At 68.5% G+C, this 40,870-nt stretch carries 34 protein-coding genes and 1 pseudogene; 14 read left to right on the forward strand and 21 right to left on the reverse strand.

Annotation, left to right across the window (positions count from 1 at the left end):
• Positions 1 to 214 precede the first annotated feature (214 nt).
• A complete protein-coding gene (locus KB201_RS22890) occupies positions 215 to 790 on the forward strand; it encodes a GNAT family N-acetyltransferase (protein ID WP_205333610.1) in 576 nt (191 codons plus the stop codon).
• Between the two features lie 13 nt (positions 791 to 803).
• Here KB201_RS22890 and KB201_RS22895 read toward each other — a convergent pair whose 3' ends face one another.
• From KB201_RS22895 to KB201_RS22925, 7 genes are all read right to left on the reverse strand, one after another.
• A complete protein-coding gene (locus KB201_RS22895) occupies positions 804 to 1,532 on the reverse strand; it encodes a DUF429 domain-containing protein (RefSeq protein ID WP_205333633.1) in 729 nt (242 codons plus the stop codon).
• Between the two features lie 26 nt (positions 1,533 to 1,558).
• Positions 1,559 to 2,860, reverse strand: coding sequence for a TrpB-like pyridoxal phosphate-dependent enzyme (locus KB201_RS22900; RefSeq protein WP_068971355.1), 1,302 nt, complete (start codon positions 2,858 to 2,860; stop codon positions 1,559 to 1,561).
• Positions 2,861 to 2,918: 58 nt separating this feature from the next.
• The gene (locus tag KB201_RS22905; RefSeq protein ID WP_068971354.1) at positions 2,919 to 3,584 is read right to left on the reverse strand and encodes a response regulator; all 666 of its coding nucleotides are present in this window, start codon (positions 3,582 to 3,584) and stop codon (positions 2,919 to 2,921) included.
• On the reverse strand, positions 3,581 to 5,275 hold the full coding sequence (locus KB201_RS22910) for a sensor histidine kinase (protein ID WP_211540610.1): 1,695 nt from the start codon (positions 5,273 to 5,275) through the stop codon (positions 3,581 to 3,583). Before KB201_RS22910 ends, KB201_RS22905 begins: the two co-directional genes overlap by 4 nt.
• A gap of 104 nt (positions 5,276 to 5,379) precedes the next feature.
• A complete protein-coding gene (locus KB201_RS22915; protein WP_211540612.1) occupies positions 5,380 to 6,852 on the reverse strand; it encodes a CitMHS family transporter in 1,473 nt (490 codons plus the stop codon).
• A 123-nt stretch (positions 6,853 to 6,975) separates the two neighbouring features.
• Positions 6,976 to 8,223 carry a DNA polymerase IV gene (gene dinB, locus KB201_RS22920; protein ID WP_211540614.1) on the reverse strand — a complete coding sequence of 416 codons (1,248 nt, stop codon included), beginning with the start codon at positions 8,221 to 8,223 and terminating at the stop codon, positions 6,976 to 6,978.
• 61 nt (positions 8,224 to 8,284) lie between these two features.
• The gene (locus KB201_RS22925) at positions 8,285 to 8,713 is read right to left on the reverse strand and encodes a YkvA family protein (RefSeq protein WP_211540616.1); all 429 of its coding nucleotides are present in this window, start codon (positions 8,711 to 8,713) and stop codon (positions 8,285 to 8,287) included.
• Between the two features lie 83 nt (positions 8,714 to 8,796).
• On the opposite strand from KB201_RS22925, the gene KB201_RS22930 reads away from it, so the two are divergent.
• Positions 8,797 to 9,633, forward strand: coding sequence for a class I SAM-dependent methyltransferase (locus KB201_RS22930; RefSeq protein WP_211540617.1), 837 nt, complete (start codon positions 8,797 to 8,799; stop codon positions 9,631 to 9,633).
• A gap of 113 nt (positions 9,634 to 9,746) precedes the next feature.
• Here KB201_RS22930 and KB201_RS22935 read toward each other — a convergent pair whose 3' ends face one another.
• From KB201_RS22935 to KB201_RS22980, 10 genes are all read right to left on the reverse strand, one after another.
• Positions 9,747 to 11,087, reverse strand: a complete 1,341-nt coding sequence (locus KB201_RS22935) for a carboxylesterase family protein (protein ID WP_211540618.1) — start codon at positions 11,085 to 11,087, stop codon at positions 9,747 to 9,749.
• Positions 11,084 to 13,225: a cation-translocating P-type ATPase gene (locus KB201_RS22940; protein ID WP_211540635.1), complete on the reverse strand. Its 2,142-nt coding sequence runs from the start codon at positions 13,223 to 13,225 to the stop codon at positions 11,084 to 11,086. The genes KB201_RS22935 and KB201_RS22940 overlap by 4 nt, the downstream gene beginning before the upstream one ends.
• An 87-nt stretch (positions 13,226 to 13,312) precedes the next feature.
• A complete protein-coding gene (locus KB201_RS22945) occupies positions 13,313 to 13,606 on the reverse strand; it encodes a DUF1490 family protein (protein ID WP_211540619.1) in 294 nt (97 codons plus the stop codon).
• Positions 13,607 to 14,011: 405 nt separating this feature from the next.
• A complete protein-coding gene (locus KB201_RS22950) occupies positions 14,012 to 16,729 on the reverse strand; it encodes a fumarate reductase/succinate dehydrogenase flavoprotein subunit (protein ID WP_211540620.1) in 2,718 nt (905 codons plus the stop codon).
• Between the two features lie 7 nt (positions 16,730 to 16,736).
• Complete coding sequence (locus tag KB201_RS22955; RefSeq protein ID WP_249146372.1) at positions 16,737 to 17,513, reverse strand: ABC transporter ATP-binding protein; 777 nt, start codon at positions 17,511 to 17,513, stop codon at positions 16,737 to 16,739.
• Between the two features lie 23 nt (positions 17,514 to 17,536).
• On the reverse strand, positions 17,537 to 18,394 hold the full coding sequence (locus KB201_RS22960) for an ABC transporter permease (protein ID WP_211540621.1): 858 nt from the start codon (positions 18,392 to 18,394) through the stop codon (positions 17,537 to 17,539).
• Positions 18,391 to 19,830, reverse strand: a complete 1,440-nt coding sequence (locus tag KB201_RS22965; RefSeq protein ID WP_211540623.1) for an ABC transporter substrate-binding protein — start codon at positions 19,828 to 19,830, stop codon at positions 18,391 to 18,393. Before KB201_RS22965 ends, KB201_RS22960 begins: the two co-directional genes overlap by 4 nt.
• Before the next feature lie 83 nt (positions 19,831 to 19,913).
• Positions 19,914 to 20,141, reverse strand: coding sequence for a ferredoxin family protein (locus KB201_RS22970; protein ID WP_010843879.1), 228 nt, complete (start codon positions 20,139 to 20,141; stop codon positions 19,914 to 19,916).
• On the reverse strand, positions 20,138 to 20,830 hold the full coding sequence (locus KB201_RS22975; protein WP_307848122.1) for a GntR family transcriptional regulator: 693 nt from the start codon (positions 20,828 to 20,830) through the stop codon (positions 20,138 to 20,140). Before KB201_RS22975 ends, KB201_RS22970 begins: the two co-directional genes overlap by 4 nt.
• Before the next feature lie 245 nt (positions 20,831 to 21,075).
• On the reverse strand, positions 21,076 to 21,915 hold the full coding sequence (locus KB201_RS22980; RefSeq protein WP_211540625.1) for an alpha/beta fold hydrolase: 840 nt from the start codon (positions 21,913 to 21,915) through the stop codon (positions 21,076 to 21,078).
• Positions 21,916 to 22,089: 174 nt separating this feature from the next.
• Between KB201_RS22980 and ilvD the strand changes: the two genes are divergently transcribed.
• From ilvD to KB201_RS22995, 3 genes are all read left to right on the forward strand, one after another.
• On the forward strand, positions 22,090 to 23,805 hold the full coding sequence (gene ilvD / locus KB201_RS22985; RefSeq protein ID WP_068972114.1) for a dihydroxy-acid dehydratase: 1,716 nt from the start codon (positions 22,090 to 22,092) through the stop codon (positions 23,803 to 23,805).
• A 179-nt stretch (positions 23,806 to 23,984) separates the two neighbouring features.
• Entirely contained in the window at positions 23,985 to 24,923 is a 939-nt protein-coding gene (locus KB201_RS22990) for a manganese catalase family protein (protein ID WP_341276043.1), read from the forward strand.
• 144 nt (positions 24,924 to 25,067) lie between these two features.
• Positions 25,068 to 25,334, forward strand: coding sequence for a lipopolysaccharide assembly protein LapA domain-containing protein (locus KB201_RS22995; RefSeq protein ID WP_165629360.1), 267 nt, complete (start codon positions 25,068 to 25,070; stop codon positions 25,332 to 25,334).
• Positions 25,335 to 25,370: 36 nt separating this feature from the next.
• Here KB201_RS22995 and KB201_RS23000 read toward each other — a convergent pair.
• From KB201_RS23000 to KB201_RS23015, 4 genes and pseudogenes are all read right to left on the reverse strand, one after another.
• Positions 25,371 to 26,114, reverse strand: a pseudogene (locus tag KB201_RS23000) (alpha/beta hydrolase); the annotation flags it as partial.
• Positions 26,090 to 26,761, reverse strand: coding sequence for a hypothetical protein (locus tag KB201_RS23005; RefSeq protein ID WP_249146375.1), 672 nt, complete (start codon positions 26,759 to 26,761; stop codon positions 26,090 to 26,092). The gene KB201_RS23005 and the pseudogene KB201_RS23000, both read right to left, overlap by 25 nt.
• Positions 26,762 to 26,874: 113 nt before the next feature.
• Complete coding sequence (locus tag KB201_RS23010; protein WP_165629359.1) at positions 26,875 to 27,519, reverse strand: bifunctional 2-polyprenyl-6-hydroxyphenol methylase/3-demethylubiquinol 3-O-methyltransferase UbiG; 645 nt, start codon at positions 27,517 to 27,519, stop codon at positions 26,875 to 26,877.
• 84 nt (positions 27,520 to 27,603) lie between these two features.
• Positions 27,604 to 28,767 carry a MalY/PatB family protein gene (locus tag KB201_RS23015; protein ID WP_165629358.1) on the reverse strand — a complete coding sequence of 388 codons (1,164 nt, stop codon included), beginning with the start codon at positions 28,765 to 28,767 and terminating at the stop codon, positions 27,604 to 27,606.
• Between the two features lie 92 nt (positions 28,768 to 28,859).
• On the opposite strand from KB201_RS23015, the gene KB201_RS23020 reads away from it, so the two are divergent.
• From KB201_RS23020 to KB201_RS23060, 9 genes are all read left to right on the forward strand, one after another.
• Complete coding sequence (locus tag KB201_RS23020) at positions 28,860 to 29,651, forward strand: LLM class F420-dependent oxidoreductase (RefSeq protein ID WP_165629357.1); 792 nt, start codon at positions 28,860 to 28,862, stop codon at positions 29,649 to 29,651.
• A 93-nt stretch (positions 29,652 to 29,744) separates the two neighbouring features.
• Complete coding sequence (locus tag KB201_RS23025; RefSeq protein WP_211540627.1) at positions 29,745 to 31,772, forward strand: TPM domain-containing protein; 2,028 nt, start codon at positions 29,745 to 29,747, stop codon at positions 31,770 to 31,772.
• Between the two features lie 211 nt (positions 31,773 to 31,983).
• Positions 31,984 to 34,074, forward strand: coding sequence for a PhoX family phosphatase (locus tag KB201_RS23030; protein ID WP_211540628.1), 2,091 nt, complete (start codon positions 31,984 to 31,986; stop codon positions 34,072 to 34,074).
• A 260-nt stretch (positions 34,075 to 34,334) separates the two neighbouring features.
• Positions 34,335 to 35,138, forward strand: a complete 804-nt coding sequence (locus KB201_RS23035; protein ID WP_205333794.1) for an SDR family NAD(P)-dependent oxidoreductase — start codon at positions 34,335 to 34,337, stop codon at positions 35,136 to 35,138.
• Positions 35,139 to 35,217: 79 nt separating this feature from the next.
• Complete coding sequence (locus tag KB201_RS23040; protein ID WP_211540630.1) at positions 35,218 to 36,345, forward strand: DUF5938 domain-containing protein; 1,128 nt, start codon at positions 35,218 to 35,220, stop codon at positions 36,343 to 36,345.
• A gap of 7 nt (positions 36,346 to 36,352) precedes the next feature.
• The gene (locus KB201_RS23045; protein ID WP_211540631.1) at positions 36,353 to 37,882 is read left to right on the forward strand and encodes a long-chain fatty acid--CoA ligase; all 1,530 of its coding nucleotides are present in this window, start codon (positions 36,353 to 36,355) and stop codon (positions 37,880 to 37,882) included.
• 130 nt (positions 37,883 to 38,012) lie between these two features.
• A complete protein-coding gene (locus tag KB201_RS23050; RefSeq protein ID WP_159371714.1) occupies positions 38,013 to 38,642 on the forward strand; it encodes a TetR/AcrR family transcriptional regulator in 630 nt (209 codons plus the stop codon).
• A gap of 90 nt (positions 38,643 to 38,732) precedes the next feature.
• Positions 38,733 to 39,206, forward strand: a complete 474-nt coding sequence (locus KB201_RS23055) for a MarR family winged helix-turn-helix transcriptional regulator (RefSeq protein ID WP_211540633.1) — start codon at positions 38,733 to 38,735, stop codon at positions 39,204 to 39,206.
• 57 nt (positions 39,207 to 39,263) lie between these two features.
• A complete protein-coding gene (locus KB201_RS23060; protein WP_068972103.1) occupies positions 39,264 to 40,550 on the forward strand; it encodes an MFS transporter in 1,287 nt (428 codons plus the stop codon).
• The last annotated feature ends 320 nt before the right edge of the window (positions 40,551 to 40,870 follow it).

Genomic DNA, 40,870 nt, shown 5'->3' on the forward strand with positions numbered 1-40,870 from the left:
GCGCTACATCGCCCGCGAAGTGTTCCGCGACCTCACCACTGACCTCGGAGCACTTGACAAGCTATAGGACCCTCTCGTCGCTGGCGCTCCTCGCACCTCAGGGAGCAATGGTTATGTCGTTCTTTCGGATGAGGGAGCAGGGGCGTGAGCGACAGCCACCGGGCTGACACCGGCCCGCTTGCCGTCCCGGACCGAGCCGACGACGATGGGCCGCATGCCCATCGAGGTCCGGCCCGCGACGATCTTCGACGACATCGCCACGATGGTCGGTCCGAAGAAACCGACGTCGAACGTCTGCTGGTGCCTGAGCTACCGCATCCCGAGCAAGCAGAACCAGGAGCTGGTCCGCGAGCAGCGCGGAGAGTTCGTGAAAGAGCTGTGCGACAGCGGCATTCCGCTGGGTGTGCTCGCCTACGACGACGCGGGCGAGGTCGTCGGCTGGGCGGCCGTCTCGCCGCGCGCGGACACGACCTTCGCCCGGAACCGGAAGATCCCCCACGTGGACGACCTGCCGGTGTGGTCGGTGTGGTGCATCCGGGTCCGCCCCGGTCATCGTAAGCAGGGGATCTCGCACGCACTGCTGGCCGGGGCCGTCGACTACGCGCGGTCGAACGGTGCGCCGGCGATCGAGGGCTACCCCGTCGACAATCAGGGCGCCAGAGTAGATCTGACGATGGCCTATGTCGGAACCCGCGGCCTGTTCGAGAAGGCCGGTTTCACCAAGGCGGCAGACACCTCGTCGGTCCTCGCCGGTTTCCCGCGCGTGCTCATGCGGTTGTCGCTGGACTGATCGAGACCACGATTCAGATCAGTTCCGCCAGTTCGGCGGTGGGTACGTGGATCCAACCCTCCCGCGCGGCGACCGGCCGGTCGGTGGCATCGGGCAAGATGGTCCGGCCGAGCTCGGCGGCACGCGCGATCAATGCGGTGATCACGGCGTCGAACGCGTCGTCGTCACGGGCCATGGTCTCGGCATGATCGCCGAGATCCAACCATGGCGCAGCTTCTTCGAATGCCACGACGAGTCCGGCGAGCACCGAAACGTTGGCGGCACGTTTGTATCCGCGCGAGGTCAGTCCCCATCGTTTGAGTGCCCCCGCGGGGTACGCCTCGACCGCCCACCCGTCGACGCGGTCGTCGACTCCCAGGTCCGAGAGCAGGCCGGCGCATCGGAACGCGACGTGCGCGATCTGGTCCGCCGACACGCTGAGCGGGCGACCGACGCCGGCGTCGACGATCCGCAGATCGGTGCGACGTAATGCAAGTGGTCGTCGACGGGCGATGTCGTCGAGTTCTCGCCCCTTCGGCAAGTCGTTGCGATGATGCGCGACGACGAAGTCGACGAACTCGTCAGGCCAGCCGAATGGGGAATCGATCCCGATGCGGGTCGCCCCCTCGACGAGGCGCCGGACGGCGGTGTCGTCCGCGCCCACGACGAGATCGGTGAGCACGGCCTTGTCGGCATCCCAATCGACGCATGCGACAGCAGTTTTCGCCGGCGATGCGGACAGGTCGATGCCGACCGTCCGCATCGCCGGGATCACGGTTCCGGGTCGAGTCAGAAGTTGCCCTCGAGGAACTCGGCATACGCGGGCAGATCGAGTTGCCCGTGGCCCGACAGTCCGATCACGACGACCTCGTCCTTGTCGCTGTCGGCGACGTGCGCGGCGCAGGCCGCGATCGCGTGTGTCGACTCGGGAGCCGGGACGATGCCCTGGGTCCGGGCGAACTGCACGCCCGCGGAGAACGCGTCGTGCTGGGAGATGGCAACGCCCTGCACCAGACCGAGCTCCACCGTGTGGCTCAGCGCGGGCGCCATGCCGTGGTAGCGCAGACCACCGGCATGGATCGGGTCGGGCACGAAATCCATACCGAGCGTGTGCATCTTGAGCAACGGGGTGAGTCCGGCGACGTCACCGTGGTCGTACCGATACTCCCCCTGCGTGATCGACGGGCACGCGGCGGGCTCGGCGGCGATGACGCGCGGATCCGAGCGGCCGTGCAGCTTCTCCCGCAGGAACGGGAACGACAACCCCGCGAGGTTCGAACCGCCTCCGGCACAACCGAACACGACGTCGGCACCACCCGGCTCCACCGCGTTGAGCTGGTCGACGGCCTCCTGCCCGATGACACTCTGGTGCAGCACCACGTGATTGAGCACGCTGCCCAGCGCGTAACGGGTGTCGGGGTTCGAGGCGGCGACCTCGACGGCCTCGCTGACGGCCATCCCCAGGCTGCCCGTGGTGTTCGGGTCCTTGGCGAGCATCGCGCGACCCGACTCGGTCAGCTCGGACGGACTGGGGTGGATGGTCCCGCCGTAGGTGCGGATGAGGAACCCCCGGTAGGGTTTCGAGCTGTACGACGCACGGACCTGCCACACTTCGACGTCGATGCCGAACTGCGCACCCGCGAACGCCAGTGCGCTCCCCCACTGACCGGCTCCGGTCTCCGTCGTCAGTTTGGTGACACCGTCGAGGCTGTTGTAGTACGCCTGCGCGACAGCCGAATTCGTCTTGTGGCTGCCGACCGGACTGACGCCCTCGTACTTCACGTAGATCCGCGCCCTGGTGTTGAGCGCCTCCTCGAAACGACGCGCGCGGATCAGCGGCGACGGCCGCCACATCCGGTAGATCTCGCGCACCGGTTCGGGGATCTCGATGTAGGGCTCGGTGGACACCTCTTGCGCGATGAGGCCGCTCGGGAACAACGCGGCGAGATCGCTCGGACCGACCGGTTCCTTGGTGCCCGGATGCAGGTGCGGCGGGATCGGCGTGTCGAGTTCGGCCGCGAGGTTGTACCAATGGGTCGGGACATCCACTGTGATCAGATCCGGATTACCGGTCTCGACATGCATCGTCATGGATCACCACTCTAATCCTCGGGCCGGTCCCCGCGTCCCGCGCCGACCGATCCCGTTGTCACGCCCGGGGCAGCCGGTACTCCTGCCGGGGCCGGCCGGTGGTGCCGTACTGGAGCGACATCGTCAACCGCCCGGCCGCCACGAGGTTCGCGAGGTGCCGCCGCGCGGTCGGTGCCGCGATGCCGATCTCCCGCGACACATCGTCGGCGAACAGCGGAGCGCCCTCGGCGAACAACGCCAGGATGCGCTGTTCGGTCGGCGAGCCACCCTCGGCCCGGTCCGCGGCGCGGGTGCCGAACCGCAGTGCCGACAGCGCTGCGTCGACGGCGTGCTGGTCGACGTTCTCGCCCGCCAGCATCCGCCGGTACTGGGCATAGCCGGCCAACCGACGGGCGAGGTCGGCGTCGTCGAAGGGTTTGATCAGGTAGGCGAGCGCACCGGCACGCATCGCGCTTCGTACCGCCGAGGCGTCGGTCTCGGCGCCGACGATGAAGCAGTCGCAGTCGAGTTCGGCGACCAGTTCGATGCCCGAGCCGTCCGGCAGGTAGACGTCGAGGAGTGCGAGATCGATGTCGGGATGTTCGGCGATCGCTTGACGTGCCGCACCGATGCTGCCCGCCCGGGCTCGCACCGAGAAGCCCCGGACGGCGTCGACGATCGCCGAGTGCAGAGCCGCGACCCGGAAGTCGTCGTCGACGATCAGGACGCCGAGGTCGTCGGTCATGGGGTCACTCCCGGTTCTTCGGTCTGGCTGTACGAGTCGTCTTCGGCCTCGTCCGTCGGCGCGAGCACGCCGGGCAGGCGGGCGACGAACACGGCCCCGCCCGGTTCGTCATCATCCGCGGAGCCGCGACCCCCCGCATCGGCGACCCACACGTCGCCGCCGACCCGGCGCGCGATCTGCCGGGCCAGGGCGAGTCCCATACCGCGGCCGCCGGGTACGTGCGCGCCCGATTTGGTCGTGACGCCCTCGGCGAAGACGTCGTCGGGGTCCTCGAAGGCGATGCCGGGTCCGGAGTCCCCGACGGTGACCAGGACCGTGTCGCCGTCGGCGATGACCTCGACCTCGACCTCACCGGGCTGTCCACCGTCCGGTCCGGACGCGGCGGCATCGATCCCGTTGTCGACGAGGTTGCCGACCACGGTGGTGACGACGACGGGTTCGGTGAGCACGCCCTGAATCCAGGTCTGGTCGCCGAGTCGCAGCACCACCCGGCGCTCGCGAGCCTGAGCCGCCTTCGCGTCGAGAAACGCGTGGAGGTGTGGTTCGCGCACATTGTCGAGTCCGGCGAGGAGCGCCCCTCCCGGTCCGGTTCCGGTGACCTCGTCCAGGTAGGCGAGCGCTTCGTCGGCGTGCCCGTGCCGGAGGAGGCCGGCGAGTACGTGCATCCGGTTGGCGGTTTCGTGGCGCTGTGCGCGTAGGGCGGTGCTCATCGACTTGATCGAATCCACCTCGCGGCTGAGTGCTTCGACGTCGGTGCGATCGATCACCGACAGGACCATGCCGAGGTCGCGACCGTCGGCCCGCACCCGATGGGAACTCACCAGGACCACCCGTTCGCCGACACCGGCGGCGAGGGGTTCGTCGGTCGGCGTCGCCAGGACCGTCGCCACCCGCGGGGTCAGGCCGAGGTCGCCGGCGGGGGTGCCGACCGGGGCGTCGATGTCGAGCAGCGCACGCGCCCGGTCGTTGACGACGCGCACGATGCCGTCGGCGTCGACGGCGAGCACCCCGTCGGCCATCGAGTGCAGCACGGCCCCCTGTTCCCGGACGAGCTCGGCCAGTTCGTCGGGCTCCAAACCCAGGGTGAGTCGGCGCCACCGACGGGCCAGCAGCACCGAACCCACCGCGCCGATACCCAGTGCCGCAAGCGCGAGGAGCGCGATCGCGACGATGTCGGTGCGGGTCTCGAAGCCCAGGCGTTCGGTGGAGACACCCACGCTCACGAACCCGACGACTGCGCCGTCGGCGTCCAGGACCGGGACCTTCGCGCGGACCGACTCGCCGAGGGTGCCCCGGTCGGTGTTCACCTCGTTCGATCCGGACAGCACCTTCGACGGGTCGGTGGAGACCGTCCTGGCCAGCTCCGTCACCTCGGGATGTGCCAGACGGATGCCGCGGTCGTTGCCGATGACGACGAACAGGGCTCCGGTCCGGGCTCGTACTGCCGCCGCCTGCCGCTGCAGCGGGCCGTCCACCAGGTCCGCCGCGTCCACCCGGTCACCGGGATGGGCGGCGACCTCGCTGCGGACCTCGGCGTCGGCGGCGACCGACTGCGCGATGGCGAGCGCGCGCTGCGCGTACTCGTCGCGCACCCGGTCGTCGGCTCCGGCGATGACCAGACCGAACCCGACCGCGAGGCTGACCGCTATCACCGCCAGCTGCAGGAGCAGCACCTGCGTCCGCAAACGCATGACGTCAGCCTAATGCTCGCTGTGGGGCAGGCACGCCGACGCGGCGATCCGTGGGGAACGGATCGCCGCGTGGAGTGTGGATCGGCATGCACCGGTTGGGCGGATCAGAACGGGATGGCCCCGACCAGGACCCCGACGGCGAGCATCACCAGCGAGACGACCGTGGCGCGCCACAGGACCTTCTTGTGGTGGTCGGCCAGGCTGACCCCGGCCAGTGCGACCAGCAGCAGGATCGCCGGGACCAGCGGGCTCTGCATGTGCACGGTCTGGCCGGTGATCGATGCCCGCGCCATCTCGGTGGGGTCGATGCCGTAGCGGGTCGCGGTCTCGGACAGGACCGGCAGCACCCCGTAGTAGAAGGCGTCGTTGCTCATCAGGAAGGTGAGGGGGATCGAGAGCACGCCGATCACGATGGCCATGTGGGGGCCCATCCAGTCGGGGATGCCGTCGGCCAGCCAGTGCGCGATGGCGTCGACCATCCCGGTGCCGTTGAACACGCCGGTGAGGACGGCGGCGGCGAGGACCATGGCGACCACCGACACGATGCTCGAGCTGTGCCGGGTGATGGCCTCCTGCTGCTGCTTGATGTGCGGGAAGTTGATGGCCAGGGCGATGCCGGCGAAGATCATGAACAGCACCGGGATGGCGACGATGTCGGCACCGAGGATGGCCAGGAGGGCCACGGTGAGTCCGGCATTCACCCAGAAGAGCTTGGGGCGCAGGGTTTCCCGATTGGGGTCGAGGACGCCCGAGAAGGATGCGTCGCGGTCGTCGTCATCGGCGCCCGCCACGGGGCGGCTGAGATCGTGACCGCCGGTGGGAGCGTCGTCGTAAGCGCCCGAGCCCGTTCCCGTCGAACCCGAACCGCGTGCCCGGCGACCCTTGGGCGGCAGGCCGGTTCCGCCACCGGCGCCGACCAGTACCTCTTCCTTCGGGGCGAGGATCGAATCCCGGATCTCCAGCTTGCCGATGCGCCGGCGTTCGAGCACACCGAGGTGATAGGCGAAGAGCAGCACGACGATCAGCGCCGCCGCCAGTGCGGGGACCATCGGGACGAAGACGTCGTTGGTGTCGATGTTCAGCGCACTGGCGGCGCGGGCGGTGGGGCCGCCCCACGGCAGGATGTTCATCGTGCCGTTGGTGAGTCCGGCGACGACCGTGAGGACGACCGGGCTGACGCCGAGCTTCAGGTACAGCGGCAGCAGTGCGGCGGTCGTGATGATGAAGGTCGTCGAACCGTCGCCGTCGAGGGACACGACGCCGGCGAGCACCGCGGTTCCGACCACCAGGCGCGCCGGGTCGTCGTGCACCGCGCGGACGACCGCCCGGACCACCGGGTCGAAGAGTCCGACGTCGATCATGATGCCGAAGAAGATGATCGCGAAGAACAGCATCGCCGCGGTGGGGGCGAGGTCTTTGATGCCGTCGGTGATCATGTCGCTGATGCCGAGGCCGGCACCGGCGAAGAGGCCGAAGGCGACCGGGACGAGGATCAGCGCCACCACGGGCGTCGCCCGCTTGGTGATGATCAGCACCATGAAGGTGGCGACCATCCCGAGGCCGAGGGCTACCAACATTGTCTTACTCGATTCTGCAGCGGATGTGAGGGCGACCACATCCGTGGTCACATCAGAAGTGTTGGGGGTCACCGGCATCACAGTCACGCTTGGGCGCATAAGTAGCGTTTCGCGCTTTTCGCGCTAGTCGGGCAGCATCGGTGCGTCGTCGCCGTGGTTGCGTCCGATGAGCACCGCGCGGGTGACCGAGTCGCGGCCGAACCGGTCCCGCAGCAGATCCATCGTCGCGTCGAGTTCTGCTCCAGTCGCTGTCGGCCCGCTCGCTCCGCTCCCGGCGCCGGCGTGATCGGTGTCGAACGGCAGGGTCAGCTGGATGCTGTCGTGGTCGTCGAGGTTGGTCAGCGACAACCCGACCAGGGTGCATCCCCGTTCGCGGATGATCGGCATCGCGTCCGCGAGGAGGCCGCGCGCCGACGCCATGATGAGGTCGGTGCGGTCGGTGGACTCCAGCAGGGTGCGGGACCGGGTGGCGCGGGTGAAGTCGTCGAAGCGCAACCGCAGAACGATTGTCCGACAGACCCGTTCGGCCGTTCGGAGTCGTTTGCCCAATCGTTCGACGATCGCGGTGATGGTCGCCTCGAGGTCGGCCTCGGACTTCGGGCGTCGGCCGAGCGCGCGTTGTGAACCGATCGAGCTGCGTCGTCTGCCGGTCTCCACCCGACGCGGGTCCTGGGCGAGTGACAGCGCGAAGAGGTGCCGTCCGGCACCCGACCCGACGATGCCGCGCAACGACCGCTCCCCGAGCGCCGCCAGCTGGCCCACGGTCTCGACTCCTGCGTCGTGCAGCTTGGCCTCGGTGACCGGACCGACCCCCCAGAGTCGACGGACCGGGAGCGGATGCAGGAAGTCGAGTTCGGTTCCCGGTTCGACGATGAGCAGGCCGTCCGGCTTGCCGACGGCGCTGGCGACCTTGGCGAGGAACTTGCTGCGCGCGCCGCCGACCGTGATGGGCAGGCCGACCTCCTCGCGGACGCGGCGTCGGATCGTCGCGGCGACGTCGTGCGGCGTACCGCTGATCCGACCGAGCCCCCCGACGTCGAGGAAGGCCTCGTCGACCGAGATCCCCTCGACCACCGGAGTGGTGTCGTGGAAGATGTCGAAGACCTCCCGACTCGCCTCCATGTAGGCCTCGAACCGCGGCCGGACGACGATCGCGTCGGGACAGAGTGCCCGCGCCTCGTGGCCCGGCATCGGCGATCGCACCCCGCGGGCCTTGGCCTCATAGCTCGCCGCGAGGACGACGCCGCCGCCCACCAGGACCGGGCGACCGCGGAGTGCGGGGTCATCACGTTGTTCGACCGAGGCATAGAACGAGTCGAGATCGGCATGCAGGATCGACGGATCCCGCCGTTCCCGCCGCTCGATGCGCATAGAACACATGTTCGCATGACGCTCGGACATGCACCAGCACGCCCGAGGCAACCGACGCGGGCTATGGGGCCATCGGCTTGGTGGGATCGCCGATGCCGGCCAGGCGGCGCACCGCGACCAGACCGTCGTCGCTGCCGGGCCAGTGGCGCCGGAGCGCATCTTGGCCGGCACGGCGGACGACCGAGCGCAGCGCCAACACCACGATGATCGCGTCGTCGGCGTAACCGAGGACAGGGATGAAGTCGGGAATCAGGTCGATGGGAAGCACCAAGTAGACCAAAAGCAGCACCAACCGGACGCGGACACCACGGGGGAGTTCTCGGTCAGCGGCCAGCCGTCGCAGCAGTACGACGGTGTCGGGCAGTAGACGAAGGAGGTCTTTGGCCCGCAAACCGGGTGGGCGAGCGACAAGGAGAACGATCACCAGGATCACCCACAGCAACAGCACCCCACCTGCGACGGAGATCCCGACGGCGACGAGGCGTTCCATCAGGACGGCTCCGTTCTCTCGGCGAAAGGTGAGACGTCCGCCACTCTATCGGGAACCGTTGTCAACACGTCTACGCTGAACCCATGCCAGGACCGAGCATCGCCGAGATCTTCAACTCGACCAGTCCCGATTTCGACCTGGTGACTCCCCTCGTCTGGGGTCCGGCGGGCGAGACCCTCGTTGCACGGGCACGGGTCGGGCTGGGCGATGAGGTTCTCGACATCTGTTCCGGCACCGGTGCCAGCGCGCTGGCCGCCGCGCGGGTCGTCGGACCCGACGGGCACGTCACGGCAGTCGACTTCGCCGCCGATTTGGTGGAGCGTGGCCGAACCAGCGCCTATGCGGCCGGTCTGCGCAACATCGACTTCCGGGTCGACGACGTGACCGCGCTTCCCGGCCGGGAGCGCGGCGAATACGACGTGATCACATGCGGTTTCGGCGTGTTCTTCCTGCCGGACATGGACGACTCGGTGCGCAATCTACTGCCCCTCCTGCGCCCACGTGGTCGTCTCGCCGTCGCGGTGTGGCATGACGACGCACTCCACGACTTCACCGGCGCCTACTTCGCCGAGGTCGCCCGCGTGACGAACACGCCGCCGCCACCCGGTCCGCGTGCCCCGTCCGACGGACCGCCCCACCCCATCACGCGGATCGACACCGAGGAGAAGATCGTCGGGTGGCTCGAATCGCTTGGTGCAGAGGAGGTGTCCGCATCGGTTCTCGACCTGCGCGTACCACGGACCGACGAGTTCTCCTGGTCGATGGTCCTCGGCAGCGGGTTGCGCGGCGCACTCGCCGACCTGGACGCCGACACCGTCGAGGAAGTACGGGTCGGGTTCCTACAGCGGTTGTCGGACGAGGGCATCACCGAAGTCGACTGCGACACACTGATTGCCGTGGGTGAACGACCGGCCGACTGACCTCGCGGCGCTTCCACCGCCGGGCGTCGACGGCTTCGCGCGATTCGGCTGCAGACGCCCAATCCGTGGTGTGCCCGCGGGTACAGTCGCATTCGCGCTACGCGATCCCGCGGTCAGGTGAAGCGGATCAGGCCCGGCACATCAGCCGGCGCGGTCCATCCGTCTCGCGCGAAGTCCGCCCAGATCCGTCGCAACGTGCGGCCGTCCTCGGCAGCCCGATCGGCGTCGTGTCCGGCCAGGATCGGGGCACCGGCCCAGATCTCCGGGGTTCCGAACAGCAACGGGATGTCGACGGTGTGCACGGCGCGCAGCGGGTGATCTGCTGCGCCCCAGTCGATGACGTACTGCGCGGCCTTTCCTCCGGCGCGTCGGTGGCGTCGGGCGAAGCGGTCGGCTGCCGACGTGTAGATGGCACGGGTGAGTTGCTGGACAAGACATTCGTACAGGCGGGTGCCGACCACCGGAACCGCGGGGAGCGACGACACCCCGTCGATCGCCGCGGTGAAGAACGCGGCCTCGCGGCTGCACCAGCCGATGAGGACCTCGACGTCCCGCGATCGACTCTCCCAGACCCCGTCCACCTCGTTCTCGGGTGGCAGCGGGTGGTGACCATACTGTGGCCCAAAGGACATGAAGGCCGGAAAGCCATGTTGCAGAACCGCTTTGAGTCCCATCATCGACTCCTGGACGGCCAGGACCTCGTCGACGGTCGCCGACGCCGACACGTGGTGCGACGCAGCGAACATGTCCGCATGCAACCGCTCGCGGCGTCGGGTGATGCCGAGCGGCGCACTCTGGATGATGGCGCGGCGGAACAGGCCCGTCACGCCGTCGGCCGCCATCAACTGTGCAACCGCGTCGCCGCCGGCTGACTCGCCGAAGACGGTGACGGCGTCGGGATCGCCGCCGAAGCACGCGATGTTCCGCTGAACCCAGCGCAGGGCCTCGATCATGTCGAGCAGGCCCAGGTTCGCCGGACGGTTGATGCCGTCGCCGAGGAACCCGAACAATCCCAGTCGGTAGGTCACCGACACGACGATCACCCGCTGCTCGGCGACCAGCGCCGCCGGATCGTGGCAGGGCGCGTCGGCGGCGCCGATGATGTAGGACCCGCCGTGAATCCAGACCATCACCGGGAGGGCCTCGTCGGGTCGACGCTCGACCGGCACAGTGACCGACACGTACTGGGCGCGCTCGTCGCCGACCATCTCGCCCAGCGCGGCATCGCCGAAGGTGTCGTGGACGATCCCCTCGCCATTGCGCTGGGGACAGGCGGGCGACCACGAGGTCGCATCGATCGGCTCGTCGGCCGGCGGTTGCGGGGACGGAACCTCGAAGCGCGCCGCCTGCGCATAGCGGATCCCGGTGGCGCGCACGACCTGTCCGTCGGTGCGAGCAATAATCGTCCCGGCCGGACACTCGAAGGTCGCGGTCGTCGTGGGTACCTCGGTCATGCGCGGGCTTCCTCCGCCGACGCCGACGGAGCCGGTTCGACCTGATACCGGATGAGCCGAGAACTGTTGAGCACCACGGCAACCGATGAGGCGTTGTGCAGCACGGCGGCGAGGACCGGCGAGAGCGCGCCGCCCGCACCGATCACCAGCCCCAGGGCGTTGACGGCGATCGACATCCCGTAGTTCTGGCGTATCACCTCGACGGTGTGCGAACCCAGATCCCGGATGTCGAGCAGCTTGCGCAGATCGTCCCCGGCCAGGGCGACGTCCGCGGTCTCGACCGCGACATCCGTGCCGGCCAACCCCATCGCGATGCCGATGTCCGCGGCGGCCAACGCGGGGGCGTCGTTCACACCGTCACCCACCACCGCGACCACGTGGCCGAGGGCCTGCAGCTCACGAACCACCGCGAGCTTGTCGTCAGGGGTGACCTCGGCGGCCCACCGCTCGATGCCGAGTTCGGCGGCGATGGTCGCCGCGGTGACCGGGTGATCGCCGGTGAGCATGGCGATCTCGGTGACCCCGTCGGCACGCAGCGCGTCGAGCACCTCACGCGCCTCGGGACGCAGCTCGTCGGACAGACTCACCAGACCGACGAGCCTGCCGTCGACGGCCAGCAGCAGCGGCGTCTCGCCCGCCTGCCGCAAGCGGTCCACCCAGCCGATGGCGTCGTCGGAGATCGCGACGCCGTGCCGGTCGAGGAGCGACGGATTACCCAGCAGGAGCACGCGCCCGTCTTCGGCACGGGTGCGCATGCCGAGTCCGACGATGACCTCGCATTCCGCATGCGTCGGGATCTCGATGCGACGTTCCTCCGTGGACCGGATGACCGCTTCGGCGAGCGGATGACGCGAATGGATCTCGGAGCTGGCCGCGTAGGCGAGGATCTGTTCGGGCTGCCAGTCGTCGGAGAAGGACACGACGTTGGTCACGACCGGGCGCCCGACGGTCAACGTGCCGGTCTTGTCGAACACCACCGCCGAGATCCGTCCCGAAGCCTCGAGATGCGATCCGCCCTTGATGAGGATTCCGCGTCGCGCGCCGTTCCCGATGGCGCCGCTGATCGCGGTCGGGGTGGACAGACCCACCGCACACGGACACGCGATCAGCAGCATCGTCATCGCACGACGGAGATCGCGCGTCACCAGCAGCGTCAGCGCCGACAACGCGAACGACGCGGGTACGAACCGCCGGGAGAAGTTCTCCCCGACCGTCTGGATGGGAGCGCGGTCGCGCTGAGCCTCCTCGACCCGGCCGACGATCCGACCGATCGAGGTGTCGTCGCCGACCGCGTGGGCCTCGATGACGATCCGGCCGGTGAGTACCACCGAGCCGGCCTGCACGCGGTCGCCGACGTGCTTGGTCACCGGGAGGTTCTCGCCGGTCAGCGCGGACTGGTCGACCACCGCCTCCCCGTCGACGACCACCCCGTCGACCGCCACCGCGACCTGCTCGTGCACGATCACCGCGTCCCCGACGTGGAGCGCGTCGATGGCCACCTGCACCTCGGTGCCGTCGGCGAGGCGGACCCACGCCGTGTCCTGGGTGCCGCGGAGGAGGTCGGCGATGGCGCGGCGGGTGCGTCGCAGGGTGAGGTCCTGGAGGAACTCACCGATGTTGAGCAACCACAACACGGTCAGCGCGACCACGTTCTCGCGCAGCAGCAAACTCGCAATCGTGGCAGCGGAGACCAGTGCGTCGGTGCCGGCCCGGCCGCCACGCAGCGAGCGGAGCGCGCCGCGGAGGAACGGGTAGCCGGAGAAGATGGTGACACCGGTGGCGACGGTGCGCGAGGCCGGACCGAGCAGCGGCGGACGGCGGAACCCGTAGCGCCGGAAACCCAGCAGGACCAGGGCTCCCGCGCCGATGCCCATCCGCAACAGGTCGGCATTGGTGACGTCGGCCGAATGCGGTGCGCGGTCAGGAAGATTCGCGGGGTCGGCGTAAGTGGCCGCCGCGATCGCATGATCGATGGCATCCCGGTCGGTGTCCGCCCGGAACCACACGACGACCGAGGCGGTCCGCGGATAGGCGTGCACGGCGCGCACACCCGTCACCCTGGCGACGCTCTCCTCGATGGCCACGGCACGGCGGTCGGCGACAGTGCGATCGGTGACCCGCAGCCACGGAACCGTCATACGCACCCGGCCCGCCGCCGACGACCGGACGACGATCTCGGTCGGTGGCAGCTCGGGAGAGTACGTCGGCGCGGACGTGCTCACGATTCAGTGATCGTGATCGTGGTCGTGGTCGTGAGCCACCGCTGTTCCCGGCGGTGTCGACTCCTCGCCCAGCCGTTCCTTCGCCTCGGCGACGATGTCGGCGGTGTTGAGTCGCACCGACTCGGCGACCTCCTCTGCCTTGCGGGTTCCACGGATACCCCACGTGGTCGCCACGACGGCTCCCTCACGCAGCGGGGCGCGTCGGGCGACGGTGCGTACGGCGTCGTAGGCGACGGCTCCGACGAAGCCGGTGGCGACCGTCGCGCCGGCCTTGGCGAGCAGTGCATGAAGTGCCATGTGGGGTCCTCGCTATCCGATGTGCTTGCACACGTGGTGACAGGACACCACGCTACAGGCGTACCGCGACTCACATGGTGCGGCCGCGGGTGCGGTTGTCGGACATGCGGACTCGCTAATGTGAGTGGCACCGTTCGGGTGCTTTTCGAACCCCGGTCGCCGGACCCTTCGTGACGCGCCCTCCGCAAGCTCCAAGCGCTCCGCAGGGAGCAGGACTGCCGCGCCCTCCGCAAGCTCCGAGCGCTCCTCCTGCCCACCGCAGCGCGCGGTCGGCGACCTTCGGATCACCGTAGGAGGAAACCGGATCGCCGATCGTGTCGAGGCTGCACGGTTCTGTGCTGTCCGTGACGCGGACCGGTTGTGAAGGCGGTCATGGCTCGGCGCCGTGTGCCCGCGCAACGTCTCTCAGTGTGGGGCGAGCGAGCCCCGCAGACTCCGCCGGACCGCGGCCCGGACGTCGGCGTCCGGGTCGTCGGCGGCGCCCTCGAGGATCCGCCGGACCACCGGATCGTCGCTCCACTCCGCGAGGGTGAGGGCGGCAGCCCGCCGGACGTCGTTGTGGACATCCGCGATCGCCTTCTCCAGCGCCGAGACCGTCGCCTCATCACGTGCGACCGCGAGCCCCCGCGCCGCACCGACGCGCACCTGCCATGCGGTCTCACGTAACGCGCGGACGAGGACCGGGCCGTCGACAGCGCCGTCACCCACGACCGCCATCGCGGAGAACGCCGCGGCCCGGACGAGGGGATCGCGGTCGGCTCCGAGTGTCCGGACGGCCTCCACACCACCGCCCCCGACCGTCGCCAGCCCGTCGGCCACCGCGATCCGGACCTCACGGTCGGGATCCGTTGCCAGGCCGGCGATCAGCTCGGACTCATCCCGTGACACCAGCGCGCGGATGGCCTCGATCCGGACGCGGTGGTCGGAATCCCCTGTGGCGGAGGCGAACAGGTCGACCCGATCGGCGCGCACGGCCCGCAGCAGGTCGACGACGGTCGCACGCACGACCGGGTCCGGGGACTCGGCGTGATTGGCGAGCGCGGACACGAACTCCGCGGTCGGATCGATGATCTCCACGAGTTCCCGCAGCCCCTGCGCTGCCGCTCCGCGGACCGGTGCCGCGGCGTCGGCCAACGCCCGGACCACGGCCATCTCGAACCCGTCCGGGGTGTTCTCGGTCAGCACCGCGATCGCGGTCCGGCGGACCGTCGGATCCGGGTCTGCCAGATAACCGGCGAGATCGGCGGCGTGGGTCACCGCGGTTCCGAGCAGTTCGACGATCCGCGGTGACGCCGTTGCCGTGGACTCGTCTTTCCGCGGGGTCTCGCGCACCGGGCTCTCGACACCGCGGTATCCCGGGCCCGTCGACACGACCGGTTGCTCGATCGCGATCACCGTGCGGTCGGCCGGCGGGATGTGGTCGAGCCCCTCGACATCGACCAGGAAAGGTTCGACCGGCCGACCGAGGAACTCCATCGTGCCGTCGGCGGCCTTGCGGACGTTCAGGTGGTAGCCCCACTCGTCGTCCCGGCGCTCGGGCAGATCGGCACGCTCGTGATAGAGACCCCAACGACTCTCGGTGCGCGTCAACGAACTCCGGGCCGCCAGTTCGGCGCAGTCGCGGATGAAGGACACCTCCGCACATCGCATCAGTTCGTGCGGGGTCCGCCCGCCCATCTGCTCGATCTCCGAGCGCATGCGCTCGAAGGTCTCGATGGCGATAGCGAGCTTGTTCGACGTCTTCGGCGGCGCCACATAGTCGTTGACGAATCGGCGCAGCTTGTACTCCACCTGTGGCTGGGGTGGGCCGTCGGGGTGGGTCAGCGGTCGGTAGATCAGCTCGTGGGCGGCGCGAAGCTGGTCCATCGGCAGTTCGGTGGGCGCGGCCAGGTCGCGGGCGGAGTCGCTGGCGTGCTGACCGGTGAGCTCGCCATAGACGAATGCGCCGATCATGTAGTTGTGCGGCACGCACGCGAGGTCGCCGGCCGCATACAGGCCGTCGACGGTGGTGCGTCCGTGCTCGTCGACCCAGACGCCGGACGCGGAATGTCCACTGCACAGACCGATCTCGGAGATGTGCATCTCGATGTCGTGGGTCCGGTAGTCGTGTCCGCGGTTGCTGTGGAACGTTCCCCGCGTGGGTCGTTCGGTGGTGTGCAGGATCGACTCGAGCGAATCCAGCGTCTCGTCGGGAAGGTGACTGACCTTGAGATAGATCGGGCCGCGCGCCGACTCGATCTCGGACTTCACCTCCGCCATCATGTCGCCCGACCAGTAGTCGGAATCGACGAACCGCTCGCCGTCGGCGTTCACCTGATACCCGCCGAACGGGTTCGCCACATACGCACACGCGGGGCCGTTGTAGTCCTTGATCAGCGGGTTGATCTGGAAGCACTCGATGCCGCTGAGCTCCGCGCCCGCGTGGTAGGCCATCGAGTAACCGTCGCCGGCGTTCGTCGGGTTCTCGTAGGTGCCGTAGAGGTATCCGGAGGCAGGCAGGCCCAGGCGACCGCACGGCCCGGTGGCGAGGATGACCGTCTTGGCCCCGATCTCGACGAACTCGCCTGTGCGCGTGTGCAACGCGGCCGCACCCACCGCGCGCCCGCCCGCGGTCAGGACCCGCACGGGCATCAGCCGGTTCTCGATGGTGATCTTCTCGCGCATGTCTCGCTTGCGCAGGACGCGGTACAGGGCCTTTTTCACGTCTTTGCCCTCGGGCATGGGCAGGACGTACGACCCCGACCGGTGCACCCGGCGGACCGCGTACTCGCCGTACTCGTCCTTCTCGAACTTCACGCCGTAGCGTTCCAGACGGCCGATCATCGCGAAGCCGCGAGTCGCCGTCTGATACACCGTCTTCTGGTTCACGATGCCGTCGTTGGCCCGAGTGATCTCCGCGACGTAATCCTCGGGGGTGGCCTTGCCGGGGATGACCGCGTTGTTCACGCCGTCCATCCCCATGGCGAGGGCCCCGGAGTGGCGAACATGCGCCTTGTCGAGCAGCAAGACCGACGCGCCGTTCTCGGCGGCGGTGAGAGCCGCCATCGTCCCGGCTGTCCCGCCGCCGATGACCAGCACGTCACAGTCGAGCCGACTCCGGTCGGCGATGTCTGGGATATCCACTGCCGGTTCACTTCTCCAATGCATCGAGGATGGTGCGGCGAAGCCGCCGGGTGGCGTCGTCCCCGCGGCGTTCCGGGTCGCGAGGGTGCGGGACGTCGACGGTGGCGCGGACGGTCTCGCCCGCACGGCCCAGTACGACGACCCGGTCGCCCAACAGCAGCGCCTCGTCGACGTCGTGGGTCACGAAGACCACGGTCGACGGGTGCGCCGACAGGGTCTGCAGCAGCAATCGCTGCATGGCGGTCCGCGTCTGCGCGTCGAGCGCCCCGAAGGGTTCGTCCATCAGAACCGCTCTCGGCGACCCGGCGAGGCCACGGGCGAGTTGCACGCGCTGACGCATGCCGCCGGACAACGACCTCGGCAGATGGTCGGCGAAACCGTCCAGGCCGATCTCGGTGATCCACTGCTCGGCCTGTTCCCGGCGGTGCCGCCGCGGGACGCCGCGCAATGTCAACGCCAGCAGAATGTTCCCGCGTACCGTCCGCCAGGGGTGCAGCGCATCGTCCTGGAACACCATGGCCCGATCCCGGGACGTCGTGACAACCGGGTCGCCGTCTGCCAGGATTCGACCGCCGCGGACCGGCAGGAGACCCGCGACGGCGCGGAGGATCGTGGACTTCCCGCACCCGGATGGTCCCGTCAGGACGACGATCTCGCCGGCGCCGACGACGAGGTCGAAACCGTCGATCACCGTCGAGTCCCCGTAACCGATCCGGATGTCCTCGAGATCGAGTCGCATCGCGGCGACCGAGTCCGCCGTCAATGCCGTTGTCGTGGGGGCCATCGTCGCTCCTGCCGTCGTCGGGGTCATCGTTGCTCCTGCCCTCGCGGCAGCCAGCGGGTGACCCGCCGACCGATCACCTCGATCAGCCCCGACGTCAGTGCGCCGAGCACGCCGATGGTCAGCATCCCGACGAACACCTGCGGGTAGTCGACCACCGTGTACGCCTGCCACGTGCGGTATCCGACCCCGAGCCGGCCGGAGATCATCTCGGCGGAGATGAGGCAGATCCAGGCGACACCGACCCCGACCGACAGTCCGCTGAACACACCCGGCGCGATGCCGGGCAGGATCACCCGGAGGACGACGTCTCGACGGGTGCCGCCCATCGTCCGCACCGAGTCCTCCCAGATCGTGGGCAGCGCCCGGACGGCATGGCGGGTCGCAACGAGGATGGGGAAGAACGCCGCCGCGAAGGTGATGAAGACCATGCCGGCCTCATCGGTCGGCAACACCAGGATCGCGACCGGTACCAGGGCGATCGCCGGGATCGGACGGAGCACCTCGGTGAGGGTGCCGACCGTGAGTCGCGCTGTCCCGGAGCGGCCGAGGGCGATTCCCACCGGGATGCCGACGCAGACCGCCAGCGCGAATCCCGTACCGATCCGGATCAGTGACTGGCCGAGATCCAGGTAGTACTGCTCGGTGCCGAGAGCTACCCAGAACGCCTGGCCGACGTCGGTGAGCGAGGGAATGGTGTCGAACCTGGCCCACAGAACCACATCGTGCGTGGTCAGCAGTTGCCAGACGACACCGGCCACCACCAGGACCAGTATCCGGACTCCCCAGTGCCAGTACCGGTTCGACCCGTCCGGGGTCCGGGCCGGCACCGAATCGGTGGCCGTGTCGTCGACGGCGACCGACCCGATCGTCGCGGTGGTCATGACGCGACCCCGGCGACTGCCTGCTCGTACGTCACGTCTACGGCACCGGGATGCGTCGCGCGGTACTGTCGCGCGCTGTCGGTCGTGGTGAACGCGACGTATCGGTCACCCTCCCGCAGCCACACCGCCTTGTCGGCGAACCAGCGGGTCCCGAGCTGCGGATCCGAGATGTAGGCGGCCCGGACTTCCTGCCCTTGTCGTCGAGCCTGTGCGACCGCGCGCAGCAAGCAGGTCGGATCCGCTGCGGGCTGGGTCCGCTCCTGTCCGCGCAACCAGAGCTCACCGGCGGTCGCCGGGTCGACCGCGACCCCGCAGATCGGGTCGTCACCACGAGTGGCGGAAGCATTGCCGCTGCGGCTCAGGGCTTCCGAGTAGTCGGCGCCGGCCGCGGCGAAGGTGTCCTGCAGCGGGCCCGGATCGACGAAGGTGTCCAGGTCGATCTCGTGGGGGAAGCTGCCGATGGACTTCAGGTAGGGGACGTCGTTGCGCAGCGCCTCGACGAGGTCCGACTTGATGGCCGGATTGAAGTCCGTTCCGCCCGGGCCGTTGTAGAGGTAGACGACCTCGGCCGGGAGACCGCTGTTCTCCGCGACGAGTTCGGCGGCGGCGAGCGGGTCGCGGGTCAGGGACTCGGTCGAATCGAGCTGCGCGCGCAGGAAGGCCTGGACCACGTCCGGGTTCTCCTGCGCGTAGGCAGATCTCGCGACGACGCCGTGCAGGGTCGGAACCCCGAGCTGGGCTCCGTCATAGAGCAACCGAGCCTTGTCCTGGAAGACCAGGAGTCCGGGCCAGGCCACGAACTGGGCCAGGGCATCCACCTTGCCCGACTCCAGCGCCGACGCGCCGACCTGCGGCTGTTGGTTCTGCACCTGCACCCCGGTGGTGGGGTCGATCCCGGCGCGGTCGAGGGCCTGCACGAGCGTCCCGTGACCGGCCGATCCGACGCTGGCCGAGATCGACTTGCCGCGTAGATCGGCGATCGTCGCTGCCGGTGAATTCTGGGGGACCACAACCATGTTCAGCGAACCCCGTGGGCTGGATCCCGTGACCGACAGCATCTCGGTGCGGGTCTTCTCCTCGGCACCGGCACGGGATCCGTTGATCAGCAACGGATAGTCACCCATCGACCCGATGTCGATCTTGCCCGCGATCATCCCGGTCGTGATCGGCGCGCCGGTGTCGAAGTCCTGCCACTCGACCGTGTACTCCTGGCCGGTCCGCTCGGTGACCTCGGCGAGCCGCTTCTCGAACTGACCTTCCGCGCGGAGCAGGGTCCCGGCGGTCACCGTGTTGATCGTCTTCGACTGATAACCGACGACGACCCGGATGGCGTCGGTATCACCGGTGTCCTCGAGCGAGCAGGCGGCACTGCCGAGGGCGACGGCGAGCGTGACGGTGATCGCCGCCAGTTGTCGGGATCGGAGACGTGTTCTCATCGGACGTCCTTTGGGCTGGGACCATGGGCATGGGTGATCGCCGCCGGTTGCGTTGCAGTACCGGCGTTGTGGGACAGAAGATTTCAGCGGAGCAGATAGGGCATGTTGACGGTGACCGCACCCGTCGGGCATCGGACCGCGCACGGCCCGCAGTACCAACACTCGTCGACGTGCATGAAGGCCTTGCCCGATTCCGGGTTGATCGCCAACGAGTCGAGAGGACAGACCTCGACGCAGAGGGTGCAGCCCTCGATGCACAGCGATTCGTCGATGGTGACCGGCACGTCGACGCGGTTGTTGACCTGACTCATGAGCCGGCCGTCTCGCGTCGGGCGGTGCTCCGCAGACAGACTCGGTCACTGCGCATCCGGATGTACTCGAGGTCGACGGGGCGGCTCTCGTGCGCGAGATGGGTCAGTCGTTCGAGCAGCAGCAGCGAGGTACCCGAACCGATCTCGAGATGCGCCGCCGAATGCGGGTCGGCGTCGACGGCCTCCACCGTCATCGTCGCGTGTCCGAGGGGTCCGCCGGCGATCTGCTCGAGAAGCGTGAACACGTCGTTGTTCTCGAGGTCGTGCTCGAGCAGCGGGATGCCGAGGTCCGGCACGAGATACGTGATGTCCAGGCTGATCGGCTCGTCGTCGAGGTAGCGCAGCCGTTCGATGTAGACGGCCTGCGCGTCGGCGAGTTGCAGCCGCCTCGCGACTGCGCGGGGGGCATCGACGAGGGTGGCGATCTTGACCGTGTTGCGCACCTCGCCGTGCATGCGGAATGTTTCTTTCAGTCCCTGCAGGGCATCGAGCCCATGATCGAGTTTGCGAGCCACCACATGGGTGCCGACCCGTGGCGCTCGCTCGATCAGTCGTTCCTCGGTGAGGATCGCGAGTGCATCGCGGATGGTGTTGCGGGAGACATTGAAGTCGGCGATGAGGGTGCGTTCATCGAGCGAATCGGCGAGGTCGCCGTCGTGGATCTGTCGCCGGAGCACGTCGGCGACCATACGGGCGTTGTCCGCCCGGAGCCGTCCGGCTGCTGTGGTCCTGAGCTGCATGGATGGCACGATAACGCGATCGCGCCGGCCCCGGAACGCCTGTGCGCGGCGCTGGTCGCGGGCCGGGGTGAATGCGCCACCGGCGGTACGCCGTGACCTGCGGCCCGTGCTCGGCCGCAGGTCATTGCGCCACCCTCGTGCGCCTCGGTCCGATTAGAATCACCGCGCTCACAATGCGGTGTCGGCCCCCCGGGTCAGCGCGGTTGCGTCGCGTCGACCGCTCGCAGCACCGTCCGCGAGACCGCGTCGGGGCGCGACACCAACGACGCGTGCGAGGCGTTGACCTCAGCGGTGCGCCCGGGTGCGGCTCGCCCGGCCAGGAAGCGCTGCAGCGCCGGGGGGATCACCTGATCCTGCTGCGAGACGAGGTACCAACTCGGAACCTTTGCCCACGACGGCGGTCCGGACGGTTCCAGGTTGGCGCGCAGTGCCGCGGACTTCTGGTGGGCGAACATGTCCGCGGCGACCGCGGGCGACACGTCCTGCGCGAAGATCTCCCGGAAGTACGGGCGCGCGATGTAACCGTCGACGTTGCGTCCGGCCACGCCGGTCGGGTCGTTCTCGACCACCGTCAGCTGCAGGGCCGGCGGAAGGAGCCGGCTACCGGGATAGGTGATCGGGTTCAGCAGCCCCTGGACGAACTCGCCCGTGGTCGGCGCGAAGGCGGCGATGTAGACGTTGGCACGGACGTCGGGGTCCTGGGTGTTGGTGATGACGAAGCCGCCGTAGGAGTGACCGACGAGGACGATCGGTCCGTCGATCGTCGCCAGCTTCTTTTCGAGCTGCTCGGAGTCGTAGGCCGGGGACCGGAGCGGATTGTCGAAGGTCTGGACCGCCAGTCCCCGGCTGCGCAGATCCTGCGCGACGTCGCGCCAGCCCGACGAATCCGCGAACGCCCCGTGCACCAGGACGACGGTCGGTGCCGACGGCTGGGCGTGGGCGGGGGCCACCGACAGGCCGACGGCCGCGGCCATCAGCGTCGAGACGAGCACTGCCCGTCCGGCCAGTTTCCGGACTGCGATTCTGGGGTTCATACCGACGGCCTTTCCAGGGGAGAACGGGGTCGAGCTGGACCTTAACCACTCCGGCGGGCACCGATCTGGTCACGAGCGCACGGTTCTGTGCTGTCCGCGCACGATCTGGTGACGCCGTCGCCGGGCATCGGGTGTTCCGACCGCTCGACGCCGAGGACCACTACTCTTGCCCTCATGACCAAGCGAACCGAACCGGACGCCGAGATCGACATCAAACCGCGTAGTCGCGACGTCACGGACGGCTTGGAGAAGACCGCGGCCCGCGGCATGCTCCGCGCGGTGGGCATGGGCGACGACGACTGGGTGAAACCGCAGATCGGCGTCGGGTCGTCGTGGAACGAGATCACGCCCTGCAACCTGTCGCTCGACCGGCTGGCCAAGGCGGTCAAAGAAGGCGTGCACGAGGGCGGCGGGTACCCGCTCGAGTTCGGCACCATCTCGGTCTCCGACGGCATCTCGATGGGTCACGAGGGCATGCACTTCTCGCTGGTGTCCCGCGAGGTGATCGCCGACAGCGTCGAAACCGTCATGAGCGCCGAGCGGTTGGACGGTTCGGTCCTGCTGGCCGGTTGTGACAAGTCCCTGCCCGGCATGCTGATGGCCGCGGCCCGACTCGACCTCGCGTCGGTGTTCCTCTACGCCGGGTCGACGCTGCCCGGATACGCGACGCTGTCGGACGGCAAAGAGCGTCAGGTGACCATCATCGACGCCTTCGAGGCGGTCGGAGCCTGCTCGCGCGGACTGATGAGCCGGGAGGACGTCGACACCATCGAGCGCGCCATCTGCCCGGGTGAGGGTGCGTGCGGCGGCATGTACACCGCCAACACGATGGCCAGCGCGGCCGAGGCACTCGGGATGTCGATCCCGGGCAGTGCCGCGCCCCCGGCCCCGGACAAGCGTCGCGACCAGTTCGCCCGCCAGAGCGGGGTCGCCGTCGTCGAGATGTTGCGCCGCGGTATCACCGCGCGCGACATCATGACCCGCGAGGCCTTCGAGAACGCGATCGCCGTGGTCATGGCGTTCGGCGGCTCGACCAATGCCGTCCTCCACCTCCTCGCCATCGCCAACGAGGCCGAGGTCGAACTGTCACTCGACGACTTCATCAGCGTCGGCAGCCGGGTTCCGCACCTCGCCGACGTCAAGCCGTTCGGCCGGCACGTGATGACCGACGTCGATCGCATCGGCGGTGTGCCGGTGGTGATGAAGGCACTCCTCGACGCGGGCCTCCTGCATGGCGACTGCCTGACGGTGACCGGATCGACGGTCGCGGAGAACCTGGCGCACATCGCGCCGCCGGACCCGGACGGCCAGGTCCTGCGGGCCACTAAGTCCCCCATCCATCCCACCGGCGGCATCACCATCCTCAAGGGATCGCTCGCACCGGAGGGCGCGGTGGTGAAGTCCGCCGGCTTCGACTCCGACGTCTTCGAGGGAACGGCACGGGTTTTCGACCGCGAACGCGCCGCGATGGACGCACTCGAGGACGGCACGATCACCGCCGGGGACGTCGTCGTCATCCGGTACGAAGGCCCGAAGGGCGGACCGGGCATGCGGGAGATGCTCGCGATCACCGGCGCCATCAAGGGCGCGGGTCTCGGCAAGGACGTGCTGTTGATGACCGACGGCCGATTCTCCGGCGGCACCACCGGTCTGTGCGTGGGTCACATCGCGCCGGAGGCCGTCGACGGCGGACCGATCGCACTGGTCCGCGACGGCGACCGCATTCGGCTCGACGTCGGCCGCGGTCTCCTCGACCTCCTCGTCGACGACGACGAACTCGCTTCGCGTGCACGAGAGTTCACTCCCCTGCCCCCGCGGTACACGCGCGGCGTGCTGGCGAAGTACTCCAAGCTCGTCACCTCGGCGTCGCAAGGGGCGGTCTGCCGCTGAGCGCGGCCTCGATCGTTCTGAGTTCGACGAACCGACCCCGGGAACCCCTCCGGCAGGACTGAGTCCGGTTCGGCGAGTTTGCGCGATGTCCGCGCGGGTACTGCTCGGCGTACCAGATGCTCCAGAAGTGCGGCCTCTGTGGATCCGCCTGCAAACGAGCTCGAGGAGAACCCGTGTAGCTGCACACTCAGCAACTGATCAACGAGATCGCCGTCGACGAACCCGACCCGGCCGCCGCCAACGCCTTGCAGGAGGGGCTGGGCGGGCAGTTCGGCGAGATGCGCACGATGATGCAATACCTGTTCCAGTCCATGAACTTTCGCGGCGATCCGGCATCCAAGCCGTACCGGGATCTGTTGCAGGGTGTCGGGACCGAGGAGATCAGCCACGTCGAACTCATCGGCACCACCATCTCCCGCCTGCTCGACGGATCACCGGAGTACAAGGGCAAGAAGACCGACCCGGTCGACAAACCGGGCGCCAAGGGGGCGACTCCCCTCAACATCGCCTTGGACACCAGCAACATTCACCACTACCTCGTCGGGGCGCAGGGCGCGCTGCCGGTCGATGCCGCCGGGAACCCCTGGTCGGGGTCCTATGTGTACAACAGCGGGAACCTCGTTCTCGACCTGCTCTACAACCTGATGCTCGAGTCCACCGGGCGACTGCAGAAATGTCGGATCTACGAGATGACCGACAACAAGACCGCCCGTTCCACGATCGCCTACCTGATCGTCCGCGATCAGGCGCACGAGAACGCTTTCGCGAAGGCGCTGGAAAGCCTCGGGGTCAACTGGGGCTCGATCCTGCCCATCCCGAAGACCAACGCCGAGCGGTTCCCGGAGGTCAAGAAGCTGGTCGACCAGGGATTGCAGAGCGTCCAGTTCACGTTCAGCGCCGGCAACAAGAGCGACGCGGCGAAGCTGTACCGAGGCGCGTCCCCCAGTGGCGACGGGACCGAACTGAGCACCGAGGTCATGCCCGAGGGATTCCCGATGACCATCGCGCCCGAACGACGCGAAGAGTTCGCACCGGGACTGGACAAGGATCTCCTGGCGCTGATCCAAGCCACCGCCGAGGTCGAGATCGCCACCGCCGACGATCCCGGCAAGAAGTAGCCACGTCCGGCGGGTGGTACACGGCGTCGAGCGCCGCCCGCCGGCATGAGGTGCCGGCGTCAGGTTGCGGTTTGTCCCGGATTGCGGGACAAATCGCAACGGGATCTCCGGTGACCGCCGTCGAATGCGCCTAAAGTCTCTGGCATGGCCAAAGACCGTGGCACCCCGAAACCCACCACTGGGAAATCGTCCGCGCTGTCGAAGGTGTCTCTGCCGCAATGGATTGCGCTCGGACTGACCGTTCTCGCGGTGGTCTTCATCGTGCAGAACCGGACCACGGTGCGCATCGACCTGTTCTGGGTGAGTGTCGAGTCCCCGCTGTGGTTCATCCTGGCCGTGGTTTTTCTCGTCGGCTGGGTCGTCGGCGTACTCGCCGCGCGCGGCCGTTACCAGCAGCGCCGTCCGCACTGAGTTCGACGCCGCTTCGTCGGCGAAACCGGCGCGGTCTCACGACGATCGGCCGGGCGGCAGCTCCTTTCGCGGGGTGAGGTGGCCGAGCAGCCAGTCGTAGATCGCGTCGTTGTTCAGCAGGGTGAAATGGTGTGCGTTGCCGATGTGGAACCCCTCCTGGAACTTCAGCCCGCGACGCTGCCGCGTGTGCTGCCCGCGCCCACTCGGCGCGAGCACCAGGCCGTCACCCAGCAGACGCCCGACCGGGTGGTCGGGGTCGCGGGTGATCGTCGCGGTGACGAAGAGATGGCGAGCGCCCGCCAGCAGCGGCACGTCGGCGCCGGGCGGCTGTGACCACGCGTCCGGGTCGTGACCTGTCCAGTCGTCGTCGGTCAGGCTGCCGTGGAACAGGTCTCGCACCCCGGCGCTGCGACGACGCAGCAACGAGCCGATCGGGCGGGTGACCGGCGTCCGGTTCAGCGCATTCGTGGCCAGGTGGACACCGCGGGCCAGTGGAGCTCCGAGGTGCGGCGTCCCGAGGCACACTGTCTCCGACACCAGGCCCGTCCAGTAGTCGCCGCGCTGATCGGCTGCGTGGCAAGCACTTCGGACGACCAACCCACCCATCGAATGGCCGATGAGGGTCAGTCGTGTCACCGGCGTCGGCCAGAGCAGGACGAGTGCGTCGAGAAGGTCGGCGAGGGCGCGGCCGTTCTCGCTGATGTGGCGACCGGTGTTGTAGCGGACCTGGACCTCGGTGGCGCCGATGTCGTCGGTCAGCCGCTCGCCGTATGTGGGTCGGCGGGCGCCGGGAGCGGAGCGAGCGGGCCCAATTCGCCGGGCGCCGGGAGCGGAGCGAGCGGGCCCAGTTCGCCGGGCGCGGAGCGAGCGGGCCCAGTTCGCCGGGCGCCGGGAGCGGAGCGAGCGGGCCCAGTTCGCTTCGGTCTGAGCGACCACGCGAACTCCGACTCCATCAGGCCGTGCAGGAACACGACGACGTGTCCACCCGCGTCGGGGAAGCCATCGCGGAGCGACTCGGCGTCGAGGGAGACCGGCCAGCCGTCGACGCGGATCGACATGTCGGCCGTGAGGGGCGAGTGCACGGTGTCCAGTTCATCGCCGATGAGACCGTTGAGGATGCCGAGGAGCACCGCGCCTCGAGGGGTGTGCGAGGGCGCGCGGCCCTCCGACCAGGGCACATGGTCCGCAGCCGACCGGCCGGCGTCGAGGGCAGCGGTGATCGAGTTGTACGTCCCCTCGCTGACGGCGTCATGCACCATCCGCGCGGTGTCGACGGAACTCCCCAGGACAGGCCGGAGCATCCGGAAGACGCCCCCGGCGATGACGCGGTGCATCGCTCCGACGCCGCGCGTGGCAGCGCCGGCCTCGTACAGCCCGAGATCGGTGAGCGCCCGCAGCTCGGACTCACGCGTGGTCGTGGCGGTCATGCCCCGAGTGTACAGATGTGCACTCAATTCGGGGCGGAGCTGAAGTCACGACCGCCACCCGTCAGATCAGATTGCGTTTTGTCCCGGTTACCGGGACAAAACGCAACGGGATCTCAGGCGGCCCGGCGTGCGCGGAGCACGACGTCGTGGGTGTGGTGACCGCCTCCCGCGGCCCGTCCACGTGCCCGCGTCTCGTCGGTGACGATTTCCCAACCGTCGCCGAGCAGTCCCGCGAAATCAGCGGGTTGGACGTAGGCGTCCGGGTCGAAGCCATGTGCACGCACACCCTCGGGGGCGTGTGCCACGACGAGCAGGGACCCGCCGGGGCCGACGGCTTCGACCAGCCGGCGGGCCGCGTCGACGTTCTCCTTCGCGATCGGGAAGTAATGCATGGTCACAAGGTCGACGTCGGTCGCCGGCACGTCATCGGCGATCACGTCGGCACGCAACCACGTGATCGACGGCCGCGGATCGATCTCACGGGCCCGATCCACCGCGACCTGCGAGATGTCGAGGGCCGTGACCTGCCATCCGCGGTCGGCGAGCCATCGGGCGTCGGCCCCCTCACCCGACCCGACGTCGAGCGCGGTGCCCGGCTCGATGTCCGACACCTCGGCGACGAGCGCAGGGTTGACGTCGGAGGTCCACAAACGGTCCGCGCTGCGGTACCGCTCGTCCCAGCCTTCGGCGGTTCCCGGATCGTTGCTCCCCCGGGACTCGGTGGCGGCCTGGGGGCGGTGGCTGTTCTCGGTTGTCATGCCTTCGACTCTGGCACGCACCGTCGTGAGCGGCAAGGACGGTTGCCGATCCGGCAAGAAGTGATGGTGGAGGGAGACCCCGGGTCAGTGCACCACGCCCGCGATCCGCCGGATGGCCTCGGTGAGCACGTCGGCGGAGCAAGCGACGTTGAGTCGAACGAAACCGGCACCCGGATTCCCGAAGGCGTGTCCGTAATGCAGGGCGACGCGGGCTTTGTCGAGAATGACGAGCCCGGGGTCGTCGCCCAGCCCGGTCTCGCGGAAGTCGAGCCAGGCGAGATACGACGCCTCCGGCCGCGTGTACCGAACCGTCGGAAGATGCTGCGCGAGCAGCTGTTCGAGGAGATCGAAGCTCTCCCCGATGACCTCGAGGGTGGCGTCGAGCCACTCGTCACCGTGCGCCAATGCCGCTTCGGCCGCAGCGCGGCCCAGAATGCTCGTGCGATAGCGCACCTCGTCGGGTTGCCGCGCGATCAGAGCCCGGCCCCGATCCGACGCGACAACCGTGAGCGCGCACTTGGCACCGGCGAGATTGAAGGCCTTGCTCGCCGAATGTGCGGCCACGCCGACGTCACGCGCCGTGTCGCTCACCGCGAGGAACGGGACGAACTCCACGCCGGGGTGGACCAGCGGCGCATGGATCTCGTCACTGACAACGGTCGCGCCGTGTGCCGCGGCCAAGTCGGCCAGTCGCGCGAGGTCGGTGGCGTCGTGGACGAGACCGAGCGGATTGTGCGGGTGGCACAGTAGAACCGCGCGGGCCCCGGCGGCGAGGGCGCGTTCGATGCCCGCCAGATCCATCCGCCAGGTCGTCGACGACGACCCGCGTTCCTCGAGAAGGGGCACCTCGACGACGCGGCCACCGGCCTCCGGGATGAGTTCGAAGAACGGCGGATAGACCGGGGGCATCAGCACGACACCGTCGCCGGGACTGATCGCGACGCGCAGACTCTCGACGATGACGACGCTCACGTCGGTCGTCGAGCTGACGTCCGCCGGATCCACCCGCCACCCCCACCGACGGTCGGCGAACCCGGCGAAGGCCTCCCCTGCCGAGCCCGAGGTCGCCGCGTAACCGATGTCGGACGCACGTACCCGGTCGATGATGGCGTCGGCGACCACCGGTGCGAGCGGATAGTCCATCTCCGCGATGAACAGCGGTAGTACGTCGTCGGGGTGCGTGCTCCACTTCGCGCTCGTACGACGGCGTAGTTCGTCGAGCGGCGGCGCGACCGGTCTGATGCTCACCGCTACTTCGTACCGCCGATGTCGACGCGGCACCAAGAGTGCGGCCACCACGTCCGTCGACGATTCCGCCGTCAGCGGGCAGACTGGTCGGCATGGCCTTCCCCATTCGCATCGGTGTCCAGATCCAGCCCCAGCACGCACCCGAGTACTCGCTGATCCGGGACGCGGTCCGCCGCGCCGAGGACACGGGCGTCGACATCGCGTTCAACTGGGATCACTTCTATCCGCTCTACGGCGCCCCCGAGGGCGAGCACTTCGAATGCTGGACGATGCTCGGCGCCTGGGCCGAGCAGACCTCCCGGGTGGAGATCGGCGCGCTCGTGACCTGCAACTCGTACCGGAATCCGGAGTTGCTCGCCGACATGGCCCGCACCGTCGACCACATCAGCAACGGCCGTCTGATCCTGGGCGTCGGAGCCGGCTGGTTCCAGAAGGACTACGACGAGTACGGCTACGACTTCGGCACCGTCGGTTCCCGGTTGAACGATTTCGGTGCCGCCCTCCCGCGGATCAAGTCGCGGCTGGCCAAGCTGAATCCGGCTCCCACACGCGAGATCCCGATCCTCATCGGCGGCAGCGGCGAGAAGAAGACGCTGCGCTACATCGCCGAGCACGGCGACGTCTGGCACGGCTTCAACGACGTCGAGCAGTACCGGCACAAGTCCAAGGTGCTGGCCGAGCACTGCGCCGCCGTGGGTCGAGACCCCGAGACCATCGAGCGGTCGTCGGGCGTGCAGTTCGACGGGGACACCGACGCGCTGCTGCGCGATGCCGATGCACTCGCCGACGAGGGCGTCACGCTGCTGACCGTCGGCGTCACCGGCCCCGACTACGACCTCACCGCACTCGAGGCGCTGTGCCGGTGGCGCGACTCGCGGAACTGACCGCGTAGCACCCGGGCGCACCCGCGCCCGGGTGCCGACACTCCCCCGAAGGCGTCGACGACACCGCACGCCCGCACGGCTAGGTTTGTGATCATGCATCGAGTGCCGGCACTTCGGGAACTGCTGACACGCGCGGCTTCGGCGGTCGCGCTGACGGGGCTGCTGGGCGTCCTCATGGCCCTGGCGTCCCCCGGCGCGGCGTCGGCGGAGCCGCCCACCCGGCTGCCGAACTACGTCGTCGACTCCGCGGATGCGATCTCCCCGGCGCAGCGCGCCGAACTCGAGACGGCGATCGACTCGCTCTACAACGCCCACGCGGTCCAGATGTGGATCGTGTACGTCCGCGATTTCGACGGTCTGACCAGCGAGGAATGGGCGGATCGGACCGCCGCCGCCAGCGAGCTGGGTGACCATGACGCCCTGCTCGCCGTCGCCACCGAGGACCGGGCGTATCGGTTATTCGCACCCGACAGCGTGGGCGGCCTCGATCAATCGACACTCGAAGAAGTCGCGAACGACGACGTCGTCCCGCAATTGCGCGACGAGAACTGGGCAGGTGCGGGCCTGGCGGCGGTCAACGGACTGTCCGGCGCACTCGATCCGAACCACACCGGCCTGATCGCAGCCGGCGTCGTCGGCGGCGTGGCCATCCTCGGCGGCGGCGGCGCGTACCTCTACTCCCGACGCCGCAAGCAGCGTCGTATCGACGACAGCGTCGAGACCCTGCGAGAGCAGGAACTGACTGTCGACCAGTTGGCCGCGCAACCCGTCGAGGTGCTCGACCCGTGGTCGCGTGAGGTGCTCACGGATCTCGACAACGCCATCCGCACCAGCAAGGAAGAGCTGCAGCTGGCGGTCGGCGAGTTCGGTGAGGCCGAGACGGCTCCGTTCACCGACACCGTGCGGCACGCCGAACAGGCGCTCGGACGGGCGTTCGGGCTGCGCCAGCGTCTCGATGACAACGTTCCCGAGACCGACGACGAACGACGCTCGATGCTCGTCCAGATCATCACCACCTGCACCGAGATCGACAGCACGCTGGACGACCACGTCGAGAACTTCGACGCGATGCGCAACCTCCTCATCAATGCGGACTCGCGATTCGACGCCATCACCCAGCAACTCATCGGTCTGCGCGCCCGTCTGGAGACGGCGACGCAGCAGCTGACCGAGCTCATCGGCAAGCACGGCGAGGCCACGTTGACCTCCATCCTCGACAACGTCGATCTCGCCCGAGCCCAGATCGACTTCGCCGAGGCGACCGCGGATCAGGGGCGCGCCGCCATCGCCGCACCGGTGGGTCAGCAGGGACCGGCCGTCGCTGCGATCAGGTCGGCCGAGGGATCGATCGAGCAGGCGACCACGCTGCTCGACGCCATCGATCACGCAGATGCGAACATCGCCGTCGCCCGCTCGCGAATGCCGGCGCTCATCGCCGAGGTGGACGACGAACTGGCCGAGGCCAACGCCCTGGCACAGACCGGCGGGACCTCGCTGGTGACTGCGATCCAGGTCGCGAGCGCCGCGGTCGCCAATGCCCGCAGCAACTTCGACGCCGATCCGCTGGGTACCTTCACGGCGCTCGTCGACGCCGATGCCGATCTCGACGACGCACTCGCCGCGGCCCGGGACGCCGCGGCCGAGCGCATCCGACGTGCACAGGTCCTCACCGCGGCACTCGAATCGGCCGAGGCCAAGGTGACGGCGGCGGCCGACTTCATCGGCACCCGCCGCGGGGCCGTGCAGTCCACGGCACGTACCCGACTGGCGGAGGCGCAGCGGCTTCTGCAGTCCGCGACGGACGCCGCTGCCACCGATGCACCGGTGGCGACCGCGACCGCACGTCGCGCCGGTTCCCTGGCCGACCAGGCGCTCATGGCCGCTCAGACCGACGTCGTCGACTGGCAGTCGCAACAGCGACATCCGGGAGGCTCGTCCACCGCCGGTGCGGTCCTCGGCGGAATCCTCGTCGACAGCTTTCTACGCGGCACCGTCGCGGGACGCGGGGGTGGCTTCGGTGGCGGCGGCTTCGGCGGCGGCTTCGGGAGCGGCGGACGCAGCCCCGGTTCCTTCGGCGGTTCCGGATCGTCGGGCCGGATCGGAACCGGCGGGCGGTTCTAGGCCCCGGCGCCGGGAGCGCAGCGAGGGGCCGAATCAGCACGGCGCCGGGAGCGGGCCGGATCGACATGGCCGCGTGATGTTCCACGTGGAACCAACAGGGGTGTTGGGTTGCCGTTAACGCTCGGGTAGCCATCGGTTCGTTTCATCCTCCTAACGTGCTCCTCGTCGTGCGCCGGCCCCGTGGCGCGACCATGTTTTCAGAGGAGCCCGTGTGCGTATTCCGTTGCAGCTGTTCATGTCCACCGGTGAGGATGCCGGACGTTCGTCCCGCGCCTACGTGACCTGCCGCTACAAGTGCGGCGACGCGTGCCGCCACGATCCCGGGAACACCAGCGACAACAACTACTTCCGGGATGTCGTCCGCACCGCGGTCTCGCGTCGAAGCGTTCTCAAGACCTCGGCCGGTGCAGCGGTGGCCGTCGGTGCGACCTCGCTCCTCGCGGCGTGCGGTGATTCCGGGTCGTCGGAGTCGGCCTCGTCGAGCGGTGCGGCGTCCGGAGATGCGATGCCGGGCATGAACTTCGCCGCCGTCGCGCCGAACACCGAGGATGCCGTGGTGATCCCGGACGGGTACCGCCAGGAGGTGGTGATCAGGTGGGGCGACCCGATCCTGCCCGGCGCTCCCGAGTTCGACTTCGCCAATCAGACGCCCGAGGCGCAGGCCGGGCAGTTCGGCTTCAACAACGACTTCGCCGGCCTGATCCCGGTCGACGGCGTTGCCGATCACCACTACCTGGTCGCCAACCTGGAGTACCCGACCGAGCCCTTCATGTTCGCCGGCTACAAGGAAGGCGAACCCACCGAGCAGCAGGCCCGCATCGCCATGGCGTCGGTCGGCATCGCAGTCGTCGAGGTCACCGCGCAACCCGGCAGCGGAGCTCTCAAAACCGTTGTGGGCCCTCGGAACCGACGTCTGACTGCCTCGAGCCCGTTCCGCCTCACCGGCCCGGCCGCGGGCAGCGACTTCGTCAAGACGGCCGCGGACCCGGCGGGCACCACTGTCCTGGGCACCTTCGCCAACTGTTCCGGAGGTCTCACCCCGTGGGGCACGATGCTCTCCGGCGAAGAGAACTTCAACAACTACTTCGCGAACCCGAGCGCCATCACCGATCCCAAGGCCAAGGAGCGGCTCGAGCGCTACTCCTTCGAGGACGACGGCGACGAGCACTACTGGGGACGGTTCGACAAGCGCTTCGACCTGGCGGTCGAGCCGAACGAGGGGAATCGCTTCGGTTACATCGTCGAAGTGGATCCGCACGACCCGGATTCTGTTCCGGTGAAGCACAGTTCGATGGGCCGGTTCAAGCACGAATCGGCGAACATCTACGTGGTCGGGAGCGGGCCGGACAAGGACACCGTCGTCGCCTACAGCGGTGACGACGAGAGGTTCGAGTACATCTACAAGTTCGTCTCCAGCCGCAAGATGAAGTCCGGCCTGTCGAAGACGGCCCGCGACCACAACATGGGCATCCTCGACGAAGGCACGCTCTACGTCGCCACCTTCACCGGGGACTCCCCCGACCCGGTGGACGGTACCGGAACCCCGCCCGCCTCAGGGAAATTCGCCGGCAAGGGGTCCTGGAAGCCGCTGCTGACGGTCAATGCCGACGGTTCGGCACGCTCGTACATCCGCGGCATGTCCCCCGCCGAGGTCGCGGTGTTCACCCGGCAGGCCGCCGACACCGTCGGCGCGACCAAGATGGACCGGCCCGAGGACATCGAACCGAATCCGAAGTCCGGCAAGGTCTACTGCGCGCTGACGAACAACGACGATCGCGGCACCGATGGTGAAGCGCCTGCCGATGCGGTGAACCCCCGCAACGAGAACAAGAACGGTCAGGTCCTGGAGATGACCGACGACCACACCGGCACCGAGTTCACCTGGGAACTCCTGCTGGTGTGCGGCGACCCGGCTGCTGCCGACACCTACTACGGCGGGTTCGACAAGACCAAGGTCAGTCCGATCTCCTGCCCCGACAACGTCGCGTTCGATCCCCATGGCAATCTGTGGATCTCCACGGACGGCAACGCACTCGACAGCAACGACGGGTTGTTCGCGGTCGCCCTGGACGGCGATCGACGCGGGGAGACCAAGCAGTTCCTGACCGTGCCCAAGGGTGGCGAGACCTGCGGCCCGATCATCGACACCAATCGTGTCCTGATCGCGGTTCAGCACCCCGGTGAACTCGACGACCACTCCGCGGACAACCCGGCGTCGCACTGGCCCGACGGCGGACAGTCGCAGCCCCGGCCCTCCGTCGTCGCCGTGTGGCGGGACAACGGAGGCGAGATCGGCGTCTGACCACACCCCTTCATCCGAGCACCCTCGAGTCCCGGCCCAGCGGCCCGGCTCGGGGGTGTTCTGCATCTGCCACCAGGACTGTCCCGCGGTACCGAGCCGTTGACCTGGATCTTTCGTGGCCCGCACCCCGATCGTGACAGTCGTCAAGGTTTTTCTTGACGACTGTCAAGACCCGGGCTTAGTGTGGCGTGCAGCACATGTTGTCTCGACTGTGTCTTACTTCTCCGCCTCGGCCGAGGCGGTCTCACGGAGGTGGAACGATGACGAGTTATGACCTGACCGGGCGGACGGCACTGGTCACGGGTGGCGCGCAGGGCCTCGGTGCCGGGATGGCCGAGGCGCTCGCCGCAGCCGGTGCGTCCGTCGCGATCGGCGACGTGAACTCCGACGGCGGTCGGCAGACGGTCGAAACGCTTCGGGCACAAGGCGCGAAGGCCGAGTTCGTCGCGCTCGACGTGACCGACGACGCGGCCTGGGAGTCGGCCGTGGCGTCGACCGTCGAGTCGCTGGGCGGGCTCGACATCGTCGTGAACAACGCCGGCATCGAGGTGACGAACCTCCTGGTCGATCTCGACGCCGGCGAGGCGTCGAAGATGCTGGACGTCAACGTGCTCGGTACTGCCCTCGGCATCAAGCACGCGTTCCGCGCGATGCGTCCCGGCGGCATCGCAGGCAGGGGCGGAGCCGTCGTGAACATCGCATCCGTCGCTGCGACAATCGCTTTCCCCGGCATCAGCGTCTACTCCGCGACGAAGTCGGGTATCGACCGCCTCACCCGGGTGGCGGCCGCCGAATCCGGCAAGCTCGGCTACGGAGTGCGCGTCAACTCGATCTATCCCGCACTCACCCCGACCGCGATGGGCAACAAACTCGCCGTCGAGACCGCGGCCCTGGGGCTGTTCGAATCCCCGGAGGCGGCTGCCCAGGCGGTCGCGGAGCTGACACCCCTGGGCCGACTCGGACAGGTCGACGACATGGCCGACGCCGTGGTCTTCCTCGTCTCCGACGCCGCGAAGTTCATCACCGGCGCGGGCCTCCCGGTCGACGGCGGCATGGGGATGTGATTCCGCCGACGTCCACCGCCGCAACGCTTTTCCCGAACACCCGCATCGAACACCCGAACCAGACACGAGGAGTCCCACCATGCCCACTGACAAACGCGTCGTCGTCTACGGAGCGTCCGGATACACCGGCCGACTGATCTGTGAGTATCTGCGCGAGTACAACATTCCGTTCCTGGCCGCGGGCCGCGACCACGCCCGGCTGAAGAGCGCCGTCGAGGCGGCGCCGGGCATCGACACGGTCGCGTACGACATCGTCGAGGTCGAGCACACGGTCGAGGCGCTGACCGAGGCCTTCCGCGGTGCCGACGTCGTACTGAACACGGTCGGCCCGTTCGCCCGCTACGGTCACGAGGTCGTCCAGGCCTGCCTCGAGATCGGGGCCCACTACACCGACACCAACGGTGAGCAGAACTGGATGATCGATGCCGAGGCGCAGTACGGAGCCGAATTCGCCTCTCGCGAACTGGTGTTGACGCCCGGCCTGGCGCAGATGTACTCGATCGGCGAGATCGCCGCGAACATCTGCCTGGAGAACCCCGGACTGGACACCCTCGACATCCAGGTGTTCTGGAAGGGCCACCCGACCGTCGCGTCGACCAACACGATCCTCACCAATGCCGCATTCGCGAAGGCGTACTACCTCGAGGAGAACGAGTACGTCGAATGGCCGGCGGACGCGGGTCTGTACACGGTCAGCGTGCCCGGTCAGCACGACCTCGGTCTCGCTCTGCCCTGGGGCGGTACATCACACCCGGTGTGGTTCAAGAACGACCCGCGCGTGGCCACCGCCAGGGCACTCGGCGGCGTCTTCAACCGGCCACTGATGCAGGGCGTACCGGTTCTGGTGGCCGCCGCGCTCGAACAGATGGAGGGCAAGTCCGAGGAGGAGAAGTACCGGATCATCGACGAGCAGTCGGCCGCCATCCGCAGCGAGATGCCCCCGCGTGAGAACCCGCGCCTGAACACCTCGCTGGACTCGGTCTACGCCTCCGGTCCGCTCGGCCGCGCGCACTGCGTGATCCACGGCAACTCCAACTACAAGCAGACCGCCCTGCTCAACGCGCACGCCGCGAACGAACTCCTCCAGGCCCGCCCCCGCCGTGTCGGCTTCGTCTCGAGCTGCCAGGCGTTCGGCCATCGCGAATTGCTCGGCACACTTCGCGCTTTCGGTCTGGTCCTGGACCCGATCGTCACCGTGCACCGCTGAGGACGACATGCGACTCTCGGAGTACCTCGACAAGGGCGCCTCGCTGGGGCGCGACGCGCCGTGCCTCACCGCCGGCGGGGTCACCTCGACCTACGGCGAGGTCCAGGATCGGTCCACTGCCATCGCGGGTGCGTTGCAGCACAACGGGATCGAGGCCGGTGACCGGGTCGCCGTCCTCTCGGCCAACGATTCGCTGGCCCTGACGTGCGTCTTCGGCATCTCGCGTGCGGGTGCCGTGTGGTGCCCGGTCAATCCGCGCAACGAGGCCGAGGAGAACCGACAGCTGTTCGATCTCTTCGGGTGCCGGCTGCTGTTCTTCCAGGCGAAGTTCGCCGGCCTGATCGAGAAGATCAAAGATCAGCTCCCGCAATTGGACCGGTTGATCTGTCTGGACGGCGACGTCGACTGGGCGACGCCGTTCGACGGCTGGCTCGACGAACATCGGGCCGAACCGGACGAACGCCGACGACCAGATGGCGGTCTGTGCATGCTCGCCGGTACCGGCGGGACGACCGGCCGACCGAAGGGGGTGCGGCTCACCGAGGACAACATGATGACCTCGACGGCACTGGCGTTGATGAGCTACCCGTTCGGTGAGCGCCCCCGGTATCTGGCGCTCGCCCCGCTGACCCACTCGGCGGGGGTGCTGACTTTCCCCATCCTCAGCCTCGGCGGTGAGGTCGTGATCATGGCGGCACCGGACATCGGGGAGTTCCTGGCGCTGATCGAGCGGCATCGCATCACGCACGCCTTCCTCCCGCCGACGGTGATCTACGGGGTGCTCGACCATCCCGACCTCGACCGTCGGGATCTGAGCTCGCTGCGATGTCTGTGGTACGGCGCGGCACCGATGTCGCCCACGCGGCTGGAAGAAGCACTGACGCGTATCGGACCGGTGCTCGGCCAGTTGTTCGGGCAGACGGAGGCGCCGAACATGATCGCCACCCTCGCGCCCGCCGAGCACTTCCATGACGATGGGTCGATGGCCACCGAGCGGTTCGGATCGGCCGGTCGGCCGACACCGCTGACCACGGTCGCGATCATGGCCGAGGACGGGTCGCTGCTGAGTCGTGGCGAGCGCGGGGAGATCGTCGTCCGGGGACCGCTCGTGATGGACGGTTATCACGAGAACCCCACGGCCACGGCCGAAGTGAGCGCGTACGGCTGGCATCACACCGGCGACATCGGCTACCTCGACGACGACGGCTACCTCTTCGTCGTCGACCGCGCCAAGGACATGATCATCACCGGCGGGTTCAACGTGTACTCGGCCGAGGTGGAACAGGCGTTGCTGGCCCATCCGGCGGTGAAGGACTCGGCCGTCATCGGGCTGCCCGATCCCAAATGGGGCGAACGCGTGACGGCCGCCGTCGAACTGCGTGCGGGGCACGACGTCGACACCGAGGAGCTCATCGCCTTCGTCAAGGAACGGATCGGCAGCGTCAAGGCGCCGAAGGAGATCGAGATCTGGACCGAACTGCCGCGGTCCAAGGTCGGCAAGATCCTGAAGACCGAGGTCCGGGGGGCATTCAGCTGACCGGATCGAGGCCTCACCCGGTGCCCGCCCGGCCGGCGCCGACAAGCGTCGAACTCGGCCGGGTGGGTACACTCGGGTCTCGAACTCCATCACTCCCCGAGCAAGGGAATCCCCCGGCAAGGACCGCGAGATGACACAGGTCGTCGACCGACAGGCCCGCATCGAGGCCCGCGCACGAGACAAGTTCCAGGCCAAGCGCGACGAGCTGGCCATGGCGACTCTGACGACGCTGGCCGAACTGGGGTACGCGCGGACGAGCCTGCGCGAGATCGCGCAGAACTCCGAGTACTCGCACGGGGTGTTGCACTACTACTTCACCGACAAGCTCGACCTCATCGCCCACGCGGTCCGGCAGTACGAGGCCGTCTGCGTCACCCGCTACGACGAGGTGGTGGCCCAGGCGGTGACCGCGGACCAGTTGCGCGACGAGTTCGCCGACACCTTCTTCGCAGGCATGCACTCCGAGGCAGCCATTCATCGGCTCTGGTACGACCTGCGCAACCAGAGCATGTTCGACGACTCCTTCCGCGCGGACGTCATCGAGATCGAGCGCCGGCGCGAAGAGATGATCTGGCGTGTGGTGGAGAGATTCTGCGAGTTGTCGGGGACGCAGCCCGCGGTGACACCGGCGGTCGCCTACATCGCGCTCGACGGCATCTTCCAGCGCGGACTGCTCAGCGAGATCGACGGCCGGCCCGACGGCGTCGCGACTGCGCGCCAGGACCTGATCGCCTTCTTCGGAGTCGTGGGGCACCACTGACCGTCTGACGAGTCGAGCCGCACGTTCGTGCGCAGCATCACAGCCCCCTGCCCTAATACTTCGAACCCCTAAGTATTAGACTCTCTAAACGTGTCCGCTTCCGACCCCGCCCAACTCGCCCAGACCTTGCGGCCGACGATCACCAGGCTCTACCTGGCCCTCCGTCGTCGCGCACCGTCGGTCGAGCTGACCGCGGCGCAGACGTCCGCTCTGAGCGTCCTCGCCGATCACGGGCCGATGCGGATGGGTGAATTCGCCACCCGCGAATCCATCCGCATGCCGACAGCGACGTCGGTGATCGACGGACTCACCAAGCACCACCTGGTCGAACGCAGACCTGATCCAGACGACCGCCGAGCCGTGCTCGTCGACCTCACCGACCACGGGCGCACCCTCGTGCGACAGATCCGCGAGGAGCGGGACGTCATCCTGACCGGTGCGCTCGCCGCGCTCGACGATCAGCAGCGCGAAGCCATCGCCGCGGCCGGACCGGCCCTGCAGGCCCTGCGCGACCAGCTCGACAATCACCCGGTATCGCACCCCGCCCGCCCGGCGAGTGCGTGAGCGGCCCGGTCGCGGTTCGACACCGCCGGCCGTCCGCCTGATCTGGCAAAGGAATTCATGACCGTCACCGAACACACCCCGGGCGACACCGCCGCGGTGGCGCGCGACACCACCGCAACCGAACCGTCGATGCTCGCCTCTCTGCGCGCCCAACCGCGCGCGGTGTGGATCACCGCCTTCGCCGCCGTCATCGCCTTCATGGGCATCGGCCTCGTCGATCCGATCCTGCACAGCATCGCCGAAGCGCTGAACGCCCCACCGGAGAAGCTCACGCTCCTGTTCGGTGTCTACGTCGGCGTCCAGTGCGTCGCGATGCTGCTGACCGGTTGGGCCGCATACCGTTTCGGGCCGCGACGCACACTCACCGTCGGGCTGGGACTCATCGTCGTCGCAGCCGGCGTCTCGGCCTTCGCCGACAACATCGACCAGCTCATCGCCTACCGGGTGATCTGGGGTCTCGGCAACGCACTGTTCCTCGCCACCGCACTGGCTTTCATCGTCCAATCGGCGGTGGGCAACCGCAACAGCGCCATCATGATGTACGAGGCCGCCCTGGGCATCGGGCTGGCCGTCGGACCGCTCCTGGGTGCGACGCTCGGTGAATGGACTTGGCGCGCACCGTTTGCCGGTACCGCCCTGCTGATGCTGGCCGGAGCCATCCTGTGCGCGTTCATGCTTCCCGCCGACGGCCCCCGGTCCGAACGAGTGCGGGTCCGGATCGTCGACCCGATCAAGGTCCTGCGCAACCGCACCCTGTTCGTCACGTCCGTCGGTTCCGCCTTCTACACGGGCGCCCTCTTCACCGTGATCGCCTGGGCGCCGATCGCGATGGGCCTGCGACCCATCTACGCCGGACTCGTCTTCTTCGGCTGGGGTCTGCTCACGGCGGTCGCCGGAGTCTTCGTCGCGCCGCTGCTCGCTCGGGTCGTCGGTGAGAAGGCCGGTGTCATGGTTGCCATCTCGACATACGGACTTGTCATGGTGCTGGCCGGGATCGGCACGTTCACCGGACAGATCTGGCTGATCGGCCTGGCCGTCATCCTCTCCGGCTTCCCCTCGGGCGTGCTCAACACCCTCTTCACCGACGTCGCGATGTCGGCCGTCGGCGGCGACACCCCGCGCTCGGTCTCGAGTGCCGGGTTCAGCTTCCTCCGCTGGATGGGCGCCGCGATCGCGGCCGTGCTCGTCGCGTACCTCGCGAAGTGGACCGGTTCGGAGGCGACACCGTGGTGGTTCGCCACCGGATACTGCGTCGTCGCCCTCGGCGCGGTGTCGCTGGCCAAGGTCGCCCACGACCACAAGGTCGCCGACGATGCCGCTCTCATCGGCGCCGAGGAGTTCTGAGGTTCGCGCACACGCGGCTTCACGCTCCCTGAGCACAGGCGCAAGGAGCACGGCCCCCTCCCGCTCCCCGAGGTGCGACGAGCGCGACGCCTCCGCTCCCTGAGGAGCGGCCGGACGGCCGTCGTGGACCACCGAGCGAACACTCCTGGGCGCCCGAATTCTATGCTCCCTGAGGTGCGAGCGAAGCGAGCCACGAAGGGCCACGCAACGTGTCTCACCAGGCCCTTCGTGGCTCGTCGCTATCGCTCCTCGCACCTCAGTATCTGCGGCCTGGCGGCCGTCGTGGGGGTCGAAGAGTTCGTGCTGGTCACCGGCGCGTG

It is taken from the genome of Gordonia sp. SCSIO 19800 (genome assembly GCF_018132775.1).
Taxonomy (GTDB): Bacteria; Actinomycetota; Actinomycetes; order Mycobacteriales; family Mycobacteriaceae; genus Gordonia; species Gordonia hongkongensis.

Bases quoted from the DNA above. Each gene is read 5' to 3' on its own strand.
- KB201_RS22915 (WP_211540612.1), bottom strand. From the start codon at position 6,852: ATGTTGGTAGCCCTCGGCCTCGGGATGGTCGCCACCTTCATGGTGCTG.
- KB201_RS23060 (WP_068972103.1), top strand. From the start codon at position 39,264: ATGACCGTCACCGAACACACCCCGGGCGACACCGCCGCGGTGGCGCGC.
- KB201_RS22955 (WP_249146372.1), bottom strand. From the start codon at position 17,513: ATGGCCCCCACGACAACGGCATTGACGGCGGACTCGGTCGCCGCGATG.
- KB201_RS22935 (WP_211540618.1), bottom strand. From the start codon at position 11,087: ATGACCGAGGTACCCACGACGACCGCGACCTTCGAGTGTCCGGCCGGG.
- KB201_RS22910 (WP_211540610.1), bottom strand. From the start codon at position 5,275: ATGCGTTTGCGGACGCAGGTGCTGCTCCTGCAGCTGGCGGTGATAGCG.
- KB201_RS22895 (WP_205333633.1), bottom strand. From the start codon at position 1,532: ATGCGGACGGTCGGCATCGACCTGTCCGCATCGCCGGCGAAAACTGCT.
- KB201_RS22890 (WP_205333610.1), top strand. From the start codon at position 215: ATGCCCATCGAGGTCCGGCCCGCGACGATCTTCGACGACATCGCCACG.
- KB201_RS23040 (WP_211540630.1), top strand. From the start codon at position 35,218: ATGCCCACTGACAAACGCGTCGTCGTCTACGGAGCGTCCGGATACACC.
- KB201_RS22975 (WP_307848122.1), bottom strand. From the start codon at position 20,830: ATGGTCGCCGACGTGCTCCGGCGACAGATCCACGACGGCGACCTCGCC.
- KB201_RS23025 (WP_211540627.1), top strand. From the start codon at position 29,745: ATGCATCGAGTGCCGGCACTTCGGGAACTGCTGACACGCGCGGCTTCG.
- KB201_RS22965 (WP_211540623.1), bottom strand. From the start codon at position 19,830: ATGAGAACACGTCTCCGATCCCGACAACTGGCGGCGATCACCGTCACG.
- KB201_RS23010 (WP_165629359.1), bottom strand. From the start codon at position 27,519: ATGACAACCGAGAACAGCCACCGCCCCCAGGCCGCCACCGAGTCCCGG.
- KB201_RS22905 (WP_068971354.1), bottom strand. From the start codon at position 3,584: ATGACCGACGACCTCGGCGTCCTGATCGTCGACGACGACTTCCGGGTC.
- KB201_RS22995 (WP_165629360.1), top strand. From the start codon at position 25,068: ATGGCCAAAGACCGTGGCACCCCGAAACCCACCACTGGGAAATCGTCC.
- KB201_RS22900 (WP_068971355.1), bottom strand. From the start codon at position 2,860: ATGACGATGCATGTCGAGACCGGTAATCCGGATCTGATCACAGTGGAT.
- KB201_RS22930 (WP_211540617.1), top strand. From the start codon at position 8,797: ATGCCAGGACCGAGCATCGCCGAGATCTTCAACTCGACCAGTCCCGAT.
- KB201_RS23020 (WP_165629357.1), top strand. From the start codon at position 28,860: ATGGCCTTCCCCATTCGCATCGGTGTCCAGATCCAGCCCCAGCACGCA.
- dinB (WP_211540614.1), bottom strand. From the start codon at position 8,223: ATGCGCATCGAGCGGCGGGAACGGCGGGATCCGTCGATCCTGCATGCC.
- KB201_RS22970 (WP_010843879.1), bottom strand. From the start codon at position 20,141: ATGAGTCAGGTCAACAACCGCGTCGACGTGCCGGTCACCATCGACGAA.
- KB201_RS22940 (WP_211540635.1), bottom strand. From the start codon at position 13,225: ATGACGGTTCCGTGGCTGCGGGTCACCGATCGCACTGTCGCCGACCGC.
- KB201_RS22960 (WP_211540621.1), bottom strand. From the start codon at position 18,394: ATGACCACCGCGACGATCGGGTCGGTCGCCGTCGACGACACGGCCACC.
- ilvD (WP_068972114.1), top strand. From the start codon at position 22,090: ATGACCAAGCGAACCGAACCGGACGCCGAGATCGACATCAAACCGCGT.
- KB201_RS23035 (WP_205333794.1), top strand. From the start codon at position 34,335: ATGACGAGTTATGACCTGACCGGGCGGACGGCACTGGTCACGGGTGGC.
- KB201_RS22925 (WP_211540616.1), bottom strand. From the start codon at position 8,713: ATGGAACGCCTCGTCGCCGTCGGGATCTCCGTCGCAGGTGGGGTGCTG.
- KB201_RS23050 (WP_159371714.1), top strand. From the start codon at position 38,013: ATGACACAGGTCGTCGACCGACAGGCCCGCATCGAGGCCCGCGCACGA.
- KB201_RS22945 (WP_211540619.1), bottom strand. From the start codon at position 13,606: ATGGCACTTCATGCACTGCTCGCCAAGGCCGGCGCGACGGTCGCCACC.
- KB201_RS23045 (WP_211540631.1), top strand. From the start codon at position 36,353: ATGCGACTCTCGGAGTACCTCGACAAGGGCGCCTCGCTGGGGCGCGAC.
- KB201_RS23005 (WP_249146375.1), bottom strand. From the start codon at position 26,761: ATGACCGCCACGACCACGCGTGAGTCCGAGCTGCGGGCGCTCACCGAT.
- KB201_RS22980 (WP_211540625.1), bottom strand. From the start codon at position 21,915: ATGAACCCCAGAATCGCAGTCCGGAAACTGGCCGGACGGGCAGTGCTC.